The sequence below is a fragment of the Streptomyces sp. SCL15-4 genome, from assembly GCF_033366695.1.
Taxonomy (GTDB): domain Bacteria; phylum Actinomycetota; class Actinomycetes; order Streptomycetales; family Streptomycetaceae; genus Streptomyces.
In genome coordinates, this window is sequence record NZ_JAOBTQ010000001.1 from 5,058,478 (window position 1) to 5,113,616 (window position 55,139).

A 55,139-nucleotide genomic window follows, 5' to 3' on the forward strand; every position below is an offset into this window, starting at 1 on the left:
CGCCGCCCACATCGTGCCGCCGACCGGCGCCAAGGGCCTGAATCTCGCCGTCGGCGACGTCGTCACCCTCGCCCGGGCCCTCGCCCACGAGCGGCGGACCGGTTCCGCGGACCTCCTCGACGCCTACTCCGCGACCTGCCTGCGCCGCGTCTGGCAGGCGGAACGCTTCTCCTACGACATGACGACCCTGCTGCACCGCGCCCCGGACGCCACCCCCTTCGACGCCCGCCTCCAGCTGGCCCGGCTGGAACGCATCGCCTCCTCCCGCGCGGCCGGGACCGACCTCGCGGAGGCGTACACGGGGTTCCCGCTCGGTTAGCCGTACGTCCGTGGCCGGGAATCGGGCGCGCGCGTAGCGTGTTGCGCAGCATGCAAGGGGAAGGATCCTCCTCAAGTATCATGGTCGATCCTTTGCCAATCCATTACTGTTGAGCCAAGACTGCACTCGGCAGTCATGGAGGAGTGAAATGAGGAGCAGTAACCCGGTCTTCTCGCGACGGGGCTTCAGCCGCGACAACGGCTACGCCGGCTTCAACACCGCACCGCAGGCCGGGTACGCACAGGGCAACCCCTACGCGCCGAACCCGCACGCGCAGAACCCCTACGCCCAGAACCCGTACGCGCAGCCGGACGTCCAGGCCCCGGCCGCCACCGGCCGGATGACCATGGACGACGTCGTCCTCCGCTCGGCCCTCACGCTGGGCACGGTCGCCGTCGGCGCCGTCCTCGCCTGGGTGCTGCTGCCGGTCTCGGGCACCAGCTACGGCCTGGCCTTCGGCGCCGCGATCGTCGCGTTCGTGCTGGCCATGGTCCAGAGCTTCAAGCGCACGCCGTCGCCCGCGCTGATCCTCGGATACGCCGCCTTCGAAGGCGTCTTCCTCGGCGTCTTCAGCGAGATGTTCAACAGCCGCTGGAACGGCGCCCCGTTCCAGGCGGTGCTCGGCACCATGGCGGTCTCCGGCGCGACCCTCCTGGTCTACAAGGCCGGCTGGATCCGCGTCACCGCCCGCTACGCCCGCATCGGCATCGCCATCGCGATGGCCTTCATGGTGGTCATGGCGATCAACCTGCTGCTGGTGGCGTTCGGCGTCGCCGACGACGGGGGCCTGCGCAGCTTCGGCCCGCTCGGCGCGCTCGTCGGCATCATCGCGATCGTGCTCGGCGCGTTCTTCCTGACGCTCGACTTCAAGCAGATCGAGGACGGCATCGCCTACGGCGCCCCGCGCAAGGAGTCCTGGCTCGCCGCGTTCGGCCTCACCATGACCCTGGTGTGGATCTACATCGAGATGCTGCGCCTGGTGGCCATCTTCAGCAGCAACGACTAGCGACGGTCACAGCACAGCACAGCACAGCGCGGTGCCCCGGGTGACGCACCCGGGGCACCGCGGCGTTCAGAGCAGCTTGCGCGCCGCCCTCCTCAGGTCGTACTCGTGCACGATCGCCTTGGCGTGGCCGTACGCCAGGTCGTACTCGTGCCGGAGCCAGCTGACCTTCTCCTCGAAGCGGAACAGGGCCGGGCCTTCTTCTACGGCGCGCAGCCAGTCGGAGACCTCACGGCCGGTGCAGTGCGGGATGCGGGCGAGCAGATTGCGGTGGGTCTCCTCGGAGAAGACATGGGACATCGGCGCCTCCGGGTACAAAGGGGATGTAAGCCGGTCCTTCACGTCACCGTGCCCGAGCGTTCGCGACTTGGCAACAGTGCGGGGCGTTACGCTCGGCGAGTGGTTGATACGACGCCCCTGACCCAAGCAGTGGATCATTTCGCCGACCGGTTGCGGGCGGCGCCGCAGAGCCGGCTCCAGCGCGGGGCCGCGGCCCAGGCCTTGGCGCTGGCCCGGGAACTGTCCGGGTGGGCGCAGCGCGCGGAGGCGCCCGGCGCCGAGCCCCGTGAGATGCCGGACGCCGGGATGTTCGCCGCCGCCGACCAGATCCTGGTGGCCGCCCACGACCTCGCGGTCGTCCTGGACAGCGACGCGCAGGTCGCCGAGGCGGTGCGGCTGGTGGAGGAGGCCCGGCAGCGGGCCGGGGTCTGACCTCTCCCGGGGACCGCCCCCGCGGGAACTACAGGGACGCGATGACCCGGTCGGCCAGGATGTACACCATGTCCTCGCCGCACGCGAAGGTGAGCGTGTACGCGCCCGCGATGCCCGAGCCGCCCAGGAGGTACGGCGTCTCGCCCGACTCCAGGGCCGCGGCCAGCCGTTCCGCCGTCTCGCGGTGGCCCGGGGTCATGCACAGGGTGGTGCCGTCGGCGAAGACGTAGACGTCGAGCGTGCCGAGCGGGCCCGGGCGCACGTCGGCGAGCCGGACCTGCCCGGCGGCCAGCTCCTCCAGGACGGTCACCGTGCGCTCGTGGTCGTTGACGGCCGACGGCTGCGCCGGGACGAAGTCCGGGTGCGAGGGGTGCCGGCGGCGGGCCGCGGCCAGCTCCGGGGACTCGCCTGCGGAGAACTCCTCGGCGTCGGCGGTCGGCTCGGACACCGGCTCCAGCGGCTCCAGACCCGCGAAGTCCGCCTGCCGGGGCAGGAAGAGATCGGCCTCGGGCAGGCCGAACAGCATCGGCGCGTCGGAGGCGTCACGGGCCTCCTGGGCCGCCCAGAAGGCGCGCGCCTCGGCCAGTTCCCGCTCCCGCTCCTCGGCCAGCGCCTCGGCCACGGCCGCCCGTATCCGGTCGGCGTCCGTGGCGGAACGGGCGCCGGGCAGCAGGGCGCGCGCGGTGGCCGCCTGGTCGTCGGCGAGCTGCCGCTGCAACTCGGTGAGCTGGCGGCGCAGCTTCCAGACGGTGCGCAGGACGGCGACGCCCACGGCGCCGGTGGCTGCCGTGGTGAGCAGCAGGGCGATCGGCATGGCGCTCACTGACATACTCCCGGTTCAAAGTCGACCCCCGACTTCCTACATCAGCTTGAAGGGCGGACTAACCAGCTGTCAGTGCGTAACGTCACGAATCGGGCAGGACGTGCGGCTCGCGGTTTCGCCGCACGTCGAGCAGATCCCTGCTGACCTGCGGCGATGTGTCCGGCGGGCGAGATAGGTCACATCATGGGGGAGATTGGATCACGGAAAGACCCAAAACCGTGGTGTTTCCCCGGTTCTGGGCCCTTCTGCGACGTACCGTGCGGGACGCGTCACGGACGGTGGGTCAGCTCAGGCGCTCGATGACCATCGCCATGCCCTGGCCGCCGCCGACGCACATCGTCTCCAGGCCGAACTGCTTGTCGTGCCACTGGAGCGAGTTGATCAGCGTGCCGGTGATCCGGGCGCCGGTCATGCCGAAGGGGTGGCCGACGGCGATGGCACCGCCGTTGACGTTCAGCTTGTCGAGGTCGATGCCCAGGTCACGGTAGGACGGGATCACCTGGGCGGCGAAGGCCTCGTTGATCTCGACCAGGTCGATGTCGTCGATGGTCAGGCCCGCGCGCGCGAGGGCCTGCTTGCTGGCCTCGACCGGGCCGAGGCCCATGATCTCGGGCGAGAGGCCGGAGACGCCGGTGGACACGATCCGGGCGAGCGGGGTCAGGCCCAGCTCGCGGGCCTTGGTGTCGGACATGATGACCAGCGCGGCGGCACCGTCGTTGAGCGGGCAGCAGTTGCCGGCCGTGACGAGCCCGTCCGGGCGGAAGACCGGCTTCAGGCCGGCCACGCCCTCCAGGGTGACGCCGGCGCGCGGGCCGTCGTCCTTGCTGACCACCGTGCCGTCGGGGAGGGTCACCGGGGTGATCTCGCGCTCCCAGAAGCCGTTCTTGATGGCCTGCTCGGCGAGGTTCTGGGAGCGGACGCCGAACTCGTCCATCTCCTCGCGGGTGACGCCCTTGGAGCGGGCGAGGTTCTCGGCGGTCTGGCCCATCGCGATGTACGGGTCGGGCAGCAGGCCGTCCTCGCGCGGGTCGTGCCAGGTCGTGCCCTCCTGCCGGGCGACGGCCTCGGTACGGGCCTCGGCCTCGGCGAACAGCGGGTTGTGCGTGCCCGGCATGCCGTCGGAGCTGCCCTTGGCGTAGCGGGAGACCATCTCGACACCGGCCGAGATGAAGACGTCGCCCTCGCCGGCCTTGATGGCGTGCAGCGCCATGCGGGAGGTCTGCAGGGAGGAGGAGCAGTAGCGGGTGATCGTGCAGCCCGGCAGGTGGTCCATGCCCATCTGCACGGCGACGACGCGGCCGAGGTTGTGGCCCTGCTCGCCGCCGGGGAGACCGCAGCCGAGCATCAGGTCGTCGATGTCCCTGGGGTCCAGCTCGGGGATCTTGGCGAGCGCGGCCTGGATGATCGTGGCGGTGAGGTCGTCGGGGCGCAGGTCCTTCAGGGAGCCCTTGTTCGCGCGGCCGATGGGGGAGCGGGCGGTCGAGACGATGACGGCTTCGGGCATCACGGCTCCAGAGGAAGGGGGTTGGCAGGGCCGGTTCGGAAGTTACCCGGCCGTATCGTCCAGGTCACCGGTGTCGCGGTGTGACACTGACCGCAGTTTTCTAAGCGCTTGCTTGGCCGCCTTTCCCTTCACTCGCACCAGCCTCTCGGCTTCGGGCAGCCGGGCCAGGACGGTCACACCGCCGGAGTCGCCGGTTCGGCTTCCGGGACGCGGCGGCGGCGTCTGCGCTTGAGCAGCGCCCACGGCCCGCGCGGTCCCGTCGGCATCGCCGCCGTGACCTCGGTGCCCGCCTCCGCCGCCGCCTCGGCCGCGGCCCGCGCGACGGGCAGGAAACCCTCGCGGCGCGACACGTCCGGCCGCTCCTCGTCCGCCGGCCACAGTCCCAGCGCCGCGCACACCGTCGGCAGGATCGCCATCGCCGCCGTCGCGTACCCCTCCACCGACGGGTGGTAGTTGTCCGGCCCGAACAACTCCTGCGGATTCGCCTCGAACTCCGGCCCGAGCAGATCGCCCAGCGACACCGTGCGCCCGCCCTGCGCCACCACTCCGATCGTCTGGGCCGCCGCCAGCTGCCGGGACGCCCGCCGGGCCAGCCACCGCAGCGGCTGCTGCACCGGCTCGATCGTGCCGAGGTCGGGACAGGTGCCGACCACCACCTCCGCACCGGCCGTGCGCAGCCGCCGTACCGCCGCCGACAGCTGCCGTACCGACTGGGTCGGCGGCATCCGGTGGGTCACGTCGTTCGCGCCGATCATGATCACGCACACGTCCGGGGCGGGTCCGGGCGCGGACAGCACCAGACTCACCTGACGGTCCAGGTCGTCCGACCGCGCACCGGTCACCGCCACGTTCCGCAGCTCCACCGGGCGCTCGGCCACCGCCGCCAGCCCGGACGCCAGTAACGCCCCCGGCGTCTGGCCCGCCCGGAACACGCCCTGCCCCGCCGCCGTGGAGTCGCCGAGCATCGCCAGGCGCAGCGGCGGCTCGCCCGGGATGTCGAACGCGCGCCCGTACACGCCGTCGGCCGCCGGCACCCGGTCGCTGAGCCCGTTGCCCAGCTGGCGCCGCGCCAGCCGTACCTCCGCCAGCACCAGACCGACGACGGCCGCGCCGACCAGACCGGCCCCGCCACCGCCGTACGCGGCCCCGGCCGCGATACGCCGGGCCACCCGTGCCCTCGACATGCTCGTCATGCGTCGCCGCCACCTCTCGTAGCCGTACACCCACTCCTTGCCCCGTACGGACCGTGCGTCAATCTCACCGGGGAGTGAACGACGGCGCTCGCCGCACGGCTGGCCTTAGGCTGGCGGCACCACTACGAACGCATCTTTTTATGCAGCGACCGGAGACAACGGTGCAATACCACGACTCGATGATCAGCCTCGTCGGCAACACCCCGCTGGTGCGGCTCAACAACGTGACCAAGGGCATCCGGGCGACCGTCCTGGCCAAGGTGGAGTACTTCAACCCCGGCGGCTCCGTGAAGGACCGCATCGCCCTGCGCATGATCGAGGCCGCCGAGAAGAGCGGAGAGCTGCGGCCGGGCGGCACGATCGTCGAGCCGACCAGCGGGAACACCGGCGTCGGTCTCGCCATCGTGGCCCAGCAGAAGGGCTACAAGTGCATCTTCGTCTGCCCGGACAAGGTGAGCACCGACAAGATCAACGTGCTGCGCGCGTACGGCGCCGAGGTCGTCGTCTGCCCGACCGCCGTGGCACCGGAGCACCCGGACTCCTACTACAACGTCTCCGACCGGCTCGTCCGTGAGACCCCCGGCGCCTGGAAGCCCGACCAGTACTCCAACCCGCACAACCCGCTCTCGCACTACCACTCCACCGGCCCCGAGCTGTGGGAGCAGACCGAGGGCCGGATCACCCACTTCGTGGCGGGCGTCGGCACCGGCGGCACCATCTCGGGCACCGGCCGCTACCTGAAGGAGGCCAGCGACGGGAAGGTCAAGGTCATCGGCGCCGACCCGGAGGGCTCGGTGTACTCCGGCGGCTCGGGACGGCCGTACCTGGTCGAGGGCGTCGGCGAGGACTTCTGGCCGACCGCCTACGACCGCGAGGTCGCGGACGAGATCGTCGCCGTGTCCGACAAGGACTCCTTCCAGATGACCCGCCGGCTGGCCAAGGAGGAGGGCCTGCTGGTGGGCGGCTCCTGCGGCATGGCCGTCGTGGCCGCACTGGAGGTCGCCGAGCGGCTCGGCCCGGACGACGTCGTGGTGGTCCTGCTCCCGGACAGCGGGCGCGGCTACCTCAGCAAGATCTTCAACGACGAGTGGATGGCCGACTACGGCTTCCTGGAGGACGAGGGCCCCAGCGCCCGCGTCGCCGACGTCCTGAGCGACAAGGTCGCCGGCTCCATCCCGTCCCTGGTGCACATGCACCCCGAGGAGACCGTCGGCCAGGCCATCGAGGTGCTGCGCGAGTACGGCGTCTCGCAGATGCCCGTCGTCAAGCCGGGCGCCGGCCACCCGGACGTGATGGCCGCCGAGGTCGTCGGCTCCGTGGTGGAACGCGAGCTGCTGGACGCCCTGTTCAGCAAGCGGGCCTCGCTGGACGACCCGCTGGAGAAGCACATGTCCTCCCCGCTGCCCCAGGTCGGCTCCGGCGAGCCGGTCGGCGACCTGATGCAGGTGCTGGGCGAGGCGGACGCGGCGATCGTCCTGGTCGAGGGCAAGCCGACCGGTGTGGTCAGCCGGCAGGACCTGCTCGCCTTCCTCGCCAAGGGCGGTAACAAGTAGCCGAGTCCGTGCGCGGTGGACGGGGTTCGCGCAAGTGGTACGAGCGTGTCACGTGCGCGCAGCACCCGCTTAACACGCGTACGGCAGATTAAAGGGCGTCGGCAGGGCGGGATCGGCTCCCCGCCCGGGCCGGCGCCGAACGGCGCCAAGGACCTCCGGAGCGGCTCCCGGACCTCCATGGACGCCAAGGACGCGCACATCCGGCCCTGACCGGCCCGCGTCCCGCGCGGGGACCGCCGTCGTCCCGCCCCCCGGCAACGGGGGTGCGGCGGTCCCCGCGAAAGCTTTTTCCGCGCCTGGACCGGCGCCGCTCTCGCGGACCCGGTCGCTCGCCGCCGTGGTTCCTCATGTGACGGTCGCGGTGGTGGTCGCCTTCCAACTGCCCAGCAGCGCCAGCCGTTCCGCCGTCTCCGAGTGAGGTTCCGCGGTGTAGATCACCAGTGTCTGCTCCGGCTGGGACGGCACCGCCAGGGTTTCGTACGGCAGGGTCAGCAGGCCCGCGACCGGGTGCCGGATCCGCTTCACGCCGTAGGAGCACTCCCGGACCTCGTGGTCGGCCCACAGCCGGCGGAAGTCCTCGCTCTTCACGGAGAGTTCGCCGACCAGCGCGCACAGCCCGGCGTCGTCGGCGTACCGGCCGGCGCCGAGGCGCAGATGGGCCACCGCCTGCGCGGCCACCGCCGCCCACTCGGGATACAGCTCCCGGGCGCCCGGGTCCAGGAAGAGCTGCCGGGGCATGTTCCGTTCGGCCGGTGCCATCCGGCCGAAGCCGCTCAGCGCGTCGGCGAGCGCGTTCCAGGCCAGCACGTTCATGCGGTGGTCCAGCACGAACGCCGGGCTGCGCTCCATGCCGTCGAGGAGCGCCTGGACGCCGGGGCGGACCCGGGACGCCGCGGTGGGCCTCGCGCGCCGCCGGCCGGGCCGCGCCACCGCGCGCAGATACGCGTGCTCGGTGTCGTCCAGCCGCAGCACCCGCGCGACCGCGTCCAGGACGGCGTCGCTGACGCTCGCGCCCCGGCCCTGTTCCAGCCGGATGTAGTAGTCGACGCTCACGCCCGCGAGCTGGGCCACCTCCTCGCGGCGCAGGCCCGGCACGCGGCGCCGCCCGTGCGCGGGCAGCCCCACCTCCTCGGGCCTGATGCGGGCGCGGCGCGAGCGCAGGAAGTCGCCCACCTCTGCTTCGGTCCAGTCCCCGTCCATGCGCCGATGGTAGGGGACCGGTGCCGGTCCCATCCTGGTACTGGCATACCCAGGAAAAGCGCATCCCTGGGTACGGTCCCCGGACCCGGCGAGAGTGGTGCCGACCGCCGGGGAGACGCCCCGGACGGCAGCCTTCCAGGGAGCACCCATGTCGTACGAGAGCCTGTCCGGCCGTACCGCCGTCGTCACCGGAGCCGCCAGCGGCATCGGCGAGTCCGTCGCCCGCGGGCTGGCCGCCGAGGGCGCCCGGGTGGCGCTGCTCGCCCGCCGCGCCGACCGGCTCGACGCGCTGGTGGACAAGATCCGGGCGGACGGCGGGCAGGCGCTGGCCGTGGCCGCCGACGTCACCGACGACGCGTCCGTGACGGCCGCCGGGGACCGGATCCACGAGACGTTCGGGGCCGTCGACCTCGTCGTCAACAACGCCGGAGTCATGCTGCCGGGCGCCGTGGAAGAGGGCCGGATCGACGAGTGGCGGCGGATGCTGGACACCAACGTCACCGGAGTGCTGCGGGTCGTCCGCGCCTTCACCGCCGACCTGGTCGCCGCCGCGGCGGCGGGACGCACCGCCGACCTGGTGAACGTCTCCTCCGTCGCCGCCCACCTGACCTTCCCCGGCTACGCGGTGTACGGGGCGACCAAGGCGGCCGTCACGCACCTGTCGCAGTCGCTGCGCGCCGAGTTCGGGCCGCGGGACGTCCGGGTCACCAACATCGAGCCGGGGCTGACCGACACCGAGCTGAAGACGTTCGTCCACGACCCGGAGCTGTCCGGGCAGCTGGAGGGGATGTTCGAGGAGATCGGCGCGCTCTCGGCGGCGGAGGTGGCGGACGTCGTCGCCTACGTGACCAGCCGCCCGCGGCACGTCAACCTCCGCCAGATCATGGTGCTGCCGACCCGGCAGGCGTGAACCTCCCCGGCGCCCGGTCAGTCCTCGGGCGCCGGGTGGTCGCGGCCGGCCGGGGACTCCCGGTTGAGACGTACGGCCTGCGCCGCGTTGACGCCGACGATGCCGAGCCAGGCCACCACCATCCCGGACAGCCCGGCCATGCCGCCCGCGATCGCGGACAGCGGGATCGCCAGCACCAGCGTGATCAGCGCGAAGCCGTACCGCTCGGCCCAGGAGCCGCCTCCTGCCGGCCGCCGGGCCGGGCGGGCGTCGGCGAGCCGCCGCTCGGCCAGCTGCCGGCGCACCCGGCGGTCCACCGCGTCGTCGATCCGCCGCTCGACCTTCTCCAGGAACGAGCCCACGAGCGCCACGTCGTAGTCCTCGCCCAGTTCCGCGCGGGCCCGCACGGTCGCCTCCAGCTCCCCGCGCAGGTCGGAGTCCTTTCCGAGGCCGGGCTCCGTCCGGGGGACGGGGTCCTCTCCGGGGCCGGCGTCGCGAGGATCGCGTGTGTCCATGGCGGCCAGCCTAGGGAGCAGTGGGCTCCACCGCACTGGTGCCAGCCCCCGGTTCCGGCACCGGGACGGCCGGCGGGACGGCCGGCGCGACCCGGCGGGCCACGAGCCGGTACAGCAGCGCCGGCACGGCCAGGCCGACGATCCAGGAGATGTCCGCGCCGCCCAGCGGGTCCACCAGCGGGCCGGTGTAGAAGCCGGTGGCGAGGAACGGCAGCTGGGCCAGCAGACCGGCCGCGTACACCCCGAGGGCGTCCCAGCGCCAGGCGCCGTAGCGGCCGTGCGGGTCGGCGAGGGCCGCGAGGTCGTAGCGCTCCTTGGAGATCAGGTAGTAGTCGACCAGGTTGATCGCCGACCACGGCGTGAAGAAGGTCAGCAGGAACAGCAGGAAGTCCTTGAAGGAGGCCAGGAAGCCGTCCTTGCCCAGCAGGGCCACCGCGGTGCCCGCCGCCATCACCAGCGCGATGTACGCCACCCGGCCCGCCCGGGACAGCCGCCGCTGCCCGCGGAAGCCGCTCACGCCGGTCACCAGCGACATGAAACCGCCGTAGGTGTTGAGGACGTTGACGGTGAGCTTGCCGAGCGCGATGACGAAGTACAGGAAGGACGCGGCCAGGCCGGTGCCGCCGAGGCCGACGACATAGCCGACCTGGCTGTCCAGGAACCGCTCCCCGGCGGTGGCCGCGACCAGCACCCCGAAGGTCATGGACCACTGGGAACCCAGCGCCGAGCCGGACAGCGTCCACCAGAACGTCGCCTTCGCGGACGTCGTGCGCGGCAGATAGCGGGAGTAGTCCGCCACGTACGGCCCGAACGCCAGCTGCCAGGACGCCGACAGGGACACCGCCAGCAGGAACACCGGCAGCGAGAAGTGCGCGTCGTGCAGCAGCGCGGAGGTGTCGGCGCGGTCCAGGAGGCGTACGGCGAGATAGACGAAGGCGAGCGCGCACACCGTGCTCGCCACCCGGCCGAGCGCGTGCACGACCCGGTACCCGGCGGTCGCGATGACGCCCGTGACGGCCGCGAAGACGACGATCCCGGTGGTGTCGTCCGTGTGCGTCAGCTCGCCCACCGCCTGGCCGGCCAGCACGCTGCCGGACGCGAAGAAGCCGACGTACATCACGACCACCAGCAGCAGCGGGACGACCGCCCCGCGCACCCCGAACTGGGCCCGGGACTGGATCATCTGGGGCAGGCCCAGGCGCGGGCCCTGCGCGGAGTGCAGGGCCATCACCGCGCCGCCGAGCAGGTTGCCGAGCAGCAGGCCGAGCACCGACCAGACCACGTCACCGCCGAAGACGACCGCGAGTGCGCCGGTGACCACGGCCGTGATCTGGAGGTTGGCCCCCAGCCACAGCGTGAACTGGCCGAAGGCCCTGCCGTGCCGTTCCTCGTCCGGGACGACGTCGATGGAGCGCGGTTCCACGAACTGTGCCATGCGTTCTCCCCACACCGGGCTGTATAACGGTATGCAGTGACACACTGTCTGAATAGGCGGCCGGTGTTTGTCAATGCCCCGGCGCTGTACTCTCCCGGGGCGTCGAGGAGATCTGGAGGGGGAGTACGTCATGAGCGCGAGCGACAGCCCTGCGAACCGGTTGCAGGCGCTCTTCGAGGGCCACCGGCTCACGCCGACCCAGCGCCGCATCGCGCACAGCATGGTGCGCCGGGCCGCCGACGTGCCCTTCCTGTCCAGTGTGGAGCTGGCCGAACTGGCCGGCGTCAGCCAGCCCTCGGTGACCCGGTTCGCGGTCGCCCTCGGCTTCGACGGCTACCCCGCCCTGCGCCGGCACCTGCGCGAGGTCGTCCCGGCCGAACCGGCCGCGGGCGCCGGCGCCTACAACGAGTACCAGCAGGCCGTCGAGGCCGAGATCGAGAACCTCCGGCACCTGGCCGAGCTGCTCGCCGACCCGCGCCCGGTGCGGCGGGCCGGCCGGATCCTCGCCGCCTCCCGCCCGCTGCCGGTGCTGGGCCTGCGCGCCGCCGCCTCCCAGGCCTACGGCTTCGCCTACTTCGCCGCCAAGGTCCACCCGGACGTCCGGCTGCTGAACGAGGGCGGCACGATGATCCACGACCGGATCGACGCCGCCGTCCGGGCCGGCGCCACCGCCCTGCTGTGCTTCGCGCTGCCCCGGCATCCGCGCGAGGTCGTGGACACCCTCGCCTACGTCAAGGGCGCGGGCCTGACCGTGGTCACGGTCGCGGACTCGGCGTTCGCGCCCGTCGCCAAGCACTCCGACCTGCTGCTGCCCGCCGCCGTCGGCACCGGGCTCGCCTTCGACACCGCCTGCGCGCCGATGCTGCTCGGCCGGGTGCTGCTGGAGGCGCTGTGCGACGACCTGCCGGACGCCCAGGCCCGGCTGGAGGAGTTCGACGCCAAGGCGGCGGCCCGGGGTCTGTTCGTGGAGTGATCCGGGTGAACCGGGTGACCGGGCGCCGTCGTTCTCAGATTCGTCTCACGTTCCGCCGTTAACCTCCCGGCGAGACACAAGCGCTGTGGACACGTGACACGGGAGGCCGACGTGGCGCGCGGAGGACGCGGAGGACAGGGACTGGCGCGGGTGGCCGTCGTCGTACGGGCGGGCGCCGCGCCGCTGTGGTGGCTGGGAGCGGTCGCCGCCGGGCTCGGGGCCGTGCCCGAGGGGCTGACCGGGCGGCGGATCGGGGTGCTGGGCGGGGCGGCGCTGTTCCTGCTCGGCGCGGCCGGTGTGGTGCTGGTCCGCCGGGGCCGGTACGCGGCTCTCGCCCGCGGGGCGGCCCGCGCGGGCAAGTACGACGTGCTCCAGGACCGGGCGGTGACCGTGCGGGTCTGGCGCCGGGGGCACCGGTGGTGGCTGCTGCTGGGCTGGGTGCTCGCGCTCGGCTCCGCGTTCGCGGTGCCCGCGGCCGGCGGGCTGCTGCTGGCCGGCCTCGGCGCCGGGCTGTGGCTGAAGGCGGCCTGGATCGGGCGGCTGGAGCGGTCCGCCCAGGTCCTGCTGTGGGTGCGCGTCGACTGGCTCGGCCGGGGCGGCGGGAGCCCGGCGGGCAAGGCCGTGAAGAGCCTGCGGGCCACCGGTGTCGCGGCCGGCGACGCGGCCCCGGGCGGGGCCCGCCGCCGTACTCCGGCGCTGGTCTGAGCGGCCGTCAGACCTCCAGCTCCTCCTCGATCCTGCGCAGCTGGTGCCGGGCCATCGCGAGGTTGGCCCGGGAGGAGTCCAGGACCAGGTACAGGAACAGGCCGTTGCCGCCGCGGCCCTTGAGCAGGCGGATCAGGTGGTACTGGTCCGTGAGGGTGATCAGGATGTCCTCGATCTCGCCCTTGAGGCCGAGGAGTTCCATCGTGCGCATCTTGGCGCGGACGACGTCGGTGTTGCCGGCGGCGGCCACGTTCAGGTCGAAGCTCGCGCTGTCGCCCATCGTGCCCAGCGCCATCCCGCTGGTGTAGTCGACGAGCGCGGCGCCGGTGGCGCCCGCGATGGTGGTGAGGGCCTGCTTCAGCGCGGTCGCGGTGTCGGACATGGTGGTCCTCTCAGCTGTCGGTTGCGGTGCGGGTCTCGGCGGTCGCGGGCGCGCCGGGACCCCGGGTGCGTGCGGGGACGGTGCCGGGCAGCGGACGGACGGCCTCGGCGGCGTCCAGCAGCTCCCCGATGCGGGCGCCGGCCCGGCGGCCCTCCAGGTGCAGCCGGCCCACGTTGACCCGGTCCTGGGCGAGCAGCGTCAGCACGGCGGTGCGGCCGGCCGCGTAGGTGGCGACGTAGCCGCGCTCGCCGCGCACCAGCAGCTCGCGCAGGGCCCCGTTCCCGGTGGCGTCGGTGACCCGTACGGCGACCCCGAGCGCGGCGGCGGTGAGCGCGGCCAGGCCCTCGGGGTCGACGCCGGGGGTGTCGTGGGCGACGACGAGACCGTCGACGCCGGCCGTGAGGGCGCCGGTGAGCTGCGGGACCCGGGTGCGCAGCCGGTGCAGTTCGGCCAGCACGGTGCGCAGGTCCTCCTCGGTCACCATCAGCTGTCTCCTCTCGGCGGTGCGGTGCCGTTCAAAGCGCCTCCAGCGCATCCCTGAGCCTCTTCAGCAGCGCGATGTCGGGGTCGGTGGGGACCGGGCGGGGCGGTGGTGCGGGCGGCGGGGCGGGGCCGGTGGGGACCGGCGCGATCCAGCCGGCCGCTGTGAGCCGGCGGACGTCGACCAGCGTGTGGAAGGCCTGCCGGCCCAGGTCCCGGGCGATGTCGGCGGCCGTGCGGACGCCGTCCACGCGGGCCAGGACGGCCCGCTGCCGGGGGGTGACCGGCGCGCCGGGGGCGCGGCCGGGGCCGGTGCGCAGCAGCGGGGCGCTGTCGGCGGCCGGGTCGGGCCACAGCCGGTGCAGCAGCAGCCGGCGGCGCAGCGTCTCCCGCTCCAGCGCGACCACCGGCACCGAGGGCAGCGGGCCGGGCGGGGGGCCGGCCTCGTACCGGAAACGGCCCGGGGTGCCGCTCGGCGCCAGCGCGAAGTACCCGGCGTCGTACAGCGCGTCCAGGTGGCACAGCTCCAGCGCCCCGGTGGGCAGCACGCCGGAGCGCAGCAGCAGCGCGGCGGCGTGCGCCGGGTCGGGGGTCCGGGCGGCGGCCCGCTGCCAGGCGGTGGCCGCGAGGGTGCCGTGGGCCGTGAGGAGCACGTCGAGGCCCGGGGCGAGGGGGCTCTCGGCGTGCACCACCCGGCCCTCGGCGAGACGCAGCACGCCGTGTTCGCGGACCAGGACGCCGGTGGCCCGCTCCTCGGCGAGCCGGGTCAGCATCGGGGACAGGGCGCGCGCGGCCCGCCTGTCCCGTACCGGAAGGGCTGGCGGAGGTATCCGGACCATGGTCATCCCAGCACCAGCCGGGCGGCCATCTCGCCGAGCCGGATCCGGGCGAGCGCGAGATTGCCCTCCGCGCGGCCGAGCCACAGGTGCAGGAACACGCTGCTGTCGAAGGAGGTGTCCACGAACCGCAGCAGGTGGTAGCTGTCACCGTTGCTGACGATGAGGTCCTCCACGGGCGGCGGCTCCTCGCCGGCCGCCGCGAAGGTGCCGTGCTCGGCGGCCATCCGGGCCAGTTCGGCGGCCTCGGCGGCGGCCGTCTCGTGGTCGCCGCCGGGCGCCTCCCCGACCGTGCCGAGGGCCAGTCCGCTCGTCCAGTCCACCAGCGCGGCTCCCCGGGCACCGGGCAGTCGCATCGCTTCCAGTAAGCACTCGTCGATTCCGGGCACCGTGGCTTCCTCCCGCCTGGGACTCCGGCTGAGTGACGCCGACACTACGCATCGTGTGCGCGGGAGGTGAGTGCTTTGGCATTTTCCGGTGGAACATGCGTCCGGCGTACTAGTGTTGCCCAACTGACGTGTGGGTCACGGTCGTTGATCCATTTGTTCGGCCTGCGGCCGGGGCGCGTCAACGGCTCCCGGGAGCATAGGGGGTCGTGAGCGCGGGCGCGTGCGCCCCTCCGGAGCCGGCCGGCACCTCGGCGGCGGTCCGGTTCTCGGGCCGCCCCTCGGCGTCGTGCACGCCGATCCGGAACAGCCGCACACCCGGCGCCCGCACCCTTCGCATCACCGCCCGCGCGCACGCCTCCACCACCCACGCGCGCCCCCTCGTCGGCTTCCGGTGTCCCCCGCCGTGTCCCCGCCCGGACCACTCCATGTATTGACTAGCTCTATTCAGGACTACAGGATGTGAATAGTCGTAGGCATAGGAGGAGCAGAGATGTCGGGACCCCGCCCCGTACGAGCACCGCGCGGCACGGAACTCAGCGCCCTGGGATGGCAGCAGGAGGCCGCCCTGCGCATGCTGCAGAACAACCTCGACCCCGAGGTCGCCGAGCACCCCGACAAGCTCGTCGTCTACGGCGGCACCGGCAAGGCCGCCCGTGACTGGCGCTCCTTCGACGCCATGGTCCGCACCCTGAGGACCCTCAAGCAGGACGAGACCATGCTGGTCCAGTCCGGCCGCCCGGTCGGCGTGATGCAGACCCACGAGTGGGCCCCGCGCGTCCTCATCGCCAACTCCAACCTCGTCGGCGACTGGGCCAACTGGGAGGAGTTCCGCCGCCTGGAGGCCCTCGGCCTGACCATGTACGGCCAGATGACCGCCGGCTCCTGGATCTACATCGGCACCCAGGGCATCCTCCAGGGCACCTACGAGACCTTCGCCGCCGTCGCCGCGAAGAAGTTCGGCGGCACGCTGGCCGGGACCATCACCCTGACCGCCGGCCTCGGCGGCATGGGCGGCGCCCAGCCGCTCGCCGTCACCATGAACGACGGCGTCGCGATCTGCGTCGACTGCGACCCGCGCGCCATCGAGCGCCGCATCGAGCACCGCTACCTCGACGTCCGGGCCGACTCCCTCGACCACGCGCTGAAGCTGGCCGTGGAGGCCCGCGACGCCCGCCGCCCGCTGTCCATCGGCGTCCTCGGCAACGCGGCCGAACTGCTCCCGCAGCTGCTCGCCGCGAACGCCCCGATCGACATCGTCACCGACCAGACCTCCGCCCACGACCCGCTGTCCTACCTCCCGGTCGGCATGGCCTTCGAGGACATGGCCGACGAGGCCGCGAAGGACCCGGCCGGCTTCACCACCCGCGCCCGCGAGTCCATGGCCCGGCACGTGGAGGCCATGGTCGGCTTCCTGGACGCCGGCGCCGAGGTCTTCGACTACGGCAACTCCATCCGGGGCGAGGCCAGGCTCGCCGGCTACGACCGGGCGTTCGCCTTCCCCGGCTTCGTCCCCGCCTACATCCGCCCGCTGTTCTGCGAGGGCAAGGGCCCCTTCCGCTGGGCCGCGCTGTCCGGCGACCCGGCCGACATCGCCAAGACCGACAAGGCGATCCTGGACCTGTTCCCGGAGAACGAGTCCCTGGCCCGCTGGATCAGGATGGCCGGTGAGCGGGTCCGCTTCCAGGGCCTGCCCGCGCGGATCTGCTGGCTCGGCTACGGCGAGCGGGACAAGGCCGGCGAGCGGTTCAACGACATGGTCGCGAGCGGGGAGCTGGCCGCGCCGCTGGCCATCGGCCGGGACCACCTGGACTGCGGGTCGGTCGCCTCGCCGTACCGGGAGACCGAGGCCATGCGCGACGGGTCCGACGCGATCGCCGACTGGCCCCTGCTGAACGCCATGGTCAACGTGGCCTCGGGCGCGTCCTGGGTGTCCCTCCACCACGGCGGCGGCGTCGGGATGGGGCGGTCCATCCACGCCGGCCAGGTGACGGTGGCCGACGGCACGAAGCTGGGCGGCGAGAAGATCCGGCGCGTGCTCACCAACGACCCGGGGATGGGCGTCATCCGGCACGTGGACGCCGGGTACGACATCGCGGAGTCCGTCGCGGGGGAGCGAGGGGTCCGGGTGCCGATGCGTGAGGGTGACGAGGCGTGACGGTCGGCGAGGCACGGGTCCGGCCCCTGGAAGGCGCCTCCTTCCACGAGATGTGGCGCGAGCTGCTCCCCGTCGGCCGGCACGCCGCGTCCGGCGGCTACCGGCGTTACGCCTGGACCGGGGCCGACGCCGAGTGCCGGGCCTGGTTCAGGGAGCAGGCCGAGGCGCGCGGGCTGACGTACGAGGTCGACCGGAACGGGAACCAGTGGGCCTGGCTGGGCGACCCGGCCGCCGGGGACGCCGTCGTCACCGGGTCGCACCTGGACTCCGTACCCGACGGCGGGGCCTTCGACGGGCCCCTCGGAGTGGTGTCCTCCTTCGCCGCGCTGGACGAACTGCGAGGCCGGGGCGTCAAGTTCGGCAGGCCCGTCGGCCTCGTCAACTTCGGTGACGAGGAGGGGGCCCGGTTCGGGCTCGCCTGCGTCGGGTCGCGGCTCACCGCCGGCCGGCTGACCGCCGAGCAGGCACACCGGCTCACCGACGGCGACGGGATCGGCCTGCCCCGGGCCATGGAGGCGGCCGGATACGACCCGGAGGCCATCGGACCCGACCCCGAACGGCTGGCCCGCATCGGCGCCTTCGTGGAGCTGCACGTCGAACAGGGGCGGGCGCTGGACCTGTCCGGCGTCCGGGTGGGCGTCGCCAGCGCCATCTGGCCGCACGGACGGTGGCGGTTCGACTTCCGGGGCGAGGCCAACCACGCCGGCACCACCCGGCTGGCCGACCGGCGCGACCCCATGCTGTCGTACGCCGAGACCGTGCTCGCCGCCCGCCGGGAGGCCGAACTCGCCGGTGCCGTCGCCACCTTCGGGAAGATCGTGGTGGAGCCGAACGGCGTCAACGCGATCCCCTCGCTGGTGCGCGGCTGGCTCGACTCCCGCGCCGCCGACCAGGAGACCCTGGACACGGTCGTCGAGGGCGTGGAGAAGGCCGCGCGCGCGTACGCCACCGCGCACGGCATCGATCTCGACGTCGTACGGGAGTCCTTCACCCCGGTGGTCGAGTTCGACCACGCGCTGCGCGACGAACTGGCCCGGATCCTCGGCAAGGACACCGGCCTGACCGTGCCCGTCCTCGGCACCGGGGCGGGACACGACGCCGGAATCCTGTCCGGGAGCGTGCCGACCGCCATGCTGTTCGTGCGCAACCCCACCGGTGTCTCGCACTCCCCGGCCGAGTTCGCGGCCGAGGACGACTGCGTGGCCGGGGTGCGCGCACTCGCCGACGTACTGGAAGGGCTGGCCTGCCGGTGACCGAGGGAACCTACTGGCTGGAGCACGCCTGGCTCGGCGACCGCGTCGAGCCGGGCGTGGCCGTGGACGTGGCCGGCGGGCGGATCGGCGCCGTGCGCACGGACGTGGCCGCCCCGCCGCCCGGCGCCGAGGTGCTGCGCGGGCTGACCCTGCCGGGCCTCGCCAACGCCCACAGTCACGCCTTCCACCGGGCCCTGCGCGGCACCGTCCAGGTCGGCAGCGGCACCTTCTGGACCTGGCGCGAGGTGATGTACTCCGTCGCCGACCGCCTCACCCCGGACACCTACCACGCGCTGGCCCGCGCGGTGTACGCCGAGATGGCCCTCGCCGGCATCACCTGCGTCGGCGAGTTCCACTATGTGCACCACGCCCCCGGCGGCACCCGCTACGCCGACCCCAACGCCATGGGCGAGGCGCTGATCGCGGCCGCAGCCGAGGCCGGCATCCGGATCACCCTCCTCGACACCTGCTACCTCTCCGCCGGTTTCGGGGAGCCGCCGAACGCCCACCAGGCGCGGTTCTCCGACGGCCACGCGGAGCGGTGGGCCGAACGCTGTGGAGTTCTCGAGGAACGGGATCACGCGCGGATCGGGGCGGCGATCCACTCCGTACGGGCCGTGCCCGCCGGGCAGCTGGCGACGGTGGCGGAGTGGGCCGGGCAGCGGCGGGCGCCGCTGCACGTGCACCTGTCGGAGCAGACCGCCGAGAACGACGCCTGCCTCGCCGCGCACGGCCGTACCCCGGCCCGGCTGCTCGCCGACCACGGTGTCCTCGGGCCGCGCACCACCGGAGTGCACAACACCCACCTCACCGACGAGGACATCGCCCTGCTCGGCGGCTCGGGCACCGGCACCTGCATGTGCCCCACCACCGAGCGGGACCTCGCCGACGGCATCGGCCCGGCCGCCGCCCTCCAGCGGGCCGGCTCCCCGCTCTCCCTCGGCTCCGACAGCCACGCCGTGATCGACCTGCTCGAAGAGGCGCGCGCGATGGAGCTGAACGAGCGGCTGCGCACCCGCACTCGGGGCCACTGGACGGCCGCCGCCCTGCTGCGGGCCGCCACCGCCGACGGCCACGCCGCCCTCGGCTGGGACGAGGCCGGCACCCTCGAACCCGGCGCGCTCGCCGACCTGACGACGATCGCCCTGGACTCGGTCAGAACGGCGGGACCACTGCCCCGGCTGGGCGCCGAGACGGCCGTATTCGCGGCGACGGCTGCGGACGTACGGCACACCGTCGTGGGCGGCCGGCAGGTCGTGCGCGACGGCGCGCACACGCTCGTCCCCGATGTGCCGCAAGCCCTCGCGCGGGCCGTCGAGGCCCTCCGCGCCTGACGATCATCAACGAGGACACCATGAGCAGCACCGTCATCACCAACATCGCCACGCTGGTCACCAACGATCCCTCCCTCGGTGACAACTCCCCGCTCGGTCTGGTCCGGGACGCGGCCGTCGTCGTCGACGGCGACCGGGTCGTGTGGACCGGTGAGTCAAGCAAAGCACCCGCCACCGACAACCGGGTCGACGCGGGCGGCCGGGCGGTGCTGCCGGGCTTCGTGGACTCCCACTCCCACCTGGTCTTCGCCGGCGACCGGACCGAGGAGTTCAACGCCCGCATGTCCGGCCGCCCCTACAGCGCGGGCGGCATCCGCACCACGGTCGCGGCCACCCGCGCCGCGAGCGACGCGGAACTGGAGGCGAACCTCACCCGCTACCTCGCCGAGGCCCTGCGCCAGGGCACGACCACGCTGGAGACCAAGTCGGGCTACGGCCTCACCGTCGAGGACGAGGCCCGCGCGCTGCGCCTCGCCGCGCGGCACACCGAGGAGGTGACGTACCTCGGCGCGCACATCGTCGGTCCCGAGCACGCCGACGACCCGGCGGCCTATGTCGCCCTGGTCACCGGCGAGATGCTGGACGCCTGCGCGCCGCACGCCCGCTGGATCGACGTGTTCTGCGAGAAGGGCGCCTTCGACGGCGACCAGGCCCGTGCCGTCCTCACCGCGGGCAAGGCGAAGGGCCTGCGTCCGCGCGTCCACGCCAACCAGCTCTCCCACGGCCCCGGTGTGCAACTGGCCGTCGAACTGGACGCGGCCAGCGCCGACCACTGCACCCACCTGACGGACGCGGACGTCGACGCCCTGGCCCAGGGCCGCACGGTCGCCACCCTGCTGCCCGGCGCCGAGTTCTCCACCCGCGCCGAGTGGCCGGACGCCCGCCGCCTGCTGGACGCGGGCGTGACGGTCGCCCTGTCCACCGACTGCAACCCGGGCTCGTCCTTCACCTCGTCCGTGCCCTTCTGCATCGCCCTGGCCGTCCGCGACATGGGGATGACCCCGGACGAGGCGGTGTGGTCGGCCACGGCGGGCGGCGCCGCCGCGCTGCGCCGCACCGACATCGGCCGGCTCGGCCCGGGCGCCCGCGCGGACCTGCTGCTGCTCGACGCCCCGAGCCACGTCCACCTCGCCTACCGCCCGGGCGTGCCACTGGTCGCCGGGGTGTGGCGCGCGGGCGTACGCGTGGTCTGACCGGCGCGCGGAGGGTCCGGCCCGACCGGCCGGACCGCTCACCGCGGCGCGCGGAGTGTCCCGCGCAGGGTCACTCCTCCAGGGTCAGCCCCTTGCGCAGCCGCACCAGCGTGCGCGACAGCAGCCGGGAGACGTGCATCTGGGAGATGCCCAGTTCCTCGCCGATCTCCGACTGGGTCATGTTCGCCACGAAGCGCAGGGAGAGGATCTTCCGGTCCCGGGACGACAGGCCGGCGATCAGGGGCTTGAGCGACTCGATGTACTCGATGCCCTCCAGCCCGTGGTCCTCGTAGCCGATCCGGTCCGCGAGCGCGCCCTCGGACTCGTCCTCCTCGGGCTGGGCGTCCAGCGAGGAGGCGGTGTAGGCGTTCGAGGCGGCCATGCCCTCGACGACCTCCTCACCGGAGATGCCGAGGCGTTCGGCGAGTTCCGCGACCGTGGGCGCGCGGTCCAGCTGCTGCGCCAGCTCGTCGCCCGCCTTGGCGAGGTCCAGACGCAGCTCCTGGAGCCGGCGCGGGACCCGCACGGACCACGAGGTGTCACGGAAGAACCGCTTGATCTCGCCGATGATGGTCGGCATCGCGAAAGTGGGGAACTCGACACCGCGAGAGAGTTCGAAGCGGTCGATCGCCTTGATCAGGCCGATGGTGCCGACCTGGATGATGTCCTCCATCGGCTCGCTGCGGGAGCGGAAACGGGAGGCGGCGAACTTGACGAGTGCGAGGTTGAGCTCGACGAGGGTGTTGCGGACGTACGCGTGTTCGTACGTCCCTTCCTCCAGCGACTCCAGACGCGCGAAGAGGGTCTTGGACAGGGCCCGCGCGTCGACCGGGCCGATCTCGTCGTAAGGGGGGATCTCCGGGAGTCCCTCGATGGGGTCGAGGGGGTCGATGGGATGGTCCAGCTGAACCGGTGGGGGTGTCGACGTCGCGATCGGGGTAGGCGATGCGTCGAGCCGGGGTGACATGGGTGTCCTCCATCGTTCTCGGCATATGGCTGCCGAAGCCAGTACGTGCACTGCGGTGTGCGGCGCCTCCGAAGCCGGCGTGTAGGGGTGTGTGTCCTTTAATAGCCCTACCCGCTGTACCGAGCGGGTCGCAAGTGCGTTCTGTTGCGCTATGTCCGTTTCTGTGCGGATGTTCGGGTGTCGGAGTGCGCAGGGAAGGCGTAATGTTCGAGGGCATCAGCAGCCACGACCTCGGGAGAGAGAGACGGCATGGACCACGGGACGGTCGGCAGCGCACAGTCGGGCCGGCTTCTGGTGGAGGTGCGGCAAGAGGGCTCCAGCGCCGTTGTGACACCGTCGGGTGAGCTCGACCACCACACCGCCGATCTTCTGCGCGAGCCCCTCGACGACCTGCTCGACAAGGGTTTCTCGCGGCTCGTGGTGGACTGTTCCCGCCTGGAGTTCTGCGACTCCACGGGGCTGAACGTCCTGCTCGGAGCCCGGCTGAAGGCGGACGCCGCCGGCGGCGGGGTCCATCTGGCCGGCATGCTGCCGGTGGTGGCCCGGGTGTTCGAGATCACCGGCGCCGAGACGGTCTTCACCGTCCACGACTCCGTGGAGGCCGCCTTGGCCGACGGTGCCGATTGACCGGCCCCGCCCTCCCCGCCGGACCGCTCCCGCGCCCGGCCCCCGCGAGCGTTGCGCGGGTCACCCCGAACACAGGGGTGTTCCCCGGGATCGGTCGGGCAGGAGAGGGCAGAAGAAAGCGGGGGACGGCCGGGCCGGCACGCGCACGGGACGCGCGTCCGGCGGACGGGCGGCCGAACCTCGGACAGTGCGACGGCCGACGGGGCCGGTGCCTGCCGTCCGGACTGACGACCGGACCGCGGGCCGCAGCGCCGGTCGGACCGCCGACCGGACTTTTGTAATCGTGAACTGGTGAATCGGTGAGGTGAAGCGCTGATGAGCACCACCCGGCCCTACTCGCCGGGCGACCGCGGCCCGGAGCCCAGCGGCGCTTCCGGGGCGTCCGATGGGGCCGCGCCGGCCGTCGGCGCGTCCGAGGGGGCAGCCGCGCCGTCCGTGACGCCCGGAGCGGCCGACGGCCCTCCGCGGGCCCGTGAACGGCAGGTGCGTACGCTCCGCCTGGAAGGCGAGAGCGGGGTGGTCCCGCTCGCCCGTGACTTCACCCGCCAGGCGCTGTACGCGTGGGGGTGGCTGCCCGCCGCCACCGCCGACCGGCGGGCCGCCGCCGACGACGTGCTGCTCGTCGTCTCCGAACTGGTCACCAACGCCTGCCTGCACGCCGAGGGCCCGGACGAACTGCGGCTCACCTGTGACAACAAGGTGATCCGGATAGAGGTCTCCGACCGGGGCACCGGCCAGCCGGCCCCGCGCACCCCGCACCGCGCCGGCCGGCCCGGCGGCCACGGCATGTTCATCGTGCAGCGGCTGTGCCTGGACTGGGGCGTCGCCCGGGTCACCGGAACACCGGGCAAGACGGTGTGGGCGGAACTGGGCGCGCCCGCCTGACCGTACGCGAAGGGCACCCGCCGGATCACCGCGACTCCGGCGTGTGACGCGTCTCCTTCCTCACGCCCCCGCCGCGCCTCGACGGCCGCATCCGATGTGCCGTCAGGACGAGCGGCGTGGGCCGATCGTGCCGTACCCGAAACGAACCGCCGCGTCCGCCGCGCCCGCGCCCGCCGCGGCCCCGGCCGGATCGGCGCCGCTGCCGGCCGCACCGGTGGCCCGCGCCGACGTGACCGGCGCCGACCACCGCTGCCGGACGCCGATCGGCGTCAGAACGCCGCCTCGCCGGTGCAGACCGACGCGAGCACGGACGACGGGAACCACGCCCGCCGCCCCCATCGGGACCCCCGACCTCAACCGGTGCCCACACGCCCGGCGCGAGCGGCTCCTCCAGGCTGTTCCCGGGCGTGCCGACGGCCGAGGCGCCCGGTACGACCACCACGCGCACGCCGGTGAGGACGGCCGTCCGCTCACCTTGGACACCACCGGGCGGCCGGACGGCGCGGCAGGCGGCACCTCGGCGCCGGGTGGTGTCCCGGGCCCGGCCGCGACGGGCGGCGGCGACGGCGGCCTCGCCGAGACCGGCGCGGTGTCCACACGCCCGCCGTGCCACGGGAGAGGCCGAGCCGCCCGGTGAGGCCGGCCGCGGACAAGCCGGGAGGGCCGCCGCATCCTCCCGGATGCGACGGCCCTCCACAGGCCGGGCCGCGCGACTAGTTCACGTTGCCCATCAGCTTCTTGACCTTGTTGCGGTACATCCACACCGCCACACCCGCGACCACGGCGAGCACGGCCTCCAGGGCGACGAAGCCCTTCTTGTCGAGGTTGACGCCCCCGATGGCCGGGTTCGACAGCAGAGCGGTGACGGAGTCGCCCGCGGTGACCGCGAGGAACCACACGCCCATCATCTGCGAGGCGTACTTCTGCGGCGCCATCTTCGTCGTCACCGACAGACCCACCGGCGACAGCGTCAGTTCGCCGACGGTCTGCACGAAGTAGATCGCGACCAGCCACAGCGCCGCGGCCTTGTGGCCGCCCTCGGCGACCGACAGCGGGGCGAGGAAGACGAAGAAGGAGGCACCGACCAGCACCAGACCGGAAGAGAACTTCACGATCGTGCTCGGCTCCTTGCCGCGCCGGTTCAGCCACAGCCACAGCCAGGCGAAGACCGGGGCCAGCGCCATGATCAGGACCGGGTTGACCGACTGGTACCAGGAGACCGGGAAGTCCCAGCCGAGGACCGAGTTCTCGGCGCTGTCCTGGGCGAACAGCGACAGGGTCGAGCCGCCCTGGTCGTAGATCATCCAGAAGACGGCGGCGGCCACGAAGAACCAGATGTACGCCTTCACCTTCGAGCGCTCGCCCGTGTCCAGGTCCTTGTCCCGCAGGATCCGGGCGATGACCAGGATCGGCACGATCAGGCCGATGAGGGTGAGCGGGATCAGCGCCCAGTTCAGGGTGAAGTGACCGGTGCCGCCGACGACGCCGTAGAACACCGCGGCGACGGCCAGCCAGATCAGGCCCTTGCGCAGGGTCGCGGCCTTCTGCTCGGCGCTCAGCGGGGTCGGGACCTCGCTGCTCTTCGGGTTCAGGTGGCGGCCGCCCATCAGGTACTGGGCCAGACCCAGCGCCATGCCGAGCGCGGCCAGCGCGAAGCCCAGGTGCCAGTTGACGTTCTCACCGATGGTGCCGATGACCAGCGGGGCGACGAACGCACCGAGGTTGATGCCGATGTAGAAGAGCGTGAAGCCACCGTCCCGGCGCGGGTCCTCCGGGCCGTTGTAGAGGTGGCCGACCATCGTGGAGATGTTGGCCTTCAGCAGACCCGAACCGATGGCGACGAGCACCAGGCCGACGTAGAAGCTCGCGGCGAAGGGGACCGCCAGGGCCAGGTGACCCAGCATGATGACCGCGCCCGCGACGGCGACCGTCTTGCGGGGGCCGAGCAGGCGGTCGGCGAACCAGCCGCCGGGCAGGGCGAGCAGGTACACGAGCGACAGGTACACCGCGTAGATCGCGCTCGCCGTGCCACCGCTGAGGTGCAGGCCACCCGGGGCCACCAGGTACAGCGGGAGCAGGGCCCTCATGCCGTAGTAGGAGAAACGCTCCCACATCTCGGTCATGAAGAGAGTGGCCAGTCCGCGGGGGTGGCCGAAGAAGGTCTTCTCGGAACCGGGGGTGCCCGGTCGGACCGAGTCCTTCGTCAGGCTGGACGCCATGGTCGTTCCTTGCTGGTCGGGACGCGCGGCTGGAGCGTTGCGCGCCCGGTGGGGGCGGCCGGCACCGGCGGGTCGGTCGTCCACCCCCACGCCCAGGGGGAGTCCGCCTCCGGATCACGGAGGCGGCGGACGGCGACCACCGGGATCCACGCCCCACGACGCGTCGCTGCGCCCGGAGCCCGGCCAGAGGTCATTCCTTTCAAGGCTGATCGGATCAAGGCTGGTCGGATCAGCCCGTACACAAAAGAGACCTTCAGCGTCGACTGCTCGCCAAAGGTCCCCGGTGCGTACTACAGGCGTTCAGGTCACCATACGGCAGGACACCGCCGGATATGGAAGGACTTGAGACGCGGATCACAGGTGTCGCGGGAACCGTGCGAGCGGTTTCGAAGGTCTCTCCTACGATCCCATCCCCAGGTCAATGGTTCGTACCAGCGGGGTGCGAAGGTAAGAAGCCGGGGAAGCGATCACGGCCCGGCACCGTACACGGGCGGACTACCATCACCTCATGACCCGTGTACTGCTCGCCGAGGACGACGCGTCCATCTCGGAGCCGCTGGCCCGCGCCCTGCGCCGGGAAGGTTACGAGGTCGAGGTGCGCGAGGACGGACCCGCCGCGCTCGACGCCGGAATGCAGGGCGGCGTCGACCTGGTCGTGCTGGACCTGGGCCTGCCCGGCATGGACGGCCTGGAGGTCGCCCGCCGGCTGCGGGCCGACGGCCACACCGTGCCGATCCTCATCCTGACCGCGCGGGCCGACGAGGTGGACACCGTCGTCGGCCTCGACGCGGGCGCCGACGACTACGTCACCAAGCCCTTCCGGCTCGCCGAACTGCTCGCCCGGGTCCGGGCGCTGCTGCGGCGCGGGTCCGCCGAGCCGCAGCAGCCGCCGGCCACCCACGGGGTGCGCATCGACGTCGAGTCGCACCGCGCGTGGATGGGCGACGAGGAGCTCCAGCTGACCGCCAAGGAGTTCGACCTGCTGCGGGTGCTGGTGCGCGACGCCGGCCGCGTGGTCACCCGGGACCAGCTGATGCGCGAGGTCTGGGACACCACCTGGTGGTCCTCCACCAAGACCCTCGACATGCACATCTCCTGGCTCCGCAAGAAGCTCGGCGACGACGCGGCGAACCCCCGCTACATCGCCACCGTGCGCGGTGTGGGCTTCCGCTTCGAGAAGAGCTGAGCCGGGCCGGCGATCACCTCAGGTAACGGACCATGCGTCGACGTCTCATCCAGTCCACCCTCGCCGTCGTGCTGGTGGTGATCGCCGTCTTCGGTGTCTCGCTCGTCATCGTCGAGACCCGCACCATCAGCAACAGCGCCCAGGAGCGGGTGGAGTCGGAGGCGGTGCGGCTGGCCAGCATCGTGGACAGCCGGATCCTCGCCGCGGAGAACGTCAACGCGGACGTGCTGCGCAATCCGGTCAGCAAGGACCAGTACGCGGTCATCTCCATGCCCGGCAAGACGCCCATAGAGATCGGCAGCAAGCCCGAGGGCGACACCATCCAGTCGACGCAGCACGGCGAGGAGGGCGAGACGGTCACCGTCCAGGAGCCCCGCTCCGCGGTGACCCGCGAGGTCGGCCGGACCCTGCTGATCATCGGACTGGTCGCGCTGCTCGCGGTGATCGCGGCCGTGCTGCTCGCCCTGCGGCAGGCGGGCCGGCTCGCCTCTCCGCTGACCGACCTCGCCGAGACCGCCGAGCGCCTCGGCTCCGGCGACCCGCGCCCGCGGCACAAGCGGTACGGCGTGCCCGAGCTGGACCGGGTCGCCGATGTGCTGGACTCCTCCGCGGAACGGATCGCGCGCATGCTGACCGCCGAGCGGCGCCTGGCGGCCGACGCCTCGCACCAGCTCCGCACGCCGCTCACCGCCCTGTCCATGCGGCTGGAGGAGATCACCCTCACCGACGACCCGGACACGGTGAAGGAGGAGGCCACCATCGCGCTGACGCAGGTGGAGCGGCTGACCGACGTGGTGGAGCGGCTGCTGACCAACTCGCGCGACCCGCGCACCGGCTCCGCGGTCGCCTTCGACCTGGACGAGGTGATCCAGCAGCAGCTCGCCGAGTGGCGGCCCGCCTACCGCAGCGCCGGCCGGGCCGTCGTCAGCTCCGGCAAGCAGCACCTGACGGCGGTGGGCACGCCGGGCGCGGTCGCGCAGGTGCTGGCCGCGCTGATCGAGAACTCGCTGATGCACGGCGGCGGCACCGTGGCGCTGCGCACCCGGGTCACCGGCAACCAGGCCGTGATCGAGGTGACCGACGAGGGGCCGGGAGTGCCGGCCGACCTCGGCGCGCGGATCTTCGAGCGGACGATCAGCGGGCGGAACTCCACGGGCATCGGCCTGGCCGTGGCGCGGGACCTCGCGGAGGCCGACGGCGGCCGCCTGGAACTCCTCCAGGCGCAGCCCCCGGTCTTCGGCCTGTTCCTCTCCCGCACACCCCCGTCACGCAAGTCGGACGAGGACCAGCCGACGGTCCGCTGACGAGCACCGGAACCTTCGAGGGATCTCTACGGGAGTCGTGCCGGGCGCCCGTCCTCTAAGGGAGTCGCCGGGCGCGGGGACCTCCACGGCGGCCGTGACCGTGTCCGGGCCTCCGCGGAAGTCGCAACGGCCGGGTGAGCCGGCCGGTGTCGGGAATCGCTACGGGACCCGCTGGCGGGGCGCGGACCGCCGCGGCTCCTGCTTCAGAATCGATTCGGCACCCGCCACGGCCTCCCCGGCCGGCAGCGTCCGGAACACCCAGGTGCGGTACGACCAGAACCGGAACAGCGTCGCCACGCCGATGCCGACGAACTTGAAGACGTTGCTCTGCAGCGGGGTGTCCCAGCCGAAGCCGTAGGTCGCCAGGTACAGCACGCCGTTCTCGATCACCAGGCCGGCCACGCTGAACAGCAGGAACAGCGTCAGTTCCCGGGTGCGCCCGCTCTTGTCGCGGTCCCGGTAGGTCCAGTAGCGGAAGCCCACGTAGTTGAAGACGATGGCCACGACCGTCGCGATCACGCTGGCGCGCACCACCGGCAGGTCCGAGGAGTGCCGGACCAGGTTGAACACACCGAGGTTGACCAGAACCCCGGCCCCGCCGACGGCACCGAACCGGATCAACTCGCGTACGAGCCGTTGCACCCCCGAGGAACGAGGTTCCATGGCTGTGCAGCTCCCGTCGGTAGGATTCGTCAACCCCGCCATGCTAGCCGTGCGGGCCCTTCACTGCCCGGGGACCGGGCCAGGGCCGGGAAACAGGCCGGAAAGAGGCGGGAAAGCACCGGGTAAGAGTCCTGGGGGAGGGACGCGATCCGGCCGACCCCGGATGGCCGATACGCTAGGGGTGTGACGTTCCCGGTAGTCGGCATGGTCGGCGGGGGGCAGCTCGCGCGTATGACGCACGAGGCGGGCATCCCGTTGGGCATCAGGTTCAAGCTTCTCAGTGACACCCCTCAGGATTCCGCGGCGCAGGTCGTGAGCGATGTCGTCATCGGCGACTACCGCGACCTCGACACCTTGCGGGAATTCGCGCGCGGGTGCGATGTGATCACCTTCGATCACGAACACGTACCCACCGAGCACCTCCGGGCTCTGGAGGCGGACGGCATTCCCGTGCGCCCGGGGCCCGACGCGCTGGTGCACGCCCAGGACAAGGGCGTGATGCGCGCGAGGCTCGACGCGATCGGCATCCCGTGCCCCCGGCACCGGATCGTGACCGATCCGCAGGACGTGGTCCGCTTCGCGGCCGAGGGCGACGGCTTCCCCGTCGTCCTCAAGACCGTCCGCGGCGGCTACGACGGCAAGGGCGTGTGGGTCGTGGAGAACGCCGAGGAGGCGGCCGAGCCGTTCCGCGCCGGCGTCCCCGTCCTCGCCGAGGAGAAGGTCGACTACGTCCGCGAGCTGGCCGCCAACGTCGTCCGCTCCCCGCACGGCCAGGCCGTCGCCTACCCGGTGGTGGAGTCCCGGCAGGTCGACGGCGTCTGCGACACCGTGATCGCGCCCGCCCCGGACCTGCCCGAGGACCTGGCCCTGCGCGCCGAGCGGCTCGCCCTGACCGTCGCCAAGGAACTGGACGTCGTCGGGCACCTCGCCGTCGAGCTGTTCCAGACCCGCGACGGCCGCATCCTCGTCAACGAACTCGCGATGCGCCCGCACAACTCCGGCCACTGGTCCATGGACGGCGCGATCACCTCCCAGTTCGCCAACCACGTCCGCGCGGTCCTGGACCTGCCGCTGGGCGACCCCCGCCCGCGCGCCCCGTGGACGGTCATGGTCAACGTCCTGGGCGGCGACTACCCCGACATGTACTCCGCGTACTTGCACTGCATGGCCCGCGACCCCAAGCTCAAGATCCACATGTACGGCAAGGACGTGAAGCCCGGTCGCAAGGTCGGACACGTCAACACCTACGGCGACGACCTGGACGACGTGCTGGAGCGCGCCCGTCACGCAGCCGGCTACCTGAGAGGCACGATCACCGAATGAGCCCCGTTGTTGGCATCGTCATGGGGTCCGACTCCGACTGGCCCGTCATGGAGGCCGCCGCCAAGGCCCTGGACGAGTTCGAGATCGCCTACGAGGTCGACGTCGTCTCCGCGCACCGCATGCCCCGCGAGATGATCACCTACGGCGAGCAGGCCGCCGACCGCGGGCTGAAGGCGATCATCGCGGGCGCGGGCGGCGCCGCCCACCTGCCCGGCATGCTCGCCTCCGTCACCCCGCTGCCGGTCATCGGCGTGCCCGTGCCGCTGAAGTACCTGGACGGCATGGACTCGCTGCTGTCCATCGTGCAGATGCCGGCCGGTGTCCCGGTCGCCACGGTCTCCGTCGCCGGCGCCCGCAACGCCGGTCTGCTCGCGGCCCGGATGCTCGCCGCGCACGACGAGGAACTGCTGCACCGGATGCGCGACTTCCAGCAGGAGCTGAACGACCAGGCCACCGAGAAGGGCAAGCGGCTGCGCGCCAAGGTCGAGGGCACGAGCGGCTTCGGCTTCGGGAAGTGACCGGCATGAGCGCGCTGGAGGAGGCCCGGGACCTGCTGCGCGAGTTCCCGGTCGTCGACGGCCACAACGACCTGCCGTGGGCGCTGCGCGAGCAGGTCCGCTACGACCTCGACGCCCTGGACATCGCCGGGGACCGCCGCGACCGGCTGCACACCGACCTGCCGCGGCTGCGCGCGGGCGGCGTCGGCGCCCAGTACTGGTCGGTGTACGTGCCGGCCGAGCAGCCCGAGCCGGTCGCGGCCACCCTGGAGCAGATCGACTGCGTCCACCGGATGCTGGAGCGCTACCCGGCGGACCTGGCGCCCGCGCGGACCGCCGCCGACCTGGAGGCGGCCCGCGCCGACGGCCGGATCGCCTCCCTCATGGGCGCCGAGGGCGGCCACTCCATCGCCAACTCCCTGGGCACCCTGCGCGCCCTGTACGCGCTCGGCGTGCGCTACATGACCCTCACCCACAACTCCAACGTGGACTGGGCGGACTCCGCGACGGACGAGCCGAGGGCCCGGGGCCTGACCGCCTTCGGCCGCGAGGTGGTCCGCGAGATGAACCGGCTCGGCATGCTGGTCGACCTCTCGCACGTGGCCGCCACCACCATGCGGGACGCGCTGGACGCCTCCGCCGCGCCGGTGATCTTCTCGCACTCCTCCGCCCGCGCGGTCTGCGACCACCCGCGCAACATCCCCGACGACGTCCTGGAGCGGCTGCCCGACAACGGCGGCGTGGCGATGGTGACGTTCGTGCCCAAGTTCGTCCTCCAGGCCGCCGTCGACTGGACGGCCGCCGCCGACGACAACCTGCGCGCCCACGGCCTGCACCACCTGGACACCAGCCCCGAGGCGATGCGGCTGCACCGCGCGTTCGAGGAGCGCCATCCGCGCCCGGTCGCCACGGTGTCCACGGTGGCCGACCACCTGGACCACATGCGCGAGGTGGCCGGCATCGACCACCTGGGCATCGGCGGCGACTACGACGGCACCGCGTTCACCCCGGACGGCCTGGACGACGTCTCCGGCTACCCCAACCTCCTCGCCGAGCTGCTGGACCGCGGCTGGTCCCGCACCGACCTGGCCAAGCTGACCTGGCGCAACGCGGTACGGGTGCTGGGCGCGGCGGAGGACGTCGCCCGCGACCTGAAGGCCAGTCGGGGCCCGTCCCTCGCCACCATCGAGGAACTGGACGGCACGCCCGGCGGGAGCTGACCGGGTTACCCCCGAACGCCCCGCTCGCCAGGAGGTCCGCCGCGCTCCGTGCGACCGTGTCGGTACGCCAGCCACAGCACGCCGTAGGCGACGAGGACGTACGGAGCCCGCCATGGCCGACCTCCAGGACGACATCCCCGGCACGACCGAGGTCGGCGAGGACGGCGGCCTGCCGGACGAGCCGTTGCGCCTCCGGCCGGCCGGGGACCTGCTGGAGCGGGCCCGCGTCCTGCTCGCCGCGCACCCGGTCGCCGACGGCTACAGCGGCCTGCCCTGGGCCCTGCGCCATCTGCCCGGCCACGACCTCCAGCTCGGCGAGGCCGCCGTCGACACGGACGTGCCCCGGCTGCGCGCCGGGCACGTCGGCGCGCTGTTCTGGTCGCTGCACCTGCCCGAGGAACCGGCCGGGGAGCGTCCGGTGGCGGCGACCCTGGAACAGCTGGACCTGGTGCGCTCGGTCGTCGAGGCGCATCCGGAGGGGCTGCGGCTGGTGCGTACCGCCGGGCAGGTCATCGACGCCCGCAACCGCGGCCGGATCGCCGTGCTGCCGGGCCCCGCGCACGGCGCCGCGCTGGACGGCTCCCTCGCCGTCCTGCGCGTGCTGCACGCCCTCGGCGTGCGCGTCCTCAGCCTCGCGGACACCGCGTGGGCGGGCGTGTCGGGGCTCACCCGGTTCGGTGAGGAGGTGGTGCGCGAGATGAACCGGCTCGGTGTGCTCGCCGACGTCACCGGCGCCTCGGCCGCCACCGTCCGGCGCACCCTCGCGCTGTCCAAGACCCCGGTGCTGTGCACCCGCTCGGCCGCCCGCGCCCTGCGCCCGCACCCGGCCAATCTGCCCGACGACCTGCTGGCCGCCCTCGGCGGGGCGAAGGGCCTGTGCATGGTGCCGCTGACCGCCGAGCAGACCGGGCCGGCCGTCCCGGACGTCGCCGACCACCTGGACCACGTCCGCGACGTGGCCGGCCCCGAGTGCGTCGGCCTGTCCGGCACCTACGACTCCGGCGCCGCCCATCCCCGCGAACTGGCCGACGCCTCCCGCTACCCGCACCTGATCGCCGAACTGCTCAGGCGCGGCTGGTCCGAGACCGAACTGGCGCTGCTGACGTGGGGAAACGTCCAGCGGGTGCTGCGCGGCGCGGACTTCACGGCCCGCGCCGCCCAGCACCGCCGAAAGGCCCCGGCACCGCCGGTCACCGATCTGGACGTCCTCTAGAGGCCCTACGACCGCTCGATCCGGCACAGGCAGAACGGATGCCCGGCCGGGTCGGCGTACACCTGGAAGTCCTTCTTCTCGCGGTCCTCCAGGTCCAGCGGTCGGGCGCCGAGCGCGATCACCCGTTCGTGCGCGGCGTCGATGTCGTCCCAGGTCGGGCCCGCGTCGAAGTCGAGGTGGAGCTGCTGGCCGTTGTGGTCGGCGCGCGGCCACTCGGGCGGCGTGTGGCCCTCGGCCCGCTGGAAGGCCATCCGGGGCCCGTCCGGCACGCGGAGGACGACCCAGTCGTCGTCCTCCGGCTCCGGGGTGCCTCCGGCCACGGCCGCGTAGAAGGCGGCCAGCGCGTGCGGGTCGGGGCAGTCGAGCACGACGTTGCGGAAACGGGCCACGGACGCCATGGTGTCCTCCGGTTTCTCGTTCGAGACGGACTCAGCAGGCACAGAGGCAGAACGGGTGCCCCGCCGGGTCGGCGTAGACACGGAAGGAACGGGACCGGTCGGCGGTGTCCAGCGGCCTGGCGCCCAGCTCCAGCACGCCCTTCTCGGCCGCGTCCAGGTCCGGCACGGTCAGGTCCAGGTGGAACTGCTGGGAGCGGTCCGCCGCGGGCCACTCGGGCGGCACGAACCCGGGCGCCCGCTGGAAGGCCAGCTCCGGCCCGCCGGGCACCTTCAGCGTCACCCACTCCTCGTCGCCCTCCACCGTGCCGTCCAGCACACCGGCGTAGAACCCGGCCAGCGCACGGGGATCGGGACAGTCCAGCACCACGACGTCGAGCTTGGCGAGAGCCATGACCACCTCCTGATAGTTACCCGTAGGACCGGGTAACCGGTAACGGTGACCGCATGCTCCCCCAGAAGCGGTAACGTCGCAAGCATGAGCGAGAGATCCGCCGCGCCGGGCGGCCTGGCGCTGGTCGAGTCGCTGGTGAACACGCTCGACATGGAGGCGGGCACCGACGCGCTGGACACGCCGGAGGGCCGCGTCCGCCTGGGGATCACCGAGGACGGCCTCGACGAGGCCCGGGAGCTGCGCGAGTCGCTGCGGGCCGCGCTGCTCGCCCACGCCGGGCATCCGCCGCACCGCGCCGTGACCCCGCTCGGCACACTGCTGGCCCGGGCGCCGCTGTACCTCGCCGTGGACGACCACGACGGCTCCGCCCGGCTGACGCCCGCCGACGAGGGCCCGCTGCCCGCCCGGATCGCCGCCGCCGTCGCCGAGGCGCTCGTCGCCGGCACCTGGGCCAGACTCAAGGCGTGCGAGTCCGCCACCTGCCACTGGGCGTACTACGACCGCAGCCCCGCCGGACGCGGACGCTGGTGCCTGATGCGGACGTGCGGGGCCCGCGCCAAGATGCGCCGCTACCGCGCGAAGGGCCCCTGAGGCACGCCGGGGATGGTGCAGAATGCCCACAGACCCCGGTTCGGCCGACTGAGCCTCGGCCGAACCGGCGTCACGCTCTCCCGGACGTTCTCCCCGCCAACGCTCGCGGCCCGAGCCCGATGCGGCCGCGGGACGGCGCGCCGCGGCGGAAACCTAAGCCGTGGGCCGGCCCATCGCCCGGTACGTCCACCCGGCCCGTCGCCACAGCTCCGGGTCGAGCGTGTTGCGCCCGTCCAGGAGCACCCGGTCCGCCGCGACCTCGCCGAGTGCCGCCGGGTCCAGCTCGCCGAACTCCCGCCACTCGGTCAGGTGCAGCACGACATGGGCGCCGCGGACGGCCTCCTCCGCGCTGTCGGCGTAGCCCAGGGTCGGGAAGACCTTGCGGGCGTTGGCCATGCCCTTCGGGTCGTACACCGTCACCTGGCCGCCCTGGAGGTGGATCTGCCCGGCCACGTTCAGCGCGGGCGAGTCGCGCACGTCGTCCGAGTCCGGCTTGAAGGTGGCGCCGAGCACCGCCACCCGCTTGCCGAGGAAGGAGCCGCCGCCCAGCGCCTCCCGGGCCATCTCCACCATCTGGCCGCGCCGGCGCATGTTGATGGAGTCGATCTCGCGCAGGAAGGTCAGCGCCTGGTCGGCGCCCAGCTCGCCCGCGCGGGCCATGAACGCCCGGATGTCCTTGGGCAGGCAGCCGCCGCCGAAGCCGATCCCGGCGCGCAGGAACTTGCGGCCGATCCGGTCGTCGTACCCGATGGCCTCGGCGAGCCGGGCCACGTCACCGCCGCCCGCCTCGCACACCTCCGCCATCGCGTTGATGAAGGAGATCTTGGTGGCGAGGAAGGAGTTCGCGGCCGTCTTCACCAGCTCGGCGGTCGGGAAGTCGGTGACGATGAACGGCGTGCCGCCGGCCACCGGCGTCGCGTACACCTCGCGCAGCAGCTTCTCGGCGCGCTCGCCGCGCACGCCGACCACGATCCGGTCCGGGTGCAGGGTGTCCTCGACGGCGAAGCCCTCGCGCAGGAACTCCGGGTTCCAGGCCAGCTCGGCGTCCGCGCCCGCCGGGGCGTGCTCGGCGAGGTAGTCCGCCAGCCGCTCGGCGGAGCCCACCGGCACGGTCGACTTGCCCACGACCAGGGCCGGGCCGTGCAGGTGCGGGGCGAGGGAGGCGATCGCGGAGTCGACGTAGGACATGTCGCAGGCGTACTCGCCGTGCTTCTGCGGCGTGTTGACGCACACGAAGTGCACGTCGCCGAAGGCACCGGCCTCGGCCCAGTCCGTGGTGAACCGCAGCCGCCCGGTCGACCCCTCGATCCCGGCGACGTGCCTGCGCAGCAGCTCCTCGAGCCCCGGTTCGTACATCGGGGTCCTGCCGCGCTCCAGCAGGGCGATCTTCTCGGGTACCACGTCCAGGCCCAGCACCTCGAAGCCCAGCTCGGCCATGGCCGCGGCGTGCGTGGCGCCGAGGTAGCCGGTGCCGATCACGGTGATCTTCAGGCTCATGGGTGCTCCAGCTCGGGTCCGTCGGTCGTGCTCGGTCATGCGGGCCCGAGCATATCCGGGCCTCTGGCCGGGCATTTTTCCGCTGTCGCGTAGCTCACGTAGGCGGGTGGAGGCCGGGCCTCTAAAATTTGAGTTACTTAACGGTAATTAGCGTCAGTATCACTGCGTCTTTGGAGCGTGAGAGACCGTGGCCGGATCGGCTGACTTCGACCTGTACCGCCCGTCCGAGGAGCACGACATGCTCCGGGACGCCGTCCGTTCGCTGGTCGAGGCGAAGATCGCGCCGTACGCCGCGGCGGTGGACGAGGAGGCCCGCTTCCCGCAGGAGGCCCTCGACGCCCTGGTGGCCAACGACCTGCACGCCGTGCACGTCCCCGAGGAGTACGGCGGCTCCGGCGCCGACGCGCTCGCCACGGTCATCGTGATCGAGGAGGTCGCCCGTGCCTGCGTCTCCTCCTCGCTCATCCCCGCGGTGAACAAGCTGGGCTCGCTCCCGGTGATCCTCTCCGGCTCCGAGGAGCTGAAGAAGAAGTACCTGGGCCCGCTGGCCAAGGGCGACGCGATGTTCTCGTACTGCCTGTCCGAGCCGGAGGCGGGCTCGGACGCGGCCGGCATGAAGACCAAGGCCGTCCGCGACGGCGACCACTGGGTGCTCAACGGCGTCAAGCGCTGGATCACCAACGCGGGCGTCTCGGAGTACTACACGGTGATGGCCGTGACGGACCCCTCGAAGCGCTCGAAGGGCATCTCCGCCTTCGTGGTCGAGAAGTCCGACGAGGGCGTCTCCTTCGGCGCGCCGGAGAAGAAGCTCGGCATCAAGGGTTCCCCGACCCGCGAGGTCTACTTCGACAACGTCCGCATCCCCGCCGACCGCATGATCGGCGAGGAGGGCACCGGCTTCATGACGGCCATGAAGACCCTGGACCACACCCGCATCACCATCGCCGCCCAGGCCCTCGGCGTCGCCCAGGGCGCCCTCGACTACGCCAAGGGCTACGTCCAGGAGCGCAAGCAGTTCGGCAAGGCGATCGCCGACTTCCAGGGCATCCAGTTCATGCTCGCCGACATGTCCATGAAGATCTCGGCGGCCCGCGCCCTCACCTACCAGGCCGCCGCCGCCTCCGAGCGCGGCGACGCCGACCTCACCTACCTGGGCGCCGCCGCCAAGTGCTTCGCCTCGGACGTCGCCATGGAGGTCACCACCGACGCCGTCCAGCTCCTCGGCGGCTACGGCTACACCCGCGACTACCCGGTGGAGCGCATGATGCGCGACGCCAAGATCACCCAGATCTACGAGGGCACGAATCAGGTTCAGCGGATCGTCATGGCGAGGAACCTTCCGTAGCAGGGGGCTCGTGTTTTGCGGAAGGCGCCCGTCCGGGCGCCTTCTTCCTTATTTTGGTGCGCGTTCCGGTCGTGATCACTTCGAAGGAGACCCGCGCCCATGGCCCTGTCCGACCACACCGCGGCCACCGGGGACGAAGGCGTCGCGCGCATGGCCCGGCTGCGTACCGACGTCTCCCACTCGGCCCGCGTCTGGAACTACTGGCTCGGCGGCAAGGACCACTACCCGGTGGATGAGCAGGTCGGCGAGCAGATCCTCGGCTTCGTCCCGGCGCTGCCCCGCTCGGCCGTCGCCGACCGGGCGTTCCTGGCCCGCGCGGTGCGGCACCTGGCCGGCACCGAGGGCATCCGGCAGTTCCTGGACATCGGCACCGGACTGCCCACCGCCGACAACACCCACGAGGTCGCCCAGCGCGTCGACCCGTCCTGCCGGATCGTCTACGCCGACAACGACCCGCTCGTCCTCACCCACGCCCACGCGCTGCTGACCAGCACTCCCGAGGGCGCCACGGACTACATCGAGGCCGACGTCCACGACCCGGAGGCCATCGTGCGGGGTGCCGCCCGGACCCTGGACCTGGACCGCCCGGTCGCCCTCACCCTGCTCGGCATCCTCAACTTCGTCCTGGACACCGACGAGGCCGTGTCCATCGTGCACCGGCTGCTGGACGCCGTGCCCTCCGGCAGCTTCCTGGTGATCTCCCACCCCACCACCGAGGTCGACGGCGAGGCGATGACCCAGGCCGTGGAGTACTGGAACGGCCAGGGCTCCGCGCCCATGACCCTGCGCACCCGCGCCGAACTGGCCCGGCTCTTCGACCGGGTCGAACTGCTGGAGCCGGGCCTCGTCTCCTGCTCGCGCTGGCGGCCCGGGGCCGGTACGGCGGAGCCGGCGGAGGTGACCCACTTCGGCGCCGTGGGCCGCAAGCCGTAGACCGGCCGCGGACCGGCCGGGACGGGCGCGGCGCCGTGGGCCGACGTGCGGGGCGGCGGCACCGGACGTAGGACGGAAGCAGACGGGGTCCGCCCCGGGCCCCCGCCTTTCCAGGAGGAGCCATGACCCAGTCGCCGACGATGCCCGCCCTCACCCGGCAGATGCAGGAGTGCATCGAGGCCTGCATGAACTGCCACAGCATCTGCGAGGAGACGATGAGCTCCTGCATGCAGAAGGGCGGCCAGCAGCAGATGCAGATCATGCGGGCGCTGATGGACTGTTCCGAGACCACCCGGATGTGCGCCGACATGATGATGCGCCGCTCGCCCATGCACACCGACATGTGCGCGCTGTGCGCCAAGGCGTGCGACATGTGCGCCGAGGCGTGTACCGCCATGCCGGACGACCAGCAGCTGACGCGCTGCGCCGAGGCGTGTCGCCGCTGTGCCGAGACCTGCCGGGCGATGGCGGGCGCCGGCCACATGTGAGCCCCGCCCCGCTCCGGCCGGGGGCGCCCCGCCGGGTGCCCCCGGCCCCCGCCGCCCGGTTCCCCGCCCCTAGTTCCCGGAGACGGTGACCTTCTCGTCGTTGTTCAGCTCGTCCACCAGCGTCTTCACCTTGGTCTTGTCCCAGACCAGGTTGCCGCCCACGGAGCCGGAGATCGGCATGTTCATCGAGGTGCCGTCACCGCCGCTGACGCCCTTCATCGCCCAGAACATCGACGCCAGATCCCACAGCGACATGTCCTTGTCGACGATCAGCGAGTCCAGGCCCGCGCCCATGGTCGGGTAGAACTTGAACGGGTTCAGGATCGTCGAGGGCGTCGCCACCTGGTGCGCCAGGGCGGCGAGGAACTTCTGCTGGTTCTTGGTGCGCTGGAGGTCGGAGGCGGCGAACGCGTGCCGGGTGCGCACGAAGGCGAGGGCCTCCTGACCGTTCAGGGTCTGCTTGCCCGCCTCGAAGTCGGCGCCGGACCACTTGTCCTTGAAGCCCTTGTCGATGGTGATCTCGACTCCGCCCACCGCGTCCACGATGCCGGCGAAGCCCTGGAAGCCGATCTCCACGTAGTGGTCGATGCGCAGACCGGTGTTGGCCTCGATCGCGCGGACCAGCAGCGTCGGCCCGTCCTCGGCGTAGGTGGCGTTCAGCTTGGCGTGCCGGCCCTGCGCCGGGAAGACCTTCCCCGACGTCGACCCCTGGTACGACGGGACCACCACGTCCGAGTCGCGCGGCAGCGAGATCAGCGTGTCGCCGTTGTCGCCGACGTGCAGGATCATCATCGAGTCGGTGCGCTTGCCCTCGGCGCCGCCGGTGTGCAGCTTCTTCTCGTCCTCCTTGGACATGCCCTCCCGGCTGTCCGAGCCGACGATCAGGTAGTTCGTGCCGTCACCGCCGTCCGGCCGGTCGATGACCTTGGAGAGGTCCACTTCGCGGCGCAGCTTGGAGTCGGCCCAGAAGTAGGTCGCGACCGACGTGACGACCAGCACACCCGCCACCGTGATCGCCGTCCACTTGATCCGCCGCCGCCAGTTCGGCGCGGGTCTCGGGGCACGGGCGGAGGAGCCCGCCGGAGCGCCCGGACCACGGCCGCCGGGCGAGCCGTAGACCTGGCCGGTGTTGTAGCCGCTGTCGTACCCGTCCGGGCCGGCGCCCGGCTCGTGGCCCTGGCCGTTCACGTACGACGGCTGCTGCGGCACACCGGCCCCGTGCGGCGGCGCCGCCGCACCGGAGCCGTCGTACCCCGAGCGCGGACCGGGCGGTACCGCCGGGCCGCGCCGCACCTGACGCATCACACGGGCGCTCTCCGGCCGCGCGCCGGCACTGCCGCGTCCGTAGCGCGGGCCGCCGTTGTCGTCGGACCATCCCTCGGGCCAGTCATTCATGCGCACCAGTGTGCCGGGCACCGCGGTGTGCCGGACAAGGGCTGTCGGAAAATCAGGGCCCCGCTGTTGCGAAGCCGACACAAATTCCGCGAATGCGCCGTCGGCATAAGGTGGAGGGCATGACAGACCAGGCCACGGAAGTGGAACCGGAGATCCCGGGTAAGCCCACCTCCGCCTCCCGCACCACCCTCAGCCACATCATGACCCACAGCGACACCAATCTGCTGGGGACGGTGCACGGCGGAGTGATCATGAAACTGGTCGACGACGCCGCGGGCGCCGTGGCCGGCCGGCACTCCGGCGGCCCCGCCGTCACCGCGTCCATGGACGAGATGGCGTTCCTGGAGCCGGTCCGCGTCGGCGACCTGGTCCATGTGAAGGCGCAGGTGAACTGGACCGGCCGGACCTCCATGGAGGTCGGCGTCCGGGTCCTCGCCGAGCGCTGGAACGAGTCCGCCCCGGCCACCCAGGTCGGCTCCGCCTACCTGGTCTTCGCCGCGGTGGACGCCGACGGCAAGCCGCGCCGGGTGCCGCCGGTCATACCCGAGACCGACCGCGACCGCCGCCGCTACCAGGAGGCCCAGATCCGCCGCACCCACCGCCTGGCCCGCCGCCGCGCGATCCGCGAGCTGCGCGAGCAGCGCGCGGCGGAGGGATTCGAGGACTGAGCGTCCCGGAGAACGCTCAGCACGCCACCTCGTCGCCCCGCAGCACGTTCTGCTCCGGCCGCCCCGGGTCGTCGAACCGCACTCGGCGGACGTCCTTGAAGTCCGCGCCGGCCGTCACCTTCAGCAGCGGTCCCTGCCCCGGCACCGCGCGCAGCTCGCTGCCCGGCAGGGCCGCGGCCAGGGAGCGGGCCGAGCGGTCCCAGCGGGGGTCGTAGAAGACCAGCGTGCGCGGCACCCGGGCGGGCGCCGTGACCGGCCGGCGGGTGGTGGCGAAGCCGGTCGCCGCCAGCGCCGCGTCGACCCGCTTGCCCAGCCCCACCGTGCCCGTGCCGTTGGCCACCTGCACCCGGACCGTCTCCGGCGCCACCTCCACCGGCACCGGCGCCGGCCCCCGTGAGCGGCGCGCGCGGTCCTGGGCCAGCGGCTTGTCGTCGCGCACCGCGGCGAACAGCTTCTCCGCCTTCACCGGGTCCCACTTCAGCGTCGAGCCGATGCCCTTGACCTGGTAGTTCAGCTGCCCGATGGGCACGGTGGTGAACTCCGAGGAGGACGGCGAGAAGTTCCGCATCGCGCGGCCGAGGTCCAGCAGCTCGTCGGTGCCGAAGCCCGCGTCCGCGCGGACCGAGCCGAGCACCGCCCGGGTCACGTCCCGGAACCGCATCGGGTTCAGCAGCACCCCGGAGGAGGTCGTCTTCTCCAGCAGCGCGGCCAGGAACCGCTGCTGCCGCTTCATCCGGCCGAGGTCGCTGGCCCCGTCGACGTGCCGGGCGCGGACGTACTGCAGCGCCCGCCCGCCCCGCAGGGTGTGCGTGCCGGGCGCGAGTTCGAGGCCGGTGTACCGGTCCTTCAGCGGCGTCGGCGTGCAGACCTCCACCCCGCCGAGCACGTCCACGGTCCGCATGAAGCTGGTGAAGTCGACCTCCAGATAGTGGTCGATCTTCACGTGGGTCATGTGCTCGACCGTGCGGATGGTCAGCTGCGGACCGCCCTCGGCGTACGCCGCGTTGAGCCGGACCGGGTGCGGGCCGTGCCGCCGCCCCGAGTTCTGGTCGGTGTGCGCGGGCATCTCGGCGTAGGAGTCGCGCGGCAGGCTCACCACGGTGGCCCGTCCCCGGTCCTCCGCGATGTGCACGATCATCATGGTGTCGGTGCAGTGACAGGGCTGGCCGCCCAGCCGGAAGGCGCGCCGGTCCCGCTCGCCGACCTTGTCGCGGCCGTCGGTGCCGACCAGCAGCACGTTCATGCCGTGTCCGGCTTGGGGCCGGTTCTTCATGTCCTTGAAGGCGTCGATCCGGGCGATGCCCGCGTCCAGGCTGCTGACCACCGCGTGGCCGATCCCGGCGGAGGCGAGCACCACGACCGACAGCGTGGTGACCGCCCGCATGGCCCACCGGGGCCGCCTGGGCGGCCGGACGGGGCCCACGGTCCGCTCGGGCGGGCGCGGCACACGGCGGGGCGGCTGCGGGCGGCGCTGCGGCGGCGCCGGGGACCGGGGCGGGCTGGGCAAGGGGGACACCTCCGGACGAGGCCGTACGCGGGATCCGGGAGCACAGTAGGCCGATACGATCTCCAGCCCGCGTCGCGGTCCCGGCGGCGCGCACCCGTGTCCCCCGTTCGCGGTAACGTGAGGCCCCTATGAACGCCAAGCCCGACGTGCGGCTCCCCGCAGTGTCCGTGATCATGCCCGTCCTCAACGAGGAACGGCACCTGCGCGGAGCCGTCGAAGCGATCCTCGCGCAGGAGTACGCCGGCGAGATGGAGGTCGTGATCGCCCTCGGTCCGTCCACGGACCGCACGGACGAGATCGCCGCCGAGCTGGTCCGCGCGGACCCCCGCGTGCACACCGTGCCCAACCCGACCGGCCGCACCCCGGCCGCGCTGAACGCGGCCATCAAGGCGTCCCGGCACCCGATCGTGGTCCGCGTGGACGGCCACGGCATGCTCTCGCCGAACTACATCGCCACCGCCGTGCGGCTGCTGGAGGAGACCGGCGCGCAGAACGTCGGCGGCATCATGCACGCCGAGGGCGAGAACGCCTGGGAGCACGCGGTGGCCGCCGCCATGACGTCGAAGATCGGCGTCGGCAACGCGGCCTTCCACACCGGCGGCCGGGCCGGCCCCGCCGAGACCGTCTACCTCGGCGTGTTCCGGCGCGAGGCGCTGGAGCAGCAGGGCGGCTACAACGAGGAGTTCATCCGCGCCCAGGACTGGGAGCTGAACTTCCGGATCCGCGAGGCGGGCGGCCTGATCTGGTTCTCGCCCGAACTGCGGGTGTCCTACCGGCCGCGGCCGTCGGTGCGCGCGCTGGCCAAGCAGTACAAGGACTACGGCCGCTGGCGGCACGTCGTCGCCCGCTACCACTCCGGCTCGATCAACCTGCGCTACCTCGCCCCGCCGGTTGCGGTGTGCGCGATCGCGGCGGGCCTGGTCGTCGGCGTCGCCCTGACCCCCTGGGCCCTGGTGGTCCCCGGCGGCTACCTGGCCGCGATCGTCGCGGGCTCGGTCCCGGCCGGCAGGGGACTGCCGCCGAAGGCCCGGCTGCGCATACCCGTGGCCCTGGCCACCATGCACATGTCGTGGGGCTGGGGCTTCCTGACCAGCCCGAAGTCGCTGGCGCGCCGGGTCATCGCCTCCCGCCGGCCCGCGGTCCACGCCTGAACCCGCGCCGGGGCCCCTGTACGGGGGCCCCGGGCGCCGGTCCGCCGGCCGCTACCAGCGGTAGGGGGCGTACACGTCCATGCACTTGGAGGTGTCCGAGCCGTTGACGGCGTCGGAGTTCTCCGGCAGGTCGCCGGCCTTGGGCTCGGACTTCTTCGGATAGGCCGAGCCGGAGCGCCAGTCCGCGCCGACGACGACCGTGACCCCCGAGACGTCGGTCGACTTCTGCACCTGGGCCGCCGGGATGCCCAGCGCCCGGGCCACCGCCTGGGCGTCGCCCTCCAGGTCCGCGCTCGGATAGCGCACCAGCGTCCTGTCCTCGGCCAGGCTGCCCGAGGCGTCGGCCTGCGCCCGGGCGTAGCCCTTGCCCGCCAGCACCTGGCCGATCGCCGACGCGCGCTGCGGCACCGCGGCGTCGGTGGAGGTCCGGGTGGCGTTCTGCACCAGCACCCCGAGCCGGGCCGGGTCCAGCGAGGGCTTCTTGTCCGGCTTGCCCTTGCCCGCGTCCTTCTTCCCGTCCTTCTTCCCGCCGTTCTTGTCGAACGGCACGTCGTCCCGGAGCATCCGCCACATCTTGCCGGCGTTCTCCTCGTCGGGGACGACGTGGTTCTTGTTCTGCGGGTCCTTCAGGTTGGGCATGGTCACGGAGGTGATGCGGTCGGTCGGCACCGACTTCATCTGCATGCCGAGGTCGTAGAGCTTCTTGACCGTGGTGATCTCCTCGGACACGTGCAACGACTTGATGGCCGCGTCCGCCAGGTCCATCAGCCGGCCGGTGTCGGTGAACACGTTCTGCTGCTTGAGCGTGCGGATCATCGAGTTCAGGTACATGTGCTGGGCGCGGGCCCGCATCAGGTCGTCGCCCCAGGCGTGCCGGGTGCGCAGCCACTGCAGGGCCTGCTTGCCCTTCACCTTGTGCGTGCCCTTGGTCAGCTTCAGCCCGGACCCGCCGGACACGGTGGCCGTCGGATGGTCCGACACGTTCTGGTTCACGCAGACGTCGACGCCGCCGATCGCGTCCGCCATCCGCACCACGCCCGCGAAGTCGATCGTCATCCAGTGGTCGATATAGACCCCGGTGAGGTTCTCCCAGGTCAGCAGCGTGCAGCCGGCCCCGCCACGGGCCAGGGTGACGTTGATGATGTCGTTCGTCGGCGGATATTCCTTGCCGGTGTCGGGGTCCGTGCACGCGGGGATGTCCACCCGGGTGTCGCGCGGGATGCTGATCATCGCGGCGCTCTTGCGGTCCGCCGAGAGGTGGATGAGCATCTGCACGTCCGCCAGCGGCGGGTCGCCGACGTGGTCCCTGCTGCCGCCGAGCTTCAGGTTCTCCTTGGAATTCCGGCTGTCGGAGCCGATCAGCAGGATGTTCAGCGGGGTCTGGCCCGCCGCGTTCGGCGCGGTCCGGTGCGCCTTGGAGTCGTCGCCGTTGGCGCGCCGCCCCTTCTGAAGGTTGCCGTTGAGATGCTGGTAGTACAGATATCCGGCACCCGCGGTGCCGAGTATCACTACCGCCAGCACCGTCGCCGACCAGCGCAGCACCCGCCTTCTGCGCCGTCGCCGGTCGGTCCCCGCACCGCCCGGCCGCCGCCTGCCCCTTCGCCGGCCCGGACCCGCCGGCCCGTCCGCGGTCCGGGGCGCACGCGCTGCCCCCTCCTCGACCGCCGGAGCCTTTCCGCGCACCTCGCTCTGCGCCAAATTCCCTGCCCTCCCCGCCCTCGCGCCAAGCAGCGGGCCCGTCCCGCGTCCGGTTAGACGCACGACGGGCCCCATGGGTTACCTACGAGGCGCACTTCACCTTGTCCGCCGTGGACTTGTCGACCGCCGGCGCCTTTGTCGGAGGTGTCAGGGAGATCCCCGCTCCCTTGAAGTCCTTGCCCAGGGTCAGCGTCATCGCCGGCAGTCCCTGCGCGTTGGTCACGCTCTCGCCCGGCTTCATCGCGGCCCCGGACAGGCCCATGACCGCGGCCAGCCGGCGGGCCTGTGCCGCCTGGCCGGGCGCGTACTCCAGTGTGGTCCTGGCCAGCTTCTCGGGGGCGTTGCCGCCGTTCTCCGACTTGGTCACGCCCTCGTCGTTCTGCAGCCAGGCGAGCACCGCCTGCGCGCTGCCGGTCTCCGCCCCGCCGTTGAGGACGCGCACCCGCACGTCGGAGGCGGGCGCCTTGGTGCCCTTCAGCCGGGCGGCCTGGGCGTCCTTCGCCGCCTTCTGCTTCTTCTTCACCTCGGTGAAGGAGACGTCGTTCCGGATGGCGTCGAACACCTGCGGGGCCAGCGCCGGATCGACGATCACCGTCTTGTGCACGGTGCCGTCGGCCGGGTTGTCCTTGACCGGCAACGTCGTGAAGGCCAGGTTCTTCGGGTTGAGCTTGCCCAGCTCCAGCCCCAGGTCCTTCAGCCTGTTGATGTCGTCCAGCTTGTCGTCCACGGTCAGCGCCTTGGTGCCGGCCTCCGCCAGCTTCACCATCTTCGTCGGGCTGGTCAGCGTGGAGTTGCCCTTCAGCTTGCGCATCAGCGCGCCCAGGAACTGCTGCTGGAGACCGATGCGGCTCAGGTCGCCGCCGAGGCCGACGGAGTGCCGGGTGCGCACGAACGCCAGCGCCTGCTCACCGGAGATCGTGTGCGTGCCCTTGGACAGCTTCAGGTGCGAGTCCGGGTCGTCGATGTCCTTGGCCAGGCACACCTCGACGCCGTCGACCGCCTCGGTCAGCGTCTTGACCGCGTTGAAGTCGGCCACCATGAAGTCGTCCGGCTTGATCCCGGTCAGCTCGGTCACCGTGCGCATGGTGCAGCTCGGCGTCCGGTCGTCCTGCCCGAGGCTCGTGTTGAAGCGGACGCCCGCGGAGCCCGGGATGACCTTCTGGGTGCCGTCCTCCTGCTCGGTCGGGCAGTCCGGGACGTCGACGATCAGGTCACGCGGGATGCTCAGCGCGGTGGCGTTGGACCGGTCCTTGGAGACGTGCAGCAGGATCGTGGTGTCGGCGTGGCCGACGCTGCCCGAGTCGCCGTAGCCCTCGTTGCCCTTGCCGGTGCGCTTGTCGGTGCCGATCAGCAGGATGTTGATCGCCTCGTCCTTGCGGAAGCCACCGGTACTGGCACCGTCGTCGGACACGGACGTGATGTTGTCGTTGAGGTGCTTGATGTAGAGGTAGCCGGCGGCCGACACGGCGACCAGCACGAACGCCATGGACCCGCCGGTCCACAGCAGCACCTTCTTCGCCCGCGACTTCTTCTTCGGCGGGCGCCGCGAAGCGCGCCGGCCCTGGGGCGCCTCCGGCTCCGCGCTCCGGCGCCGGGCCGAGCGCGGCGCCGGCACCTCGGAGCCGCGCTCGGCCCGCGACGACTGCCCGCCCTTCTCGTCCGGCTGCCGGTCCGCTCCGTCCGGCCGCCGGGCACGGCGGCCCGCCGCACCGCCGCCGTCCGGTGCGGACGGTCTGCGCGGTCCGGGAACCGGCGGCTGCGCTGCGGAAGGGCTCAGTCGCAGTTCGTATTCGCCGGTGTTCGGATTGAGCACCCACTGGTCTGCGGGGTCGATGTTGTCCGCCCGCCCACGGCCTTGCGCGTCCACGGTTGTCCGAATCCTCCGTCGGGGCCACGCGGCGCCTTACCCCCTCCAAGGCGCTCGGGTCTCGGTGAAACAGTGCACGACCCCAGGACGGACCTCGCGGCCAGGTGCACCGGATCGCTCACACTATCCGCCCAGTTCAGCGTCGGGCGACGCCGGTGACAAATTCGACGTGCCTACAACCGGGCAATCCCCCTCATTTTCCGAACCGGGGCTCGCTTTTTCGGTGGACTGCTCACTCACAGGTGTGTTCGGCGGCGGTGTACCCGCGGAACGTCGGGGCGGGCGCGGGACCGTCCGGGCCGCCCGCGCCGGTGTCCTCCCGGGGAACTCTCCGTGAATTCTCCCGGGCCACCGCCACCGGCTGATCGGCCCGCAGCCGCGCGAACAGTTTCTCCGCCTCCGGCTCCACGAGCTGGTCGCGATTGGCGTCGTAGACGTACGACGTCCTCGGCACCGTCAGGAACCGCACCTGCTCGGTGGGGATGTCGCGCAGCCCGCGCGCCAGCTGGTACAGCCCGCGCAGGCTCGCCAGTCCCGGGTCGGTGGTCAGCGCGGAGGTCGCCGCGTCCAGCAGCGGATACAGCTTCACCGGATTGAGCAGCACGTCGTCACCGCGCACCTTGTCGACGAGCGCGCCGAGGAACCGCTGCTGGCGCTCCATCCGGTCGGTGTCGCTGCCGTTGCCGAGCGACTTGCGGGCGCGCACGTACCCGAGCGCCTGCTCCCCGTCCAGCGTGACCCGGCCGGCGGGCAGCCGCAGCTTCGCCGCCTTGTCGTCCACCGGTTCGCTCAGACACACCTGGACGCCGTCGACGGCGTCCACCATCTCCTTGAAACCGGCGAAGTCCAGCACCATGTGGTGGTCGACGCGGATGCCCGTGAGCTTCTCCACGGTGCGGATCGTGCACGCCGAACCCCCGACCTCGAAGGCGTGGTTGAACATCGCGAACACCGGGTCGCCGCGCGTGCCGTCCTCCCGCCGGCAGGAGGGGATGTCGACCATCAGGTCCCGGGGCAGCGAGACGGCGGTGGCGCTGGTCCGGTCCGCGGCCAGGTGCAGCAGGATCGTGGTGTCCGAACGCTGGCCGACGACGCCCTTGCCGTACCCGCGGTTGGCGTCCCCGGCCCGGGTGTCGGACCCGATCACCAGGATGTTCTGCGCGTCGCGCACCAGTGCGGTGGGCCGTTCCCGTTCATAGCGCGCCAGTTCTGCGGCGGCGGCCTCGTCGGGGGTGATGTTGGCGCTGAGCCGGGCGTAACCGGCCCAGCCGGCACCGGCGGCGACGAGGAGGAGGGCCGCCGCCCCCAGTGCCGAGTTCCGCAGCCGGCGCCGCCGACGCCGTATCAGCCCCTCGCCGGTGGCCGAGGCCCCGGGACCGGTGCCGAGGGGCCTGCCTGCGGTCTCGGTCACGATGGGCCGTCCCCTCATGGCGTACGAGCGGCACGTGCTGCACTTACGACGATGGCGGGGAGGGGAGGAGTCAGCGCCCTTTGCTGCTCCGAACGGGTGAGGCGGAGGGCCGGGACCGCGGGAGCCGCGATCCGCCTCGCGACGGCCGTACGAGGCGAGGGACGGGCGTCCGCGCGGGCGCCCACGCCATCGCGGGGCCCGCACCGGACCGTCGCGTGCGGCTCTGGACCGAGGGGTGCCGTCCCGGACCGAGGGGTGCCGTCCCGGACCGTGGGGTGCCGCCTTGGGGCGAGGGGTGCCGTCCGGACCGAGGCGTACCGTTCGGGCCCGAGGGGTGCCGCCTCGGACTGGTGCGTTCCGCCTTGGGTCGGGGGGGGGCCGCCTCGGGCCGAGGCGTGCCGTCCCGACCGGTGCGTGGGCGTCCGTGTCGTCCGTGTCGCGGCGGACGTACGGGGCGGGGCCGCGCGGAGAGGTGCGGCTCGCCGGGCCGGCTCAGCGGCGGAGCGTGGTCACCCGCTCGCTCTCGACGCGCTTGGCGAGGGCCTCCTCGTCCAGCCGGTCCAGGTTCCGGCACAGCACCACGGACCCGCCGACCGCCAGCGGCGAGTACAGCCCCGCGCTCAGCCCCTCCCAGGTGTCGTACGGCAGTCCCGACAGCAGCCGGGAACCGGGTCCGGTCAGCTCCAGCGAGGGCGCCTCGGCCGCGGCCCGCTCGACCACCTCCGCTCCGCCGAACTCCCGCCCGGCGACGACGAGCGCCGGCTCCCGCGGGTCCACCGGCGCGAACGGGGCGAACCGGTCGCCCTGGCCCGGCGCCTCCACGGCGTAGTCGAGGAACCCCTCGGGCGGCTGCGGGAACCGCCCGCCCAGGGGCCGCAGCGCCAGTGCCACCCGCTCGCCCCGGCAGGCCCGCGCGGCCTCCAGCGTGTCGGGTCCGCTCACCACGACGTCGGCCGCCGCCGGGTCCCCGGCGACGTCCGCGACCACGCCCACCGAGGAACAGGCCAGCAGCCACACCGCCGTCTGCCAGTGCGCGGGCAGCAGCAGCGCGACACGGTCGCCGGGCGCCGCGGCCAGGTCGCCCTGGAGGAGGTTGGCGGTCTTGGCCACCCAATTGGCGAAGGTGGCCACGGACAGTTCGACACGTTCGCCCGTGGCGTCGTCGTAGAAGGTCACCAGCGGGCGGCCGGGGTCCGCGGCGAGCGCGGAAGTCAGCAGGTCGGCGGGGGTGCGATCGGTGGCGTTCACGCGGGACAGGGTACGCGCGGCCGGGCACGCGCAGGGAGGAACGAGCCACCGGTTCGGCGGAACACCGTCCGACGGTCCGTCAGTTGTCCTATGGACAGCTTTACATGGTTATGTCCAAGATCAGACGTATGCGTGGATTCCTCACTACCTCTTCCGGCGTCTCCCCGCTCGTCGTCCGCTCGGTCGGCACCGCCTGCGCGGCCGTCCTCGCCCTCGCCCCGCCCGCCGTCGCCTCCGCGCCCGCCGTGGCCGGGGGCGGCCGCGCCGGGGAGGCGGTCGCGGGCAGCACGCGCTCGCTGCCGCTCGTCCCGCTCGGCCGTGAACGCGTCCTCGGCGCGGCCCCGGAGCAGGGGCTGCGCCGCACCGGCCTTGCCCGGTTCGCGCTGGTCGGCGTGGTCTGGGACGACGCCGGCAGCGAGCTGCGCGGCCGGGTGCGGGTGCGTACCCGGTCCGCCCTGACGGGAGAGTGGACCGGCTGGCAGGACGTCGAGACGCACACCGCCGGCCACGGCGCCGACCCGGGCACGGCGGAACGCGCCGCCCGTGGCGTGCGCGGGGCGACCGCGCCGCTGTGGGTGGGCCCCTCGGACGGCGTGGACGTACGGGTGCGGGCCGACGGACCGGACGGCGACGGGCCCGCGCGGAACGTGCGCGGGGCGCTGCCGCCGGGACTGCGCCTGGAACTGGTCGATCCCGGCGAGGACACGGGCGGGCCGGGGCGGGCGGGGACGGCCGGGGAAGCCGGGGAGGCGCCGGCCGTGGGAGTGGCCGCCGGCGAACCGCCGTCCACCGAACTGGACACGGAGGCCGCGATCGCCGCCTCGGGTGCCAACGCCGACATCGCCGCCTTCGGCACCACCGAGATCCCGGAACTCGACGGACCGGCCACCGTGGCGGAGCTGACGAAGCTTCAGGGGCCGGTGCGGGGCAAGCCGTACATCGGGCCGCGTCCGAAAATCGTCACGCGCCGGGGCTGGGGCGCCGACGAGTCGCTGCGCGAACGCGGGTTCGTCTACACGAAGAGGATCAAGGCGGCCTTCGTGCACCACACGGCGTCGGGCAACAAGTACACCTGCGCCCAGGCCCCTTCCGTCATCCGCGGCATCTACCGCTACCACGTCAAGAGCATGGGCTGGCGGGACATCGGCTACAACTTCCTGGTCGACAAGTGCGGCACGCTCTACGAGGGCCGGGCCGGAGGCGTGGCCAAGGCGGTGCTCGGTGCGCACACGCTCGGGTTCAACACCGACAGCATGGGCGTCGCCGTGCTCGGCACCTACGGCACGACCCGGCCGCCGGGCGCCGCGGTCACGGCCGTAGCCCGGCTCGCCGCGTGGAAGCTCGGGCTCTACGGCGCCGACCCGAGGGCGAAGACCTCCCTGACGTCGGGCGGCGGCGACCTCTATCCCAAGGGAAAGAACGTCCGGCTGAACGTGCTGTCCGGCCATCGCGACGGGGTCGCCACCGAGTGCCCCGGAAGGCTGCTGTACGCCAAGCTCGGCACGGCCCGCGCCGACGCGGCGCGCTACCAGGGGCGCTGAGGCCCGGCGGACGGGGGAACCCGCGCGCCGATCTTGTGGGACACCGCGCGGCCGGCGCGGGCGCCACCGGCCGGTCTGCATACACTGACCGGCCGAAACGAGTGAGACGAGTAGTTCGGGCGGTCCCGGCAGGAAGCAGAGACGACAGGTGACAGAAGCGATCCTCCTGGTCGGCGGCAAGGGCACCCGGCTGCGCCCGCTCACGGTGCACACGCCCAAGCCGATGGTCCCGGCCGCCGGGGTGCCGTTCCTCACCCACCAGCTGGCGCGGGCGCGGGCGGCGGGCGTGGAGCACATCGTCCTCGCGACCAGCTATCTGGCCGAGGTCTTCGAGCCGTACTTCGGCGACGGCTCCGCGCTGGGCCTGCACATCGAGTACGTCACCGAGGAGGAGCCCCTCGGCACCGGCGGCGCGATCCGCAACGTCGCCGGACGGCTGCGCTGCGGCCCCGACGACCCGGTGCTCGTCTTCAACGGCGACATCCTGACGGGCCTGGACATCAGGGCGCTGGTGGACACCCACGAGACGACGGGCGCGGACGTCTCGCTGCACCTGACCCGGGTGACCGACCCGAGGGCCTACGGCCTGGTCCCCACCGACTCCTCCGGCCGGGTGCTGGCCTTCCTGGAGAAGCCGCAGACGCCGGAGGAGATCGTCACCGACCAGATCAACGCGGGGGCGTACGTCTTCAGGCGGTCGGTCATCGACACGATCCCGGCGGGCCGGCCGGTCTCCGTGGAACGCGAGACCTTCCCGGACCTGCTGTCGGCCGGGGCGCATCTCCAGGGCATGGTCGACTCCACGTACTGGCTGGACCTCGGCACCCCGGCCGCGTTCGTGCGCGGCTCGGCCGACCTCGTACTCGGCCGCGCGCCCTCCCCGGCGGTGCCCGGGCGCCGCGGCGACCGTCTCGTCCTGCCCACGGCCACGGTGGCGCCGGACGCCAAGGTGACCGGCGGCACGGTGGTGGGCGAGGGGGCGTTCGTCGCCCAGGGGGCGCGGGTCTTCGGCTCCGCCATCCTTCCCGGCGCCGTCATCGGGCCCGGCGCGGTCGTCACCGACTCCCTCATCGGCAGCCGCGCCCGCGTCGGCGAACGCTCCGTCCTCACCGGTACGGTCATCGGCGACGGCGCGGTCGTGGGCGCCGACAACGAACTCCGCGAGGGCGTACGGGTGTGGTGCGACGCCCGCATCCCGGCGGGGGCGCTCCGCTTCTCCTCCGACCAGTAGCCCGGCTCCGGCGCGCAGGAGCCCACCGGCTCGGCGCGCCACCCGTCGGCGCTCCGGCCCCGGACCTCCGTCGAGGAGCGCGCGCCGGCCGGCGCCTGCCGCGACATCACAGCGACCCGATGTCCACCCGGGGCATCTTCGGCTTGCGCCGGGCCGGGACGCGGCCGCTCAGCAGGATCAGCCGGGCCGCTCGATGCCGCTGCCCGGCGTACGGCCGGAGCAGGCGCAGCATCTCCGCGTCGTCGGCCTCCCGGTCACCCGCCAGCGCCCATCCCACGATCCCCGGCAGATGCAGATCCCCGACGGTCACCTCGTCCGCCGCCCCATGACTGCGCTGCACCACCTCCGCGGAGGTCCACGGCCCCACCCCCGGCACCACCTCCAGCCGCGCCCGGGCCTCGGCCGCCGGCATCCCCGCCGCCTGCTCCAGCCGCGCGGCGACCCGTACGGCCCGCAGGATCGTGGACGCCCGCTTGTCGTCCACCCCGGCCCGGTGCCACTCCCAGGAGGGAATCAGCGCCCACGTCCGCGCCGCCGGCATGACGGACATCGGCCGTTCGCCCACTCCCGCCGGCCCCGGCGCCGGCTCCCCGAACCGCCGTACCAGCAGCCGCCACGCCCGGTACGCCTCGTCGGTGGTGACCTTCTGTTCCAGCACCGACGGGATCAGCGACTCCAGCACCAGCCCGGTTTGGACCAGCCGGAGCCCCGGCCGCCGGTGCCGGGCCAGCGCCACCACCCGGTGCCGGGGCACGAACGCGCCGGGATCGTCGTCGGCGCCGAGCAGCCGGGGCAGCCACTCCAGCAGCCACTGCGCCCCCGGCCCCCACGCCTCGCCGACCACCTCGCCGCCGCAGCCGCGCACGCGCACCGTGCCCGGCCCGGCGGGCGTACGGCAGGCCCGCCACACGGACCCGTCCGCGGCGGCCCGGAACGTCGGGTCGGCCGGCCCGCGCCGCAGCGGCCCGAGGGTCAGCCCGAGGTCCAGCGGACCGTCCGGCACCCACCGCCGGACCCGCGCGGGCGCGGTCGCCTGCCGGGGGACCGCGGCGGGCACGGCGGCCTGCCCGCCGCGCACGGTCGTACGCGCGGGCCGCTGGGGAAAGCGTCCTGCCATGAGGGAGTCCTGGAGAGGCCGGCCGGGATGTTCCGGAAGAGTCGATTCCGCTTTACGAGGGTAGGCGCTCAGCGCACCTCCACGAACGCCTCCGCGTCGCGCACCGGCCGCGGCCTCGGGTCCTCGGCCGGACGGCCGACCGCCACCGCGCCCATCGGGTCCCAGTCCGCCGGCAGCCCCAGCACCTCGCGCACCACGTCCCGGCAGAACATCGTGGACGACACCCACGCCGAGCCCAGCTGCTCCCCGGCCAGCGCGACCAGCAGGTTCTGCACGCCCGCGCCCATCGCGACCACGAACATCTCCCGCTCGGCAGCGTCCCGCCGGGCGTCCCCGTAGGTGTGCGAGCCGTCCATGACCAGGCACGGCACGATCAGGTACGGCGCGTGGCGCAGCACATCACCGCGCCGGATCCGCTTCGCGACGGACTCCTCGCTCTTGCCGTCCCGGCGCAGGTCGGCGATCCAGGCGTCCCGCATCGCGTCGAGCAGCCGGACCCGCGACTCCTCCGACTCCAGCAGCACGAACCGCCAGGGCGTGGTGTGGTGCGGGGCGGGCGCGGTGACCGCCGCGGCCACCGCGCGGCGGACGGCGCCTCCATCCACGGGGGCGTCGGTGAACGCCCGCACGGTGCGCCGCTGGGTGACGGCCTCCCGGACCGCCTCGGAGGTGCCGAGCCGGAACATGTCGTCCCTCGCGCCGCGCACCAGCGCCCGCGCGCCCTCGTCCGCCGCACCGGCGGTCCCGGGCTCCACGACGTGGGGCAGCCCGCGTACGACGGCCACGGGGCGGCCCGCCGCCTTGCCCTTGACCAGGTCGCCGGCGGCGGCCAGCTCGTCCGCCGTGGCGACGACGGTCGCGCTCAGCGGATTGCCGTACGCGTCCGTGCCCCCGCGCAGATCGTCCAGCACGCGCACCCCGGCGGCGCCGATCGCCACGTCCGTGAGCCCCGAGCGCCAAGGCCGCCCGAACGTGTCGGTGACGAGCACCCCGACGTTGACGCCGAGGGCCTCGCGCAGCCCGGCCCGGATGGCGCGCGCGGAGGCGTCCGGGTCCTCGGGCAGCAGCAGTACGGTCCCGGCGGGGGTGTTGGAGGCGTCGACTCCGGCGGCGGCCATCACCAGGCCCTGCCGGTTCTCCACGATGCGCAGCGTGCCGCGCCGGGCCACCACCCGGACCGTCTCGGCGTCAATCGCCGCCTCCCGGTCGGCGGCCCGCACGATCCGGCCCTCCGCCTTGGAGACGATCTTGGAGGTGACGAGCACGACATCACCGTCGGCGAGGTCCGGACCGGCCGAGGCGATCAGCTTGGCGATGTCGTCGCCGGGCCGCACCTCGGGGATGCCGGACAGGGCCCAGACGCGGAATTCCGGCCGCTCGTCCGCGGCGGCGGACGCCGTCGCGCTCACGCCGTCCGCACCTCCTCGGCCAGCGCCAGCGCCTCCCGCGCCATCTGCGCGGCGGCCTCGACGTCGGTCATCATCAGCGGCACGGCCCGGCAGCGGATGCCGTCCGCCTCGACCCGCTCCACCGCGCCCGCGTCCACGCTGTCGACCAGCCAGCCGTCCAGCAGTCCGGAGCCGTAGTGCTCGGCGACCGCGGCGGCCGTGGCCTCCACGCCGACCGCGGCGAGCACCTTGTCGGCCATCCCGCGCACCGGCGCGTCGCCGACGATGGGGGAGAGGCCGACCACGGGCACGCCGGCGTCCGCGA

Annotated in this window: 53 protein-coding genes (2 of these 53 only partly in view); 27 read left to right on the top strand and 26 right to left on the bottom strand. The window is 72.9% G+C overall.

The annotated features are described in order from the left end of the window. Positions 1–319 carry the end of a 4-hydroxybenzoate 3-monooxygenase gene (locus SCK26_RS22675; protein WP_318203154.1) on the top strand. The gene continues 857 nt to the left of window position 1, outside the view, so the window shows 319 of its 1,176 coding nt (coding positions 858–1,176); its start codon lies beyond the left edge, outside the window; the stop codon is at positions 317–319. A gap of 148 nt (positions 320–467) precedes the next feature. Further along, positions 468–1,325, top strand: coding sequence for a Bax inhibitor-1/YccA family protein (locus tag SCK26_RS22680; protein WP_318203155.1), 858 nt, complete (start codon positions 468–470; stop codon positions 1,323–1,325). 66 nt (positions 1,326–1,391) lie between these two features. Here SCK26_RS22680 and SCK26_RS22685 read toward each other — a convergent pair whose 3' ends face one another. Next, the gene (locus SCK26_RS22685) at positions 1,392–1,622 is read right to left on the bottom strand and encodes a DUF4287 domain-containing protein (RefSeq protein WP_318203156.1); all 231 of its coding nucleotides are present in this window, start codon (positions 1,620–1,622) and stop codon (positions 1,392–1,394) included. A gap of 99 nt (positions 1,623–1,721) precedes the next feature. Here SCK26_RS22685 and SCK26_RS22690 point away from each other — a divergent pair, with 99 nt between their 5' ends. Continuing rightward, positions 1,722–2,033 (top strand): hypothetical protein, encoded by a 312-nt coding sequence (locus tag SCK26_RS22690; RefSeq protein ID WP_318203157.1) that lies wholly within the window; start codon positions 1,722–1,724, stop codon positions 2,031–2,033. Positions 2,034–2,061: 28 nt separating this feature from the next. On the opposite strand, the gene SCK26_RS22695 is transcribed toward SCK26_RS22690, so the two are convergent. The 3 genes from SCK26_RS22695 to SCK26_RS22705 form a co-directional block, all read right to left on the bottom strand. Beyond that, on the bottom strand, positions 2,062–2,856 hold the full coding sequence (locus tag SCK26_RS22695; protein ID WP_318203158.1) for a hypothetical protein: 795 nt from the start codon (positions 2,854–2,856) through the stop codon (positions 2,062–2,064). Between the two features lie 283 nt (positions 2,857–3,139). Then, positions 3,140–4,360 (bottom strand): acetyl-CoA C-acetyltransferase, encoded by a 1,221-nt coding sequence (locus SCK26_RS22700; RefSeq protein ID WP_318203159.1) that lies wholly within the window; start codon positions 4,358–4,360, stop codon positions 3,140–3,142. Between the two features lie 173 nt (positions 4,361–4,533). Further along, on the bottom strand, positions 4,534–5,553 hold the full coding sequence (locus tag SCK26_RS22705; protein WP_318203160.1) for an SGNH/GDSL hydrolase family protein: 1,020 nt from the start codon (positions 5,551–5,553) through the stop codon (positions 4,534–4,536). A 161-nt stretch (positions 5,554–5,714) separates the two neighbouring features. On the opposite strand from SCK26_RS22705, the gene SCK26_RS22710 reads away from it, so the two are divergent. Then, complete coding sequence (locus SCK26_RS22710; protein WP_318203161.1) at positions 5,715–7,106, top strand: cystathionine beta-synthase; 1,392 nt, start codon at positions 5,715–5,717, stop codon at positions 7,104–7,106. 345 nt (positions 7,107–7,451) lie between these two features. Here the strand turns inward: SCK26_RS22710 and SCK26_RS22715 are convergent, their stop codons facing one another. After that, a complete protein-coding gene (locus tag SCK26_RS22715) occupies positions 7,452–8,306 on the bottom strand; it encodes a helix-turn-helix transcriptional regulator (RefSeq protein ID WP_318203162.1) in 855 nt (284 codons plus the stop codon). Positions 8,307–8,454: 148 nt separating this feature from the next. On the opposite strand from SCK26_RS22715, the gene SCK26_RS22720 reads away from it, so the two are divergent. Beyond that, a complete protein-coding gene (locus SCK26_RS22720; protein ID WP_318203163.1) occupies positions 8,455–9,216 on the top strand; it encodes an SDR family oxidoreductase in 762 nt (253 codons plus the stop codon). Positions 9,217–9,233: 17 nt separating this feature from the next. Here the strand turns inward: SCK26_RS22720 and SCK26_RS22725 are convergent, their stop codons facing one another. Both SCK26_RS22725 and SCK26_RS22730 read right to left on the bottom strand, forming a co-directional pair. Beyond that, entirely contained in the window at positions 9,234–9,710 is a 477-nt protein-coding gene (locus SCK26_RS22725) for a hypothetical protein (protein WP_318203164.1), read from the bottom strand. Positions 9,711–9,720: 10 nt separating this feature from the next. After that, positions 9,721–11,145 carry a cytosine permease gene (locus SCK26_RS22730; protein ID WP_318203165.1) on the bottom strand — a complete coding sequence of 475 codons (1,425 nt, stop codon included), beginning with the start codon at positions 11,143–11,145 and terminating at the stop codon, positions 9,721–9,723. Between the two features lie 130 nt (positions 11,146–11,275). Between SCK26_RS22730 and SCK26_RS22735 the strand changes: the two genes are divergently transcribed. Both SCK26_RS22735 and SCK26_RS22740 read left to right on the top strand, forming a co-directional pair. Continuing rightward, positions 11,276–12,118: a MurR/RpiR family transcriptional regulator gene (locus SCK26_RS22735; RefSeq protein WP_318203166.1), complete on the top strand. Its 843-nt coding sequence runs from the start codon at positions 11,276–11,278 to the stop codon at positions 12,116–12,118. A 111-nt stretch (positions 12,119–12,229) separates the two neighbouring features. After that, on the top strand, positions 12,230–12,823 hold the full coding sequence (locus SCK26_RS22740; protein ID WP_318203167.1) for a hypothetical protein: 594 nt from the start codon (positions 12,230–12,232) through the stop codon (positions 12,821–12,823). 7 nt (positions 12,824–12,830) lie between these two features. Here the strand turns inward: SCK26_RS22740 and SCK26_RS22745 are convergent, their stop codons facing one another. The 4 genes from SCK26_RS22745 to SCK26_RS22760 are packed head-to-tail and all read right to left on the bottom strand — an operon-like array spanning position 12,831 to position 14,910. Next, on the bottom strand, positions 12,831–13,205 hold the full coding sequence (locus SCK26_RS22745) for a hypothetical protein (protein WP_318203168.1): 375 nt from the start codon (positions 13,203–13,205) through the stop codon (positions 12,831–12,833). Between the two features lie 10 nt (positions 13,206–13,215). After that, positions 13,216–13,689 (bottom strand): roadblock/LC7 domain-containing protein, encoded by a 474-nt coding sequence (locus tag SCK26_RS22750; protein WP_318203169.1) that lies wholly within the window; start codon positions 13,687–13,689, stop codon positions 13,216–13,218. Between the two features lie 31 nt (positions 13,690–13,720). Beyond that, positions 13,721–14,530, bottom strand: a complete 810-nt coding sequence (locus tag SCK26_RS22755) for a transcriptional regulator (protein WP_318203170.1) — start codon at positions 14,528–14,530, stop codon at positions 13,721–13,723. Continuing rightward, positions 14,527–14,910, bottom strand: a complete 384-nt coding sequence (locus tag SCK26_RS22760) for a hypothetical protein (protein WP_318203171.1) — start codon at positions 14,908–14,910, stop codon at positions 14,527–14,529. The genes SCK26_RS22755 and SCK26_RS22760 overlap by 4 nt, the downstream gene beginning before the upstream one ends. A 490-nt stretch (positions 14,911–15,400) precedes the next feature. Between SCK26_RS22760 and hutU the strand changes: the two genes are divergently transcribed. Genes hutU through hutI form a run of 4 tightly spaced genes read left to right on the top strand, consistent with a single transcriptional unit; the run spans position 15,401 to position 20,845 of the window. Next, the gene (gene hutU / locus SCK26_RS22765; RefSeq protein ID WP_318203172.1) at positions 15,401–17,065 is read left to right on the top strand and encodes a urocanate hydratase; all 1,665 of its coding nucleotides are present in this window, start codon (positions 15,401–15,403) and stop codon (positions 17,063–17,065) included. Between the two features lie 50 nt (positions 17,066–17,115). Beyond that, positions 17,116–18,318: an allantoate amidohydrolase gene (locus SCK26_RS22770; protein WP_318206069.1), complete on the top strand. Its 1,203-nt coding sequence runs from the start codon at positions 17,116–17,118 to the stop codon at positions 18,316–18,318. Then, positions 18,315–19,652 carry a formimidoylglutamate deiminase gene (locus SCK26_RS22775; RefSeq protein WP_318203173.1) on the top strand — a complete coding sequence of 446 codons (1,338 nt, stop codon included), beginning with the start codon at positions 18,315–18,317 and terminating at the stop codon, positions 19,650–19,652. Before SCK26_RS22770 ends, SCK26_RS22775 begins: the two co-directional genes overlap by 4 nt. Before the next feature lie 20 nt (positions 19,653–19,672). Further along, positions 19,673–20,845, top strand: coding sequence for an imidazolonepropionase (gene hutI, locus SCK26_RS22780; RefSeq protein WP_318203174.1), 1,173 nt, complete (start codon positions 19,673–19,675; stop codon positions 20,843–20,845). Positions 20,846–20,915: 70 nt separating this feature from the next. Here hutI and SCK26_RS22785 read toward each other — a convergent pair whose 3' ends face one another. Continuing rightward, a complete protein-coding gene (locus tag SCK26_RS22785) occupies positions 20,916–21,812 on the bottom strand; it encodes an RNA polymerase sigma factor SigF (protein WP_318203175.1) in 897 nt (298 codons plus the stop codon). A gap of 249 nt (positions 21,813–22,061) precedes the next feature. On the opposite strand from SCK26_RS22785, the gene SCK26_RS22790 reads away from it, so the two are divergent. Then, positions 22,062–22,439, top strand: coding sequence for an STAS domain-containing protein (locus SCK26_RS22790; RefSeq protein WP_318203176.1), 378 nt, complete (start codon positions 22,062–22,064; stop codon positions 22,437–22,439). 315 nt (positions 22,440–22,754) lie between these two features. After that, positions 22,755–23,324: an ATP-binding protein gene (locus tag SCK26_RS22795; protein ID WP_318203177.1), complete on the top strand. Its 570-nt coding sequence runs from the start codon at positions 22,755–22,757 to the stop codon at positions 23,322–23,324. 713 nt (positions 23,325–24,037) lie between these two features. Here SCK26_RS22795 and SCK26_RS22800 read toward each other — a convergent pair. Further along, the gene (locus tag SCK26_RS22800) at positions 24,038–25,543 is read right to left on the bottom strand and encodes a peptide MFS transporter (protein WP_318203178.1); all 1,506 of its coding nucleotides are present in this window, start codon (positions 25,541–25,543) and stop codon (positions 24,038–24,040) included. 508 nt (positions 25,544–26,051) lie between these two features. Between SCK26_RS22800 and SCK26_RS22805 the strand changes: the two genes are divergently transcribed. Then, positions 26,052–26,729 (top strand): response regulator transcription factor, encoded by a 678-nt coding sequence (locus SCK26_RS22805; protein WP_030615631.1) that lies wholly within the window; start codon positions 26,052–26,054, stop codon positions 26,727–26,729. A gap of 32 nt (positions 26,730–26,761) precedes the next feature. Then, entirely contained in the window at positions 26,762–28,033 is a 1,272-nt protein-coding gene (locus tag SCK26_RS22810; RefSeq protein WP_318203179.1) for an ATP-binding protein, read from the top strand. A 159-nt stretch (positions 28,034–28,192) separates the two neighbouring features. On the opposite strand, the gene SCK26_RS22815 is transcribed toward SCK26_RS22810, so the two are convergent. Beyond that, positions 28,193–28,696: a GtrA family protein gene (locus SCK26_RS22815; RefSeq protein ID WP_318203180.1), complete on the bottom strand. Its 504-nt coding sequence runs from the start codon at positions 28,694–28,696 to the stop codon at positions 28,193–28,195. Between the two features lie 183 nt (positions 28,697–28,879). On the opposite strand from SCK26_RS22815, the gene SCK26_RS22820 reads away from it, so the two are divergent. The 4 genes from SCK26_RS22820 (at position 28,880) to SCK26_RS22835 (ending at position 32,949) form a co-directional block, all read left to right on the top strand. Next, complete coding sequence (locus SCK26_RS22820; protein ID WP_318203181.1) at positions 28,880–30,019, top strand: 5-(carboxyamino)imidazole ribonucleotide synthase; 1,140 nt, start codon at positions 28,880–28,882, stop codon at positions 30,017–30,019. Continuing rightward, positions 30,016–30,537 (top strand): 5-(carboxyamino)imidazole ribonucleotide mutase, encoded by a 522-nt coding sequence (gene purE, locus SCK26_RS22825; protein ID WP_318203182.1) that lies wholly within the window; start codon positions 30,016–30,018, stop codon positions 30,535–30,537. The genes SCK26_RS22820 and purE overlap by 4 nt, the downstream gene beginning before the upstream one ends. Positions 30,538–30,542: 5 nt before the next feature. Continuing rightward, on the top strand, positions 30,543–31,736 hold the full coding sequence (locus SCK26_RS22830) for a dipeptidase (RefSeq protein ID WP_318203183.1): 1,194 nt from the start codon (positions 30,543–30,545) through the stop codon (positions 31,734–31,736). A 112-nt stretch (positions 31,737–31,848) separates the two neighbouring features. Further along, a complete protein-coding gene (locus tag SCK26_RS22835) occupies positions 31,849–32,949 on the top strand; it encodes a dipeptidase (RefSeq protein WP_318203184.1) in 1,101 nt (366 codons plus the stop codon). A gap of 5 nt (positions 32,950–32,954) precedes the next feature. Here the strand turns inward: SCK26_RS22835 and SCK26_RS22840 are convergent, their stop codons facing one another. Beyond that, positions 32,955–33,347, bottom strand: coding sequence for a VOC family protein (locus SCK26_RS22840; RefSeq protein WP_318206070.1), 393 nt, complete (start codon positions 33,345–33,347; stop codon positions 32,955–32,957). Between the two features lie 31 nt (positions 33,348–33,378). Then, positions 33,379–33,738, bottom strand: a complete 360-nt coding sequence (locus tag SCK26_RS22845) for a VOC family protein (RefSeq protein WP_318203185.1) — start codon at positions 33,736–33,738, stop codon at positions 33,379–33,381. Positions 33,739–33,822: 84 nt separating this feature from the next. Between SCK26_RS22845 and SCK26_RS22850 the strand changes: the two genes are divergently transcribed. Further along, a complete protein-coding gene (locus SCK26_RS22850) occupies positions 33,823–34,329 on the top strand; it encodes a CGNR zinc finger domain-containing protein (RefSeq protein ID WP_318203186.1) in 507 nt (168 codons plus the stop codon). Positions 34,330–34,482: 153 nt separating this feature from the next. Here SCK26_RS22850 and SCK26_RS22855 read toward each other — a convergent pair whose 3' ends face one another. Then, complete coding sequence (locus tag SCK26_RS22855) at positions 34,483–35,826, bottom strand: UDP-glucose/GDP-mannose dehydrogenase family protein (RefSeq protein WP_318203187.1); 1,344 nt, start codon at positions 35,824–35,826, stop codon at positions 34,483–34,485. A gap of 187 nt (positions 35,827–36,013) precedes the next feature. Here SCK26_RS22855 and SCK26_RS22860 point away from each other — a divergent pair, with 187 nt between their 5' ends. The 3 genes from SCK26_RS22860 to SCK26_RS22870 all read left to right on the top strand — a co-directional run bounded on the left by SCK26_RS22860 (position 36,014) and on the right by SCK26_RS22870 (position 38,592). Continuing rightward, a complete protein-coding gene (locus SCK26_RS22860; protein WP_318203188.1) occupies positions 36,014–37,171 on the top strand; it encodes an acyl-CoA dehydrogenase in 1,158 nt (385 codons plus the stop codon). A gap of 150 nt (positions 37,172–37,321) precedes the next feature. After that, positions 37,322–38,104, top strand: a complete 783-nt coding sequence (locus tag SCK26_RS22865; protein ID WP_318206071.1) for an SAM-dependent methyltransferase — start codon at positions 37,322–37,324, stop codon at positions 38,102–38,104. A 122-nt stretch (positions 38,105–38,226) separates the two neighbouring features. Then, positions 38,227–38,592 carry a four-helix bundle copper-binding protein gene (locus tag SCK26_RS22870; RefSeq protein ID WP_318203189.1) on the top strand — a complete coding sequence of 122 codons (366 nt, stop codon included), beginning with the start codon at positions 38,227–38,229 and terminating at the stop codon, positions 38,590–38,592. A gap of 69 nt (positions 38,593–38,661) precedes the next feature. On the opposite strand, the gene SCK26_RS22875 is transcribed toward SCK26_RS22870, so the two are convergent. Further along, the gene (locus SCK26_RS22875; RefSeq protein ID WP_318203190.1) at positions 38,662–39,987 is read right to left on the bottom strand and encodes an LCP family protein; all 1,326 of its coding nucleotides are present in this window, start codon (positions 39,985–39,987) and stop codon (positions 38,662–38,664) included. A gap of 92 nt (positions 39,988–40,079) precedes the next feature. Here SCK26_RS22875 and SCK26_RS22880 point away from each other — a divergent pair, with 92 nt between their 5' ends. Further along, positions 40,080–40,655 carry an acyl-CoA thioesterase gene (locus SCK26_RS22880; RefSeq protein ID WP_318203191.1) on the top strand — a complete coding sequence of 192 codons (576 nt, stop codon included), beginning with the start codon at positions 40,080–40,082 and terminating at the stop codon, positions 40,653–40,655. 16 nt (positions 40,656–40,671) lie between these two features. Here the strand turns inward: SCK26_RS22880 and SCK26_RS22885 are convergent, their stop codons facing one another. After that, positions 40,672–42,039 (bottom strand): LCP family protein, encoded by a 1,368-nt coding sequence (locus SCK26_RS22885; protein WP_318203192.1) that lies wholly within the window; start codon positions 42,037–42,039, stop codon positions 40,672–40,674. A 251-nt stretch (positions 42,040–42,290) separates the two neighbouring features. Here SCK26_RS22885 and SCK26_RS22890 point away from each other — a divergent pair, with 251 nt between their 5' ends. After that, entirely contained in the window at positions 42,291–43,313 is a 1,023-nt protein-coding gene (locus SCK26_RS22890; RefSeq protein WP_318203193.1) for a glycosyltransferase family 2 protein, read from the top strand. A 51-nt stretch (positions 43,314–43,364) separates the two neighbouring features. Here SCK26_RS22890 and SCK26_RS22895 read toward each other — a convergent pair whose 3' ends face one another. The 4 genes from SCK26_RS22895 to SCK26_RS22910 all read right to left on the bottom strand — a co-directional run bounded on the left by SCK26_RS22895 (position 43,365) and on the right by SCK26_RS22910 (position 49,537). After that, positions 43,365–44,855, bottom strand: coding sequence for an LCP family protein (locus tag SCK26_RS22895; protein ID WP_412080770.1), 1,491 nt, complete (start codon positions 44,853–44,855; stop codon positions 43,365–43,367). Between the two features lie 238 nt (positions 44,856–45,093). After that, the gene (locus SCK26_RS22900) at positions 45,094–46,878 is read right to left on the bottom strand and encodes an LCP family protein (RefSeq protein WP_318203195.1); all 1,785 of its coding nucleotides are present in this window, start codon (positions 46,876–46,878) and stop codon (positions 45,094–45,096) included. Between the two features lie 232 nt (positions 46,879–47,110). Beyond that, positions 47,111–48,307: an LCP family protein gene (locus tag SCK26_RS22905; RefSeq protein ID WP_412080771.1), complete on the bottom strand. Its 1,197-nt coding sequence runs from the start codon at positions 48,305–48,307 to the stop codon at positions 47,111–47,113. Positions 48,308–48,781: 474 nt separating this feature from the next. Beyond that, positions 48,782–49,537, bottom strand: a complete 756-nt coding sequence (locus SCK26_RS22910; protein WP_318203197.1) for a TIGR03089 family protein — start codon at positions 49,535–49,537, stop codon at positions 48,782–48,784. Between the two features lie 110 nt (positions 49,538–49,647). Between SCK26_RS22910 and SCK26_RS22915 the strand changes: the two genes are divergently transcribed. Both SCK26_RS22915 and SCK26_RS22920 read left to right on the top strand, forming a co-directional pair. Beyond that, complete coding sequence (locus tag SCK26_RS22915; protein WP_412080861.1) at positions 49,648–51,078, top strand: peptidoglycan recognition protein; 1,431 nt, start codon at positions 49,648–49,650, stop codon at positions 51,076–51,078. Between the two features lie 148 nt (positions 51,079–51,226). Then, positions 51,227–52,309 (top strand): NDP-sugar synthase, encoded by a 1,083-nt coding sequence (locus tag SCK26_RS22920; protein WP_318203199.1) that lies wholly within the window; start codon positions 51,227–51,229, stop codon positions 52,307–52,309. 106 nt (positions 52,310–52,415) lie between these two features. On the opposite strand, the gene SCK26_RS22925 is transcribed toward SCK26_RS22920, so the two are convergent. From SCK26_RS22925 to cofD, 3 genes are all read right to left on the bottom strand, one after another. Next, positions 52,416–53,426 carry a DNA-3-methyladenine glycosylase 2 family protein gene (locus SCK26_RS22925; protein WP_318203200.1) on the bottom strand — a complete coding sequence of 337 codons (1,011 nt, stop codon included), beginning with the start codon at positions 53,424–53,426 and terminating at the stop codon, positions 52,416–52,418. A gap of 68 nt (positions 53,427–53,494) precedes the next feature. Continuing rightward, positions 53,495–54,835 carry a coenzyme F420-0:L-glutamate ligase gene (locus SCK26_RS22930; RefSeq protein WP_318203201.1) on the bottom strand — a complete coding sequence of 447 codons (1,341 nt, stop codon included), beginning with the start codon at positions 54,833–54,835 and terminating at the stop codon, positions 53,495–53,497. Beyond that, positions 54,832–55,139: the 3' portion of a 2-phospho-L-lactate transferase gene (cofD, locus tag SCK26_RS22935; RefSeq protein ID WP_318203202.1), read on the bottom strand. Its footprint extends 652 nt past the window's final position; 308 of the gene's 960 nt are visible here — the last part of the coding sequence; the start codon falls outside the window, past its right edge; its stop codon occupies positions 54,832–54,834. The genes SCK26_RS22930 and cofD overlap by 4 nt, the downstream gene beginning before the upstream one ends.

Excerpts from the sequence above, each read along its gene's own strand:
- SCK26_RS22680 (WP_318203155.1), top strand. The coding sequence starts at position 468 with ATGAGGAGCAGTAACCCGGTCTTCTCGCGACGGGGCTTCAGCCGCGAC.
- SCK26_RS22685 (WP_318203156.1), bottom strand. The coding sequence starts at position 1,622 with ATGTCCCATGTCTTCTCCGAGGAGACCCACCGCAATCTGCTCGCCCGC.
- SCK26_RS22700 (WP_318203159.1), bottom strand. The coding sequence starts at position 4,360 with ATGCCCGAAGCCGTCATCGTCTCGACCGCCCGCTCCCCCATCGGCCGC.
- SCK26_RS22705 (WP_318203160.1), bottom strand. The coding sequence starts at position 5,553 with ATGACGAGCATGTCGAGGGCACGGGTGGCCCGGCGTATCGCGGCCGGG.
- SCK26_RS22715 (WP_318203162.1), bottom strand. The coding sequence starts at position 8,306 with ATGGACGGGGACTGGACCGAAGCAGAGGTGGGCGACTTCCTGCGCTCG.
- SCK26_RS22720 (WP_318203163.1), top strand. The coding sequence starts at position 8,455 with ATGTCGTACGAGAGCCTGTCCGGCCGTACCGCCGTCGTCACCGGAGCC.
- SCK26_RS22725 (WP_318203164.1), bottom strand. The coding sequence starts at position 9,710 with ATGGACACACGCGATCCTCGCGACGCCGGCCCCGGAGAGGACCCCGTC.
- SCK26_RS22730 (WP_318203165.1), bottom strand. The coding sequence starts at position 11,145 with ATGGCACAGTTCGTGGAACCGCGCTCCATCGACGTCGTCCCGGACGAG.
- SCK26_RS22735 (WP_318203166.1), top strand. The coding sequence starts at position 11,276 with ATGAGCGCGAGCGACAGCCCTGCGAACCGGTTGCAGGCGCTCTTCGAG.
- SCK26_RS22745 (WP_318203168.1), bottom strand. The coding sequence starts at position 13,205 with ATGTCCGACACCGCGACCGCGCTGAAGCAGGCCCTCACCACCATCGCG.
- SCK26_RS22750 (WP_318203169.1), bottom strand. The coding sequence starts at position 13,689 with ATGGTGACCGAGGAGGACCTGCGCACCGTGCTGGCCGAACTGCACCGG.
- SCK26_RS22755 (WP_318203170.1), bottom strand. The coding sequence starts at position 14,530 with ATGACCATGGTCCGGATACCTCCGCCAGCCCTTCCGGTACGGGACAGG.
- hutU (WP_318203172.1), top strand. The coding sequence starts at position 15,401 with ATGTCGGGACCCCGCCCCGTACGAGCACCGCGCGGCACGGAACTCAGC.
- SCK26_RS22770 (WP_318206069.1), top strand. The coding sequence starts at position 17,116 with ATGTGGCGCGAGCTGCTCCCCGTCGGCCGGCACGCCGCGTCCGGCGGC.
- hutI (WP_318203174.1), top strand. The coding sequence starts at position 19,673 with ATGAGCAGCACCGTCATCACCAACATCGCCACGCTGGTCACCAACGAT.
- SCK26_RS22785 (WP_318203175.1), bottom strand. The coding sequence starts at position 21,812 with ATGTCACCCCGGCTCGACGCATCGCCTACCCCGATCGCGACGTCGACA.
- SCK26_RS22790 (WP_318203176.1), top strand. The coding sequence starts at position 22,062 with ATGGACCACGGGACGGTCGGCAGCGCACAGTCGGGCCGGCTTCTGGTG.
- SCK26_RS22795 (WP_318203177.1), top strand. The coding sequence starts at position 22,755 with ATGAGCACCACCCGGCCCTACTCGCCGGGCGACCGCGGCCCGGAGCCC.
- SCK26_RS22800 (WP_318203178.1), bottom strand. The coding sequence starts at position 25,543 with ATGGCGTCCAGCCTGACGAAGGACTCGGTCCGACCGGGCACCCCCGGT.
- SCK26_RS22805 (WP_030615631.1), top strand. The coding sequence starts at position 26,052 with ATGACCCGTGTACTGCTCGCCGAGGACGACGCGTCCATCTCGGAGCCG.
- SCK26_RS22810 (WP_318203179.1), top strand. The coding sequence starts at position 26,762 with ATGCGTCGACGTCTCATCCAGTCCACCCTCGCCGTCGTGCTGGTGGTG.
- SCK26_RS22815 (WP_318203180.1), bottom strand. The coding sequence starts at position 28,696 with ATGGAACCTCGTTCCTCGGGGGTGCAACGGCTCGTACGCGAGTTGATC.
- purE (WP_318203182.1), top strand. The coding sequence starts at position 30,016 with ATGAGCCCCGTTGTTGGCATCGTCATGGGGTCCGACTCCGACTGGCCC.
- SCK26_RS22830 (WP_318203183.1), top strand. The coding sequence starts at position 30,543 with ATGAGCGCGCTGGAGGAGGCCCGGGACCTGCTGCGCGAGTTCCCGGTC.
- SCK26_RS22835 (WP_318203184.1), top strand. The coding sequence starts at position 31,849 with ATGGCCGACCTCCAGGACGACATCCCCGGCACGACCGAGGTCGGCGAG.
- SCK26_RS22840 (WP_318206070.1), bottom strand. The coding sequence starts at position 33,347 with ATGGCGTCCGTGGCCCGTTTCCGCAACGTCGTGCTCGACTGCCCCGAC.
- SCK26_RS22845 (WP_318203185.1), bottom strand. The coding sequence starts at position 33,738 with ATGGCTCTCGCCAAGCTCGACGTCGTGGTGCTGGACTGTCCCGATCCC.
- SCK26_RS22850 (WP_318203186.1), top strand. The coding sequence starts at position 33,823 with ATGAGCGAGAGATCCGCCGCGCCGGGCGGCCTGGCGCTGGTCGAGTCG.
- SCK26_RS22855 (WP_318203187.1), bottom strand. The coding sequence starts at position 35,826 with ATGAGCCTGAAGATCACCGTGATCGGCACCGGCTACCTCGGCGCCACG.
- SCK26_RS22865 (WP_318206071.1), top strand. The coding sequence starts at position 37,322 with ATGGCCCGGCTGCGTACCGACGTCTCCCACTCGGCCCGCGTCTGGAAC.
- SCK26_RS22870 (WP_318203189.1), top strand. The coding sequence starts at position 38,227 with ATGACCCAGTCGCCGACGATGCCCGCCCTCACCCGGCAGATGCAGGAG.
- SCK26_RS22875 (WP_318203190.1), bottom strand. The coding sequence starts at position 39,987 with ATGAATGACTGGCCCGAGGGATGGTCCGACGACAACGGCGGCCCGCGC.
- SCK26_RS22880 (WP_318203191.1), top strand. The coding sequence starts at position 40,080 with ATGCGCCGTCGGCATAAGGTGGAGGGCATGACAGACCAGGCCACGGAA.
- SCK26_RS22885 (WP_318203192.1), bottom strand. The coding sequence starts at position 42,039 with ATGCGGGCGGTCACCACGCTGTCGGTCGTGGTGCTCGCCTCCGCCGGG.
- SCK26_RS22890 (WP_318203193.1), top strand. The coding sequence starts at position 42,291 with ATGAACGCCAAGCCCGACGTGCGGCTCCCCGCAGTGTCCGTGATCATG.
- SCK26_RS22905 (WP_412080771.1), bottom strand. The coding sequence starts at position 48,307 with ATGAGGGGACGGCCCATCGTGACCGAGACCGCAGGCAGGCCCCTCGGC.
- SCK26_RS22915 (WP_412080861.1), top strand. The coding sequence starts at position 49,648 with ATGTCCAAGATCAGACGTATGCGTGGATTCCTCACTACCTCTTCCGGC.
- SCK26_RS22925 (WP_318203200.1), bottom strand. The coding sequence starts at position 53,426 with ATGGCAGGACGCTTTCCCCAGCGGCCCGCGCGTACGACCGTGCGCGGC.